62 protein-coding genes (1 of these 62 running past the window's edge) are annotated in these 54878 nt (G+C 66.6%); 32 read left to right on the top strand and 30 right to left on the bottom strand.

The genetic code is table 11. The annotated features are described in order from the left end of the window. Window positions 1-1851, top strand: the 3' portion of a protein-coding gene (locus OSH10_RS16230; protein WP_396307401.1) for an EAL domain-containing protein. It extends 1038 nt beyond the left edge of the window; only the last 1851 of its 2889 coding nucleotides appear in the window; its start codon lies beyond the left edge, outside the window; the stop codon is at window positions 1849-1851. 31 nt (window positions 1852-1882) lie between these two features. Here OSH10_RS16230 and OSH10_RS16225 read toward each other — a convergent pair whose 3' ends face one another. Then, window positions 1883-2791, bottom strand: coding sequence for a hypothetical protein (locus OSH10_RS16225; protein WP_266332940.1), 909 nt, complete (start codon window positions 2789-2791; stop codon window positions 1883-1885). Window positions 2792-2854: 63 nt separating this feature from the next. Between OSH10_RS16225 and ispH the strand changes: the two genes are divergently transcribed. The 3 genes from ispH to rnhA are packed head-to-tail and all read left to right on the top strand — an operon-like array spanning window position 2855 to window position 5266. Further along, window positions 2855-3823 carry a 4-hydroxy-3-methylbut-2-enyl diphosphate reductase gene (gene ispH / locus OSH10_RS16220; RefSeq protein WP_266332939.1) on the top strand — a complete coding sequence of 323 codons (969 nt, stop codon included), beginning with the start codon at window positions 2855-2857 and terminating at the stop codon, window positions 3821-3823. A 10-nt stretch (window positions 3824-3833) separates the two neighbouring features. Continuing rightward, entirely contained in the window at window positions 3834-4799 is a 966-nt protein-coding gene (locus tag OSH10_RS16215; RefSeq protein WP_266332938.1) for a homoserine kinase, read from the top strand. Continuing rightward, on the top strand, window positions 4796-5266 hold the full coding sequence (rnhA, locus tag OSH10_RS16210; protein WP_266332937.1) for a ribonuclease HI: 471 nt from the start codon (window positions 4796-4798) through the stop codon (window positions 5264-5266). Before OSH10_RS16215 ends, rnhA begins: the two co-directional genes overlap by 4 nt. Here rnhA and OSH10_RS16205 read toward each other — a convergent pair. The 4 genes from OSH10_RS16205 to OSH10_RS16190 form a co-directional block, all read right to left on the bottom strand. After that, window positions 5253-5660, bottom strand: a complete 408-nt coding sequence (locus OSH10_RS16205; protein ID WP_266332936.1) for a type II toxin-antitoxin system VapC family toxin — start codon at window positions 5658-5660, stop codon at window positions 5253-5255. The genes rnhA and OSH10_RS16205 overlap by 14 nt on opposite strands. Then, the gene (locus OSH10_RS16200) at window positions 5657-5929 is read right to left on the bottom strand and encodes a type II toxin-antitoxin system Phd/YefM family antitoxin (RefSeq protein ID WP_266332935.1); all 273 of its coding nucleotides are present in this window, start codon (window positions 5927-5929) and stop codon (window positions 5657-5659) included. Before OSH10_RS16200 ends, OSH10_RS16205 begins: the two co-directional genes overlap by 4 nt. A gap of 43 nt (window positions 5930-5972) precedes the next feature. After that, window positions 5973-6455 carry a peroxiredoxin gene (locus OSH10_RS16195; protein WP_266332934.1) on the bottom strand — a complete coding sequence of 161 codons (483 nt, stop codon included), beginning with the start codon at window positions 6453-6455 and terminating at the stop codon, window positions 5973-5975. 90 nt (window positions 6456-6545) lie between these two features. Continuing rightward, on the bottom strand, window positions 6546-7382 hold the full coding sequence (locus OSH10_RS16190; RefSeq protein WP_266332933.1) for a protein-disulfide reductase DsbD domain-containing protein: 837 nt from the start codon (window positions 7380-7382) through the stop codon (window positions 6546-6548). Window positions 7383-7513: 131 nt separating this feature from the next. On the opposite strand from OSH10_RS16190, the gene OSH10_RS16185 reads away from it, so the two are divergent. Continuing rightward, window positions 7514-8125, top strand: coding sequence for a YqgE/AlgH family protein (locus tag OSH10_RS16185; RefSeq protein ID WP_266332932.1), 612 nt, complete (start codon window positions 7514-7516; stop codon window positions 8123-8125). A 5-nt stretch (window positions 8126-8130) separates the two neighbouring features. Here the strand turns inward: OSH10_RS16185 and OSH10_RS16180 are convergent, their stop codons facing one another. The 8 genes from OSH10_RS16180 to coxB form a co-directional block, all read right to left on the bottom strand. After that, entirely contained in the window at window positions 8131-8892 is a 762-nt protein-coding gene (locus tag OSH10_RS16180) for an SURF1 family protein (RefSeq protein WP_266332931.1), read from the bottom strand. Window positions 8893-8923: 31 nt separating this feature from the next. Then, window positions 8924-9325 carry a DUF983 domain-containing protein gene (locus tag OSH10_RS16175; RefSeq protein ID WP_266332930.1) on the bottom strand — a complete coding sequence of 134 codons (402 nt, stop codon included), beginning with the start codon at window positions 9323-9325 and terminating at the stop codon, window positions 8924-8926. Between the two features lie 89 nt (window positions 9326-9414). Further along, complete coding sequence (locus OSH10_RS16170; RefSeq protein ID WP_266332929.1) at window positions 9415-10254, bottom strand: cytochrome c oxidase subunit 3; 840 nt, start codon at window positions 10252-10254, stop codon at window positions 9415-9417. Window positions 10255-10275: 21 nt separating this feature from the next. Then, window positions 10276-10869 carry a cytochrome c oxidase assembly protein gene (locus OSH10_RS16165; protein WP_266332928.1) on the bottom strand — a complete coding sequence of 198 codons (594 nt, stop codon included), beginning with the start codon at window positions 10867-10869 and terminating at the stop codon, window positions 10276-10278. 9 nt (window positions 10870-10878) lie between these two features. Continuing rightward, a complete protein-coding gene (locus OSH10_RS16160) occupies window positions 10879-11040 on the bottom strand; it encodes a hypothetical protein (protein WP_266332927.1) in 162 nt (53 codons plus the stop codon). 11 nt (window positions 11041-11051) lie between these two features. Further along, window positions 11052-11984 carry a heme o synthase gene (locus OSH10_RS16155; RefSeq protein ID WP_266332926.1) on the bottom strand — a complete coding sequence of 311 codons (933 nt, stop codon included), beginning with the start codon at window positions 11982-11984 and terminating at the stop codon, window positions 11052-11054. Between the two features lie 61 nt (window positions 11985-12045). Then, window positions 12046-13668, bottom strand: coding sequence for a cytochrome c oxidase subunit I (gene ctaD, locus OSH10_RS16150; protein WP_266332925.1), 1623 nt, complete (start codon window positions 13666-13668; stop codon window positions 12046-12048). An 87-nt stretch (window positions 13669-13755) separates the two neighbouring features. Next, window positions 13756-14691 carry a cytochrome c oxidase subunit II gene (gene coxB, locus OSH10_RS16145; protein ID WP_407660723.1) on the bottom strand — a complete coding sequence of 312 codons (936 nt, stop codon included), beginning with the start codon at window positions 14689-14691 and terminating at the stop codon, window positions 13756-13758. Between the two features lie 347 nt (window positions 14692-15038). Here coxB and OSH10_RS16140 point away from each other — a divergent pair, with 347 nt between their 5' ends. Continuing rightward, window positions 15039-15536, top strand: a complete 498-nt coding sequence (locus OSH10_RS16140; protein WP_266332924.1) for an invasion associated locus B family protein — start codon at window positions 15039-15041, stop codon at window positions 15534-15536. A 17-nt stretch (window positions 15537-15553) separates the two neighbouring features. Continuing rightward, window positions 15554-16165, top strand: a complete 612-nt coding sequence (locus OSH10_RS16135; RefSeq protein WP_266332923.1) for a pyridoxamine 5'-phosphate oxidase family protein — start codon at window positions 15554-15556, stop codon at window positions 16163-16165. 437 nt (window positions 16166-16602) lie between these two features. Here the strand turns inward: OSH10_RS16135 and aroA are convergent, their stop codons facing one another. Further along, window positions 16603-17874, bottom strand: a complete 1272-nt coding sequence (aroA, locus tag OSH10_RS16130) for a 3-phosphoshikimate 1-carboxyvinyltransferase (RefSeq protein ID WP_266332922.1) — start codon at window positions 17872-17874, stop codon at window positions 16603-16605. Window positions 17875-18078: 204 nt separating this feature from the next. On the opposite strand from aroA, the gene OSH10_RS16125 reads away from it, so the two are divergent. Together OSH10_RS16125 and tldD are read left to right on the top strand one after the other, a co-directional pair. Next, window positions 18079-18435, top strand: coding sequence for a lysozyme inhibitor LprI family protein (locus tag OSH10_RS16125; RefSeq protein ID WP_266332921.1), 357 nt, complete (start codon window positions 18079-18081; stop codon window positions 18433-18435). Between the two features lie 81 nt (window positions 18436-18516). After that, the gene (gene tldD, locus OSH10_RS16120) at window positions 18517-19941 is read left to right on the top strand and encodes a metalloprotease TldD (protein ID WP_266332920.1); all 1425 of its coding nucleotides are present in this window, start codon (window positions 18517-18519) and stop codon (window positions 19939-19941) included. Window positions 19942-20032: 91 nt separating this feature from the next. Here tldD and pdxH read toward each other — a convergent pair whose 3' ends face one another. Further along, entirely contained in the window at window positions 20033-20635 is a 603-nt protein-coding gene (gene pdxH / locus OSH10_RS16115; protein ID WP_266332919.1) for a pyridoxamine 5'-phosphate oxidase, read from the bottom strand. Between the two features lie 129 nt (window positions 20636-20764). On the opposite strand from pdxH, the gene OSH10_RS16110 reads away from it, so the two are divergent. After that, complete coding sequence (locus tag OSH10_RS16110; RefSeq protein ID WP_266332918.1) at window positions 20765-21202, top strand: RT0821/Lpp0805 family surface protein; 438 nt, start codon at window positions 20765-20767, stop codon at window positions 21200-21202. A gap of 115 nt (window positions 21203-21317) precedes the next feature. Further along, a complete protein-coding gene (locus tag OSH10_RS16105) occupies window positions 21318-22307 on the top strand; it encodes a DnaJ C-terminal domain-containing protein (protein WP_266332917.1) in 990 nt (329 codons plus the stop codon). A gap of 5 nt (window positions 22308-22312) precedes the next feature. Here OSH10_RS16105 and OSH10_RS16100 read toward each other — a convergent pair whose 3' ends face one another. Beyond that, window positions 22313-23299: an L-threonylcarbamoyladenylate synthase gene (locus OSH10_RS16100; protein ID WP_266332916.1), complete on the bottom strand. Its 987-nt coding sequence runs from the start codon at window positions 23297-23299 to the stop codon at window positions 22313-22315. 222 nt (window positions 23300-23521) lie between these two features. On the opposite strand from OSH10_RS16100, the gene OSH10_RS16095 reads away from it, so the two are divergent. From OSH10_RS16095 to OSH10_RS16080, 4 genes are all read left to right on the top strand, one after another. Then, window positions 23522-24271 (top strand): enoyl-CoA hydratase-related protein, encoded by a 750-nt coding sequence (locus tag OSH10_RS16095; RefSeq protein WP_266332915.1) that lies wholly within the window; start codon window positions 23522-23524, stop codon window positions 24269-24271. A 48-nt stretch (window positions 24272-24319) separates the two neighbouring features. Beyond that, a complete protein-coding gene (locus tag OSH10_RS16090; protein WP_266332914.1) occupies window positions 24320-25249 on the top strand; it encodes a histone deacetylase family protein in 930 nt (309 codons plus the stop codon). Window positions 25250-25328: 79 nt separating this feature from the next. Then, window positions 25329-25577, top strand: coding sequence for an exodeoxyribonuclease VII small subunit (locus OSH10_RS16085; protein WP_266332913.1), 249 nt, complete (start codon window positions 25329-25331; stop codon window positions 25575-25577). Window positions 25578-25681: 104 nt separating this feature from the next. Beyond that, the gene (locus OSH10_RS16080) at window positions 25682-26611 is read left to right on the top strand and encodes a pirin family protein (protein ID WP_266332912.1); all 930 of its coding nucleotides are present in this window, start codon (window positions 25682-25684) and stop codon (window positions 26609-26611) included. A gap of 289 nt (window positions 26612-26900) precedes the next feature. Here the strand turns inward: OSH10_RS16080 and murB are convergent, their stop codons facing one another. The 3 genes from murB to OSH10_RS16065 all read right to left on the bottom strand — a co-directional run bounded on the left by murB (window position 26901) and on the right by OSH10_RS16065 (window position 29698). After that, window positions 26901-27911: a UDP-N-acetylmuramate dehydrogenase gene (gene murB / locus OSH10_RS16075; RefSeq protein WP_266332911.1), complete on the bottom strand. Its 1011-nt coding sequence runs from the start codon at window positions 27909-27911 to the stop codon at window positions 26901-26903. Between the two features lie 87 nt (window positions 27912-27998). Beyond that, entirely contained in the window at window positions 27999-29273 is a 1275-nt protein-coding gene (locus tag OSH10_RS16070) for a chloride channel protein (RefSeq protein ID WP_266332910.1), read from the bottom strand. A 125-nt stretch (window positions 29274-29398) separates the two neighbouring features. Continuing rightward, window positions 29399-29698, bottom strand: a complete 300-nt coding sequence (locus OSH10_RS16065; RefSeq protein WP_266332909.1) for a Dabb family protein — start codon at window positions 29696-29698, stop codon at window positions 29399-29401. Between the two features lie 156 nt (window positions 29699-29854). Between OSH10_RS16065 and dxs the strand changes: the two genes are divergently transcribed. The 9 genes from dxs to OSH10_RS16020 all read left to right on the top strand — a co-directional run bounded on the left by dxs (window position 29855) and on the right by OSH10_RS16020 (window position 38120). Then, complete coding sequence (dxs, locus tag OSH10_RS16060) at window positions 29855-31777, top strand: 1-deoxy-D-xylulose-5-phosphate synthase (RefSeq protein ID WP_266332908.1); 1923 nt, start codon at window positions 29855-29857, stop codon at window positions 31775-31777. A 114-nt stretch (window positions 31778-31891) separates the two neighbouring features. Beyond that, entirely contained in the window at window positions 31892-32380 is a 489-nt protein-coding gene (locus OSH10_RS16055) for a DUF6790 family protein (protein WP_266332907.1), read from the top strand. 58 nt (window positions 32381-32438) lie between these two features. Continuing rightward, window positions 32439-32960 (top strand): copper chaperone PCu(A)C, encoded by a 522-nt coding sequence (locus OSH10_RS16050; protein WP_323181613.1) that lies wholly within the window; start codon window positions 32439-32441, stop codon window positions 32958-32960. Next, window positions 32957-33577, top strand: coding sequence for an SCO family protein (locus OSH10_RS16045; RefSeq protein WP_266332906.1), 621 nt, complete (start codon window positions 32957-32959; stop codon window positions 33575-33577). Before OSH10_RS16050 ends, OSH10_RS16045 begins: the two co-directional genes overlap by 4 nt. A gap of 327 nt (window positions 33578-33904) precedes the next feature. Continuing rightward, window positions 33905-34174 (top strand): metal-sensing transcriptional repressor, encoded by a 270-nt coding sequence (locus OSH10_RS16040; RefSeq protein WP_266332905.1) that lies wholly within the window; start codon window positions 33905-33907, stop codon window positions 34172-34174. 31 nt (window positions 34175-34205) lie between these two features. Beyond that, entirely contained in the window at window positions 34206-35174 is a 969-nt protein-coding gene (dmeF, locus tag OSH10_RS16035) for a CDF family Co(II)/Ni(II) efflux transporter DmeF (RefSeq protein ID WP_266332904.1), read from the top strand. 85 nt (window positions 35175-35259) lie between these two features. Next, entirely contained in the window at window positions 35260-35988 is a 729-nt protein-coding gene (locus tag OSH10_RS16030; RefSeq protein ID WP_266332903.1) for a class I SAM-dependent methyltransferase, read from the top strand. Window positions 35989-36097: 109 nt separating this feature from the next. Beyond that, window positions 36098-36853: a TlyA family RNA methyltransferase gene (locus OSH10_RS16025; RefSeq protein ID WP_266332902.1), complete on the top strand. Its 756-nt coding sequence runs from the start codon at window positions 36098-36100 to the stop codon at window positions 36851-36853. Continuing rightward, window positions 36846-38120, top strand: coding sequence for a class I SAM-dependent RNA methyltransferase (locus OSH10_RS16020; protein WP_266332901.1), 1275 nt, complete (start codon window positions 36846-36848; stop codon window positions 38118-38120). The genes OSH10_RS16025 and OSH10_RS16020 overlap by 8 nt, the downstream gene beginning before the upstream one ends. A gap of 80 nt (window positions 38121-38200) precedes the next feature. On the opposite strand, the gene OSH10_RS16015 is transcribed toward OSH10_RS16020, so the two are convergent. From OSH10_RS16015 to aroC, 3 genes are all read right to left on the bottom strand, one after another. Then, window positions 38201-38773 carry an NADPH-dependent FMN reductase gene (locus OSH10_RS16015; RefSeq protein ID WP_266332900.1) on the bottom strand — a complete coding sequence of 191 codons (573 nt, stop codon included), beginning with the start codon at window positions 38771-38773 and terminating at the stop codon, window positions 38201-38203. A gap of 109 nt (window positions 38774-38882) precedes the next feature. Beyond that, window positions 38883-39062, bottom strand: a complete 180-nt coding sequence (locus OSH10_RS16010) for a putative quinol monooxygenase (RefSeq protein WP_266333140.1) — start codon at window positions 39060-39062, stop codon at window positions 38883-38885. A gap of 136 nt (window positions 39063-39198) precedes the next feature. Next, window positions 39199-40284, bottom strand: coding sequence for a chorismate synthase (aroC, locus tag OSH10_RS16005; protein ID WP_266332899.1), 1086 nt, complete (start codon window positions 40282-40284; stop codon window positions 39199-39201). Window positions 40285-40719: 435 nt separating this feature from the next. On the opposite strand from aroC, the gene OSH10_RS16000 reads away from it, so the two are divergent. The 6 genes from OSH10_RS16000 (at window position 40720) to OSH10_RS15975 (ending at window position 43743) form a co-directional block, all read left to right on the top strand. Beyond that, a complete protein-coding gene (locus OSH10_RS16000) occupies window positions 40720-40998 on the top strand; it encodes a DUF1344 domain-containing protein (RefSeq protein WP_266332898.1) in 279 nt (92 codons plus the stop codon). A gap of 767 nt (window positions 40999-41765) precedes the next feature. Then, entirely contained in the window at window positions 41766-42023 is a 258-nt protein-coding gene (locus tag OSH10_RS15995; protein WP_266332897.1) for a DUF1344 domain-containing protein, read from the top strand. Window positions 42024-42187: 164 nt separating this feature from the next. After that, a complete protein-coding gene (locus OSH10_RS15990) occupies window positions 42188-42445 on the top strand; it encodes a DUF1344 domain-containing protein (RefSeq protein ID WP_266332895.1) in 258 nt (85 codons plus the stop codon). Between the two features lie 185 nt (window positions 42446-42630). Next, complete coding sequence (locus OSH10_RS15985; RefSeq protein ID WP_266332896.1) at window positions 42631-42888, top strand: DUF1344 domain-containing protein; 258 nt, start codon at window positions 42631-42633, stop codon at window positions 42886-42888. 166 nt (window positions 42889-43054) lie between these two features. Next, complete coding sequence (locus tag OSH10_RS15980) at window positions 43055-43312, top strand: DUF1344 domain-containing protein (RefSeq protein WP_266332895.1); 258 nt, start codon at window positions 43055-43057, stop codon at window positions 43310-43312. A gap of 158 nt (window positions 43313-43470) precedes the next feature. Then, entirely contained in the window at window positions 43471-43743 is a 273-nt protein-coding gene (locus OSH10_RS15975) for a hypothetical protein (protein ID WP_266332894.1), read from the top strand. Window positions 43744-43992: 249 nt separating this feature from the next. Here the strand turns inward: OSH10_RS15975 and OSH10_RS15970 are convergent, their stop codons facing one another. Next, complete coding sequence (locus OSH10_RS15970; protein ID WP_266332893.1) at window positions 43993-44571, bottom strand: histidine phosphatase family protein; 579 nt, start codon at window positions 44569-44571, stop codon at window positions 43993-43995. Between the two features lie 116 nt (window positions 44572-44687). After that, a complete protein-coding gene (fabI, locus tag OSH10_RS15965; protein WP_266332892.1) occupies window positions 44688-45506 on the bottom strand; it encodes an enoyl-ACP reductase FabI in 819 nt (272 codons plus the stop codon). A 305-nt stretch (window positions 45507-45811) separates the two neighbouring features. On the opposite strand from fabI, the gene OSH10_RS15960 reads away from it, so the two are divergent. Both OSH10_RS15960 and OSH10_RS15955 read left to right on the top strand, forming a co-directional pair. Then, entirely contained in the window at window positions 45812-47506 is a 1695-nt protein-coding gene (locus OSH10_RS15960; RefSeq protein ID WP_266332891.1) for a DUF3300 domain-containing protein, read from the top strand. 171 nt (window positions 47507-47677) lie between these two features. Beyond that, the gene (locus OSH10_RS15955; protein WP_266332890.1) at window positions 47678-49105 is read left to right on the top strand and encodes an FAD-binding oxidoreductase; all 1428 of its coding nucleotides are present in this window, start codon (window positions 47678-47680) and stop codon (window positions 49103-49105) included. Between the two features lie 80 nt (window positions 49106-49185). On the opposite strand, the gene lpxK is transcribed toward OSH10_RS15955, so the two are convergent. The 6 genes from lpxK to OSH10_RS15925 form a co-directional block, all read right to left on the bottom strand. Next, the gene (gene lpxK, locus OSH10_RS15950; RefSeq protein ID WP_266332889.1) at window positions 49186-50202 is read right to left on the bottom strand and encodes a tetraacyldisaccharide 4'-kinase; all 1017 of its coding nucleotides are present in this window, start codon (window positions 50200-50202) and stop codon (window positions 49186-49188) included. Continuing rightward, on the bottom strand, window positions 50199-51518 hold the full coding sequence (locus OSH10_RS15945) for a 3-deoxy-D-manno-octulosonic acid transferase (protein WP_266332888.1): 1320 nt from the start codon (window positions 51516-51518) through the stop codon (window positions 50199-50201). The genes lpxK and OSH10_RS15945 overlap by 4 nt, the downstream gene beginning before the upstream one ends. After that, complete coding sequence (locus OSH10_RS15940) at window positions 51511-52251, bottom strand: lysophospholipid acyltransferase family protein (RefSeq protein WP_266332887.1); 741 nt, start codon at window positions 52249-52251, stop codon at window positions 51511-51513. The genes OSH10_RS15945 and OSH10_RS15940 overlap by 8 nt, the downstream gene beginning before the upstream one ends. Before the next feature lie 83 nt (window positions 52252-52334). Further along, complete coding sequence (locus OSH10_RS15935; protein WP_266332886.1) at window positions 52335-52571, bottom strand: DUF4170 domain-containing protein; 237 nt, start codon at window positions 52569-52571, stop codon at window positions 52335-52337. 38 nt (window positions 52572-52609) lie between these two features. Next, on the bottom strand, window positions 52610-53425 hold the full coding sequence (locus tag OSH10_RS15930; RefSeq protein WP_266332885.1) for a 3'(2'),5'-bisphosphate nucleotidase CysQ: 816 nt from the start codon (window positions 53423-53425) through the stop codon (window positions 52610-52612). A 4-nt stretch (window positions 53426-53429) separates the two neighbouring features. Then, window positions 53430-54773, bottom strand: coding sequence for a TldD/PmbA family protein (locus tag OSH10_RS15925; RefSeq protein ID WP_266332884.1), 1344 nt, complete (start codon window positions 54771-54773; stop codon window positions 53430-53432). Window positions 54774-54878 lie beyond the last annotated feature (105 nt).

The raw sequence follows: 54878 nt of genomic DNA, 5'->3' as shown, positions 1-54878 counted from the left end.
ATCCTCGGCGCTTATCTCACGGTGAACGGCAATCTCACCAATGACGTGATCCAGCCGGCGCTGAATGGCGGCCTCGTGCTGATCGTGCTGCTGATCGGCTTCACGGTGATGCAGCATGCCTTTGCCGGCGGCTCGATCGCGCAGGGCGCCATCGGCGAGACGGAGCGCCGGGCGCTGGCGCTCACCGGCGCCGGCGACATCGTCTGGGACTGGGACGTCGCGCGCGACCGCATCTACACCGGCTCCGACGCCGAGGACCTGCTGGGCCTCAAGCACGGCGCGCTGGAAGGCCCTGCCCGCGACTGGCTCGACGTGCTGCATCCCTCCGACCGCGACCGCTTCAAGGCGACGCTGGACGCCGTCATCGAACAGCGTCGCGGCCGCATCGCCCAGGATTTCCGCCTGCGCGCCGAGGACGGACATTATCGCTGGTTCCACCTGCGCGCCCGGCCGGTTCTGGGCTCGGACGGCGAGGTCACGCGCTGCGTCGGCACGCTGGCCGACGTCACCGAGGAACGCACGGCCGAGGAACGGCTGCTGCATGACGCCGTCCACGACAACCTGACCGGCCTGCCCAATCGCGAGCTGTTCATGGACCGTCTGGCTTCGGCCGTGACGCGCACCCAGGCCGAAGGCGCCGCGCGCCCGTCGGTGTTCGTGCTCGACATCGACCGCTTCAAGCAGGTGAATGACGGCTTCGGCCTCTCGGTCGGCGACTCGATCCTGCTGACGATCGCCCGCCGCCTGACCCGCCTGCTGAAGCCGCAGGATACCCTCGCCCGCATCTCCGGCGACCAGTTCGCCTTCCTGCTGATTTCCGAGAGCGAGCCCGAGCGCATCGCCGGCTTCGCCGATTCGGTTCGCCGCACGCTGCGCGCGCCGATCTCCTTCGGCGACAAGGAAATCTTCCTGACCGCCTCGATCGGCATCGCCATGCATGACAGCAAGCAGAGCGAGGCGGCCGAGATCGTCAAGGATGCCGAGATCGGCATGTACTATGCCAAGCGCCTCGGTGGCGATCGCATCGAGGCGTTCCGCCCGGCCCTGCGCCAGCACGGCGCCGACACGTTGACGCTGGAGGCGGATCTCCGCCGCGCCATCGGCCGCGAGGAGATCAAGGTTCTCTACCAGCCGATCGTTCGGCTGGAGGATCGGACCATCGCCGGCTTCGAGGCGCTGGTGCGCTGGGACCATCCCCAGCACGGCCGCATCCCGCCGGCCGAGTTCATCCCTCTCGCCGAGCGCAACGGGCTGATCATCCCGCTCGGCCTGTTCGTTCTCGAACGCGCCGCCAAGCAGCTTTCCGACTGGCAGGAACAGCTCGGCCGCGACGTGCCGCTCTTCGTCTCGGTCAACATTTCCAGCCGCCAGCTGCTGCGCCACGACCTGATCAACGACGTGAAGTCGGTGCTGTCGCGCTCGGCCGTCACGCGCGGTTCGCTCAAGCTTGAGCTGACCGAGAGCCTGGTGATGGAGAACCCGGAATATGCGGCGCAGGTGCTGACCCGCATCCGCGAACTCGGCGCCGGCCTGTCGCTGGACGATTTCGGCACCGGCTATTCGTCGCTGTCCTATCTGCAGCGCTTCCCCTTCGAGACGCTGAAGATCGACCAGAGCTTCGTCCGCGGCCCCTCCGCCAAGCAGAAGCGCGTGATTCTGCGCGCCATCATCGGCCTGGCGCATGAGCTGGAGATGGACGTGGTGGCCGAAGGCGCGGAGACGGAGGACGACGCGCTCGACCTCTACGATCTCGGCTGCGAATTCGCCCAGGGCTTCCTGTTCGGCCAGCCGATGACCGCGCCGGAAGCGGGCAAGCTGATCTTCCGCGAGGAAGAGGCGATGATCGCCTGAGGCCGGCGTTCCCGCCGGCCCCGGGACTCGATCAGGCCACCTGGCGCTCCGTCCTGCCGGAGACATGCTCCAGAACCCGCTCGCGCAACTGCATCAGTTCGTCGTCGCCCGTGACGCGGGCCAGGAGCTTCTGCTCGCCGGCGTCGAGCTGGCTGTGCCGCGACAGGCGCCGGGCAATGGCATCCTCGCCGAGCGGCGACAGGCCCTCGAACGAGCTGCCGCCGCCTTCGACGGCCACGCGGTTCAAGGCCTGTTCGTCCGGCACCAGCCGAAGCCGCGCGGCAATGGCCGCACGATAGGCGGCATCGACGACCCAGCGGTCGTAATAGACCCCGACATGGCCCGGCAGGCGATGGGTGTGGCCGAGAAATTCCCGTGCGTGCGATTTCCAGAGCTCGATCGAATTGTGGAAATACTCGTCAGACCGTTCCTTGCCATAGACGACATGCATGCCGTTGCTCATGCGGATCCGGCTGGCGAACATGTTGAGCGGGTCGCGGAGAAGAAGGATGTGCTGGCAGCGGCGCGGCCAGGGTGTGAAAATCGGCCTGTCGATCGGCCAGTCTTCCAGACTCACGCAAAGGCCGCGGGTCAGAAGCTTCCAGCCGGTTTTGCGCAGCATGCGGCGGACATAGCGACGGGCGCAAACCCGCAGAAACCAGTGCCTGAAGGCTTTTGTAGGAAACGGATCGCCGAGCAGGGCGGGCACCTGCTCGCGCTGCAGGATATCGTTCATGAAGAAAGCGGACTCGGTCAGACCCGTCCAGTTGAGAACGACGTGGTTGCCGCTCCGTCTCATGCCGTGAAAAGCCCATATCTGCATGGAAGCTGCCCCATCGTGCGGCCCCCACCCAGAACCAAAATGGGCAAGAATGATCGATAAGGCTACCAACCCATACACGTTTCCGTGAAGCGCTACACGCTGGCGGTTTGCCGTCACGGCGCTTGACAGCGCACCGCCCCATCCCTCTATTCCCGTCTCATGTCGCGGAACGAAAAACCCATGGCCGTCGCCCCCAAGCCCCCGCTCGAAATCCTGCTTTGCGCGCCGCGCGGCTTCTGCGCCGGCGTCGATCGCGCCATCCAGATCGTCGAGCTGGCGCTGCAGCGTTTCGGTGCGCCGGTCTATGTCCGGCACGAGATCGTGCATAACCGCTATGTCGTGGACAGCCTGCGCGACAAGGGCGCCATCTTCGTCGAGGAACTGGACGAGATCCCCGATGACGGCCAGCCCGTCGTCTTCTCCGCCCATGGCGTGCCGAAATCCGTGCCGGCCGACGCCACGGCGCGACAGATGTTCTTCCTCGACGCCACCTGCCCCCTGGTTTCCAAGGTGCACAAGGAAGCGCAGATCCATTTCAAGCGCGACCGCGAGATCGTCCTGATCGGGCACGCCGGTCATCCGGAGGTGATCGGCACGATGGGCCAGTTGCCGGAAGGCACCGTGACGCTGATCGAGACGGTCGCCGACGCCGAGGCCTTCCAGCCGAAGAACCCGGAATCGCTCGCCTTCATCACCCAGACGACGCTGTCGGTCGATGATACCTCGGCGATCGTGCGGGTGCTGACCGAGCGCTTTCCGTCGATCACCGCGCCGCACAAGGAAGACATCTGCTACGCCACGACCAACCGCCAGGAAGCGGTCAAGCGGATCGCCGGCGATGTCGACGCGATGATCGTTGTCGGCGCACCCAATTCGTCAAACTCGCAGCGTCTGCGCGAGGTTGCCGAGCGCGAAGGCTGCGCCGTCTCCGTGCTGATCCAGCGCGCCGCCGACATCGACTGGTCGCAGCTCGACGGCATCCGCCGCGTCGGCGTCACCGCCGGCGCCTCGGCACCGGAAATCCTGGTCGAGGAAGTGATCGACGCCTTTGCCGCGCGCTACAGCGTCAAGGTCGAACTCGTCCAGAACGCGATCGAGACGATCGCCTTCAACCTGCCCCGCGAACTTCGCCTTCCAGCCGCAGAATGAGCTTTGCCTGATGGCCGTCTATACCGAGATCGCTGACGATGAGCTCGCCTGCTTCATCGCGAGTTACGACATTGGCGCCGTGCTCTCCCTGAAGGGCATTGCCGAGGGCGTCGAGAATTCCAACTATCTTCTGGTCACGGAAACGGGCCCCCATATCCTGACCCTCTATGAGAAGCGGGTCGATCCGAACGACCTCCCCTTCTTCATCGGGCTGATGGAGCATCTTGCGAAGCGCGGCATCATCTGCCCGCAGCCGGTGCGCAATCGCGAAGGTCACGCGCTCGGTATGCTCGCCGGCCGACCGGCGGCGATCGTCACCTTCCTGCCCGGCATGTGGGTGCGCCGGCCGCGCGCCGACCATTGCCTGGCCATCGGGGGTGCGCTGGCGAACCTGCACCTCGCTGGCGAAGGTTTCGAGCTCACCCGCCATAACGCGCTCACGGTCGATGGCTGGCGACCGCTGTTCGACCGCGCCGCGGCGCGGGCCGACGAAGTGATGCCCGGCCTTCGCGACGACATCGCCGGCGAACTCGACCTGCTGGAAAAGACCTGGCCCACGGACCTGCCACGCGGCGTCATCCACGCCGATCTCTTCCCCGACAACGTCTTCTTCCTGCATGAGGAACTTTCCGGGCTGATCGACTTCTATTTCGCCTGCAACGACTTTCTTGCCTATGACGTCGCCGTCTGCCTGAACGCCTGGTGCTTCGAGGCCGACGGTTCGCTCAATGTCACCAAGGCGCGCGCGCTGCTCGCGGGCTACCAGAAGGTCCGCCCCTTCACACCCGAGGAACTGCAGGCGCTGCCGCTGCTGGCGCGCGGCTCGGCGCTGCGCTTCCTGCTGACCCGTCTCTATGACTGGCTCAATGTCCCGCCCGGCGCGCTGGTCGCGCCGAAAGATCCGCTTGAATACCTGCGAAAGCTGCGTTTCCACCGCACGGTGCAAAATGCCAGCGCATATGGATTGATCCTTTGACTGACGAAAACAAGATCTCGATCTGGACCGACGGCGCCTGCTCTGGCAATCCCGGCCCCGGCGGCTGGGGCGCCGTGCTGATTTCCGGCGAGCACGAGAAGGATCTGAAGGGCGGCGAGGCCGATACGACCAACAACCGCATGGAGCTGACGGCGGCGATCGAGGCCCTCGACGCGCTGAAGCGCCCTTCCGTCGTCGATATCCATACGGACTCGCAATATGTGAAGGGCGGCATCACCGGCTGGATCCATGGCTGGAAGCGCAATGGCTGGAAGACCGCCGACAAGAAGCCGGTGAAGAACATCGACCTCTGGCAACGCCTGGATGCCGCCCTGCAGCGTCACTCCGTGACCTGGCACTGGGTCAAGGGCCACGCCGGCAACGAAGCCAACGAGCGCGCCGACCAGCTCGCCCGCGACGGCATGGCGCCCTACAAGGTAAAGAAGAAGAGCTTCAGTCCGGGCTGATCGCCACGTCCCAGAGACGGCGGACGCCGAAGCGATCATAAAACGCCTCGTTCGATACCAGCACGATGTCCTCGATCAGCGCCTGGGCGATGAGGATCCGGTCGAACGGGTCGGCATGCGCTCCAGCGAAGGTCTCGGCGCGCGCCGCGTGCTGGGTGGTGATGGGCAGGCGTCCGAACCCCGCCGCGTCGATCTCGTCCTCGACATGCTCCGCCAGCCGCTGCATGGCCGGCAGAATACCGATCCGGCGCTTGCCCAGCAGTTCCAGGACCGAGGCTGCGCTGACTAACGGGTCATTGCCCGCCTCGGCTATGGCCGCGCGCGCCGGCAGGGTCAGGCGTGGGCTGCCCATCAGCCACCAGAACCAGGTCTGCGTATCGAGAAGCAGTTTCATCGCTCGTGATCCCGCTGCACCGATCCTGTCGGCGGATAGGGATCGAAGAAGCGGTCGTCGAAATCGATGAGGCCGCGAAGCCGGCCGGGAACGCGTGGCGGGCGAAGCGAAGCGCCATCCGCGGGAGGCGCCAGCGGAGCAATCCGGGCGACCTCGGTATTGCCGCGCATCAGGACGACATCCTCTCCCGCCAGCGCCTGGGCGACAAGCCTGGAGAGGTTGGTCTTCGCTGCGTGCATCTTGACCCGTAGCATGGCGCGGAAACCCATCAGCTAAGCCTAGCTAAAGGGTTTCCGCCACGGAAATCAAGCCTTAGAGCAGTTCGAGGATCGCCGCGGCGCCCGAGCCGGTGACGCCGCCGGCTTCCTCGACGTTCAGCGTCTTGACCACGCCGTCCTCGACGATCATGGCATATCGCTTGGAGCGCAGGCCAAGTCCGTTTGCCGAGAGGTCGAATTCCAGGCCGATCGCCTTGGTGAAATCACCGGAACCGTCGGCAAGGAACACGATCTTGTCGTCGGCGCCGGTCGCCTTGGCCCAGGCGCCCATGACGAAGTGGTCGTTGACGGCGACGACGGCGATGGTGTCGACGCCCTTGGCCTTGATGGCGGCCGCCTGGTCGATATAGCCCGGCAGGTGGTTCTTGTGGCAGGTCGGCGTGAAGGCGCCGGGAACGGCGAACAGCACGACCTTCTGGCCGGCGAAGATGTCCGCGTCCGTCTTTTCGACGGCGCCGTCCGCCGTCATGACCCGGAATTTCGCTGCCGGAATGCGATCGCCAACCGAGATTGTCATCTCGTGCTCCATGAATTGCTGTGTGGGTGGGTGATTGTCAGGAGGGAACACCGCGCGAAGCAGGGTTCCCGGAAAGCTAGCGCGGCGACGTTACGGCTTGGCGTCGCCCCCGTCGAGCGTGAAAGTCCGGCTCGTCGCGCCGCCCTCGCCCTTCAGCGTCAAGCGGATCTGCGAGCCGTCGATCTTGCCGGCGGCGGAGCGCCGGTCGACGACGAAACGGAAGGCAGGCTTACCAGCCTCGGCGGCGGCCGGCCTGGGCTGTCCTGCGAACCAGTCGCCAGGCGTCTCGACGAAGAGGACGGACTTGTCGGGCCGGCTTCCGGCATAGGTCGCCTCGAACTCCGGCTTCTGGTCCGGACCGCCGACGCGCTTCAGCGCGAGTATCTCGAATTCGCCAGGCTTGCCGGGTCCCGGCACCGCCGCACGCGCCGTGGCGACGAGCGTGCTGGCGACGGGATCACCGTCCTTCGGCGCGACATCGAGCGAGGTGCGGAGATTGACGGGAATGCAGATCTCTTCGCAGATCCCGATATCCATCTTCACGTCCAGCGTCACCGGCTTGGCGGCGTCGGCCACGTCGAAACGGACCGGCAGCACGACCCGGTCGTGATAGACATTCGAGGCGGCATAGCCGTCATCATAGCGCTCGGGCGCCGGGAAATCGACCGCAGCCGCCTTGGCGTTGCTGGAACCGGAGAAATCGAACTGCGGCGGCACCCCGGCGTCGCCGGGGGAACGCCAATAGGTCTTCCAACCCGGCGCGAGCTCAATCTCGATCGCGCCATCCAGAATTCCGCCGGCCGAAGGGGTGGCGGCGACCAGGCGCGCGCGCACCTTGTCGGTGGAAACCCACGGCCCCACGGCTGCCCAGACAGGCTGGGAAATGACGGCGAACAGGCCAAGGAGAATGAGTCGTCGGATGCACATTGTGACAGGCTAGCGGTGCTTTTGGGCAATCTCCAGACCGGCGCGAGGCGGCCCGATCATTTGTTCGTGTGCCTTCGGAGCGATCGCGGCGCAGTCTTTTCTTTTGGTCCGCCCGTGCTAGGCTTGTTCCCATGATCGAGAAACCGCACCGCGCGCCGGTCGAGCCCAGCTATCTCGACGGGCAGTTCCTGATCGCCATGCCGAGCATGGAAGATGGCCGCTTCGCCCGTTCCGTCGTCTATATCTGCGCCCATTCCGCCGATGGCGCGATGGGAATCGTGATCAACCAGGTCGCGCCGCAGATCGATTTCGTCGACTTGCTCATCCAGCTCGACATCATCCCCGACGGCCCTGAAATCCGCCTACCCGCCAAGGCGAACCGCATGATCGTGCAGCGCGGCGGTCCGGTCGAGACAGGGCGCGGCTTCGTGCTGCACAGCGCCGATTATTTCATCGAGAACTCGACGCTGCCGATCGCCGAGAATGTCTGCCTCACCGCGACGCTGGATATCCTGAAGGCAATCGTGGCCGGCTCGGGCCCGCGCAACGCCATGCTCGCGCTTGGCTATGCCGGCTGGGCTCGGGGCCAGTTGGAAGCAGAGATCCAGCAAAACGGCTGGCTGCACTGTGCGGCCCCCGCCGACCTGATCTTCGATCCGGAACTCTCGACCAAGTATGATCGCGCCATGGCGCTGCTGGGCGTCGATATCGCCATGCTGTCGGACGAGGCCGGACACGGCTGAGGCATTCAGTCCCGGCGTTTCAGGACGCCGCGCGCATAGGCGATGAAGACGCCGACAAGCGCCAGCGCCAGGCCGAACCACGTCACGACATACTGCAGATGGTTGTTGCTGAACGTGACCGTCGTCTCGCCACCCTGCGGGAGGCCGCCGGGATTGGGCGTCGCGTCGGCGTCGATCGTGTAGGGCGCGACCTTGTCCGCGGGGAGACCGGCGCGCGCCGCGAACTTGTCGGGCTGTCGGGCGAACCATTGCTGGCTCGTCTCCTTGGCGGAAGCCTGGAAGCGGCCCGGCGTCTCGGGCCGGCGCATCAGGCCGGTAACGGTGACGCGGCCGGGAAGCTGGCCCGCCGGACGCGTCGACGCCTGCTCCCTGTCGACGGGGACGAAGCCACGGTTCACGTAGACGATCCAGCCATCATCGGTCCGGAGCGGCGTGAAGACGAACCAACCGACGCCGCCGATCGGCCCGCGCGGCTCCATCAGCGAATTATAGAGATGCGCCTCGGCATCGTGCAGGAACTCGCCCGATACGGTGACCGGCGTATAGTCGGCCTCCGTGAGGTCGAGCGATTTCCAGCGGTCCGGGCCGGGCGCCGGCACCGGCGTCTCCTTCAACCGGCTGTCGACCTGCGCGATCAGCGCTTCCTTCCAGTGCAGGCGACGCACCTGCCACATGCCGAGCGAACACAGGAGGGCAAAGACCACGGCGGTGGCGATCGCGGGCACGATCAGCTTGCGCAGGGGGGAGCGGCGGGACGTTTCAGGCATCGGATCTGTCGGACATGGAAGGCGCGCCGGGTCAGCCCTGCTCGAGCCGCCCCTCCTCCGCCTTGTGGCGATACTGGATCGCGATCATCAGTCCCTTCAGCGGCCGCAGCAGCCCGAGCGCCAGGACGACAACCAGCGGGATCCAGAGCAGGGCATGGACCCAGAAAGGCGGCTGGAAGGTGAATTCGACATAGAGCGCCAGGAAGGCCACGATGAAGCCGACGATCAGCATGATGAAGACGGCGGGACCGTCGCCGGCATCGCTGAAGGAATAGTCGAGGCCGCAATTACTGCAGCGCGGCGCCACTTCGAGATAGCCGCTGAACAGGCGCCCTTCGCCACAGCGCGGGCAGCGGCCGCGCAGGCCGGTGCTGGAAGGGGTGAGAGGCGGATACAGCGCCTTGTCGCGGTGGGGAAGGCCGGGATCGGACAAGAGCGACTCCTGGATTGACGGGCGGCGCGATCGGGGTCGACGCGCCGCAAAGGAAACGGGCGGCCCGAGGCCGCCCGTCATGTCTGTTATCAGGCGCCGTGCATCGGCGCGCCCCAGCCGCCCCACACATAGATCGTGAAGAACAGGAACAGCCAGACGACGTCGACGAAGTGCCAGTACCAGGCAGCCGCCTCCATGCCGAAATGCTCCTTCGGCGTGAACTGGCCGGCGAGCGCACGCAGCAGGCAGACGATCAGGAAGATCGTACCGATGATGACGTGGAAGCCGTGGAAGCCCGTCGCCATGAAGAAGGTGGCGCCATAGATGTTGCCGCCGAACGAGAATGCCGCATGGCTATACTCGTAGGCCTGGACGCAGGAGAAGATAAGGCCGAGCACGACGGTGCAGATCAGGCCCCACTTCAGGCCTTCGCGGTCATTGTGCAGCAGGGCGTGATGCGCCCAGGTCAGCGTCGTGCCGGAGGTCAGCAGGATCAGCGTGTTCAGCAGCGGCAGGTGCCAGGGATCGAACACCTCGATGCCCTTCGGCGGCCAATGGCCACCGGTGAAGGCATAGCGGCCAACATTCTGCGCTTCGCTGGCGAACAGGCTGGCGTCGAAGAAGGCCCAGAACCAGGCGACGAAGAACATCACTTCCGAGGCGATGAACAGGATCATGCCATAGCGCAGGTGCAGCTGCACGACGCGCGTGTGATGGCCTTCCTGGCCCTCATGGATGACGTCGGCCCACCAGGCGTACATCGTGTAGAGGACCATCAGCGTGCCGGGGATCAGCCAAAGCATGGACCCGCCATGCATGTAGGTGATGCCGCCGAGCGCCAGCGCAAACGCGCCTGCCGAGGCCACAAATGGCCAGGGGCTCGGATTGACGAGGTGATAGTCGTGGTGCTTGGCGTGGGCCTCAGCCATGGAGATGCTCCCCGGTCTTTCTCAAAGCGACTTTCCCGCTTCCTTCGCAGGGATCGCGGCGACGGGCGCCGGGGTCTGCTCGGAACTCGGGAAGAAGGTGTAGGACAACGTGATCGTGTCGATGTTGCGCGTCTGGTAGTTGTCGACGATCGCAGGATCGATGAAGAAGGTGACCGGCATCTCAACCTTCTCGCCCGGCTTCAGCGTCTGCGACGTGAAGCAGAAACAGGCGATCTTGTTGAAATACTGCCCGGTGATATCCGGCGTGACGTTGAACGCGGCCGTGCCTGTCGACGTCCGGTCGGTTCGGTTCTCGGCGAAGAACTTCACCTCGCTGATCTCACCGACCTTGACCTTGACCTGGCGCTGCTCCGGCCGGAACGCCCAGCCGATGCCGTTCGCCACATTGCCGTCGAAGCGCACCGTGACGGTACGGTCGAGCGCCTTCTTCGGGGCGGAATCGGCGCGCACGGGCGTGCCGCCATATCCGGTCAGTTGGCAGAACATGCTGTAGAGCGGCACGGCCGCGAAGGCGGCGCCAAGCATGGCCAGGCCGAACACGCCACAGGCGGCCGCCGTCAAACCGTAGGACCGCCCCCGCGGCTTGGTGCTCATGTCAGACCCTCACAATGGCCGGTTGAGAACAGCGCCGGGTCCCATCTTGACGATGGTGACGAAGTAGAACAGCGCGACCAGGCCGAACAGAACCGCGGCAATGGCGATCGAGCGGGCGCGCTGACGACGCTTCTGCTCATCGGTGAGACGGATGCCGTCTTCTTCGTTCATGGCGATATCCTTCATGCGACGAACCCCAGCAGGCCAAGGCAGCGTTCGATGAGCAGCATGGCGAAGAGCAGGAACAGGTAGAGGATCGAGAAACCGAACAGGCGCTTGGCCGGCAGCATCGCCTTGTCGTCGTCGGTCATGCGGTAGACCCGCACGGCCAGGATGACGAAACCGAGGCCGAGGGCCGTGGCGGCTACGCCATAGGCGAAGGAGGCAAAGCCCAATATGGCCGGCAGCACGCCGATCGGCGCCAGCAGGATCGAATAGATCAGGATCTGCTTGCGGGTCTCGGCCATGCCGGAGACGACCGGCATCATCGGGATGCCGGCGCGCTTGTAATCATCCGACTTGAACAGCGCCAGCGCCCAGAAATGGGGCGGCGTCCACATGAAGATGATCAGGAAGAGGATGATGCTCTCATAGCTGACGCTGCCGGTGACGGCAGCCCAGCCGACGATCGGCGGGAAGGCGCCGGCGGCGCCGCCGATGACGATGTTCTGCTGCGTCGAGCGCTTCAGCCACATCGAGTAGACGACGACATAGAAGAAGATGGTGAAGGCGAGCAGCGCGCCGGCGACCACGTTGACGAAGAGCGCCAGCAGCGCGACCGAAAAGCCGGAAAGCGTCAGGCCGAACGCCAGCGCCTCGCCCTCGGTGATCGTGCCCTTCGGGATCGGGCGCGACTGCGTGCGCTTCATCACGCGGTCGATGTCGGCGTCGTACCACATGTTCAGCGCGCCGGAAGCGCCGGCGCCGATGGCGATGCAGAGCAGCGCCGTGAAGCCCAGCACCGGGTGGATGCCGCCCGGCGCCATCACCATGCCGACCAGCGCCGTGAAGACGACCAGCGACATAACACGCGGCTTCAGCAGCGCGAGGTAGTCGGATGGGCTAGCGAGATTGCCGGCCACGGTGTCGATCCGGTTCAAGGGCACGTCAGACATGGTGGTTCTAACTACTCAAAAAAGGAGGGCCGGGACGCATCCCGGCCCCTGATCGTTGCGCTTAGTGCTTGGTGTCACCAATGCGCGGCAAGACTTCCCACTGGTGGAAGGGCGGCGGCGACGACAACTGCCATTCCAGCGTCGTGGCACCCGAACCCCACGGATTGTTCGGAGCCGGGACCTTCTTCAGGAAGGCGTCGATGACGCCGTAGAGGAAGATCGCCACGCCGAACATCGAGATGTACGAGCCGATCGACGAGACGAAGTTCCAGCCCCAGAAGGCGTCCGGATAGTCTGCGTAGCGGCGCGGCATGCCATCGAGACCGAGGAAATGCTGCGGGAAGAACACCAGGTTCACGCCGATGAACATCACCCAGAAATGCACCTTGGCGATGGTGTCATTGTACATGTAGCCGAACATCTTCGGGAACCAGTAGTACCAGCCCGCGAAGATCGCGAACACGGCGCCCAGCGACAGCACGTAGTGGAAGTGGGCCACCACGAAATAGGTGTCGTGGAACGAGCGGTCGAGACCGGCATTCGCCAGCATGACGCCCGTCACGCCGCCGACGGTAAACAGGAAGATGAAGCCGATCGCCCAGAGCATCGGCGCCTTGAAGTCGATCGAACCGCCCCACATCGTCGCGATCCAGGAGAAGATCTTGATGCCGGTTGGCACCGCGATCACCATCGTGGCGGCGACGAAATAGGCCTGCGTCTCGAAGGAGAGGCCGGTCGTGTACATGTGGTGCGCCCACACGATGAAGCCGACGACGCCGATCGCGACCATGGCGTAGGCCATGCCGATATAGCCGAAGATCGGCTTCTTCGAGAAGGTCGAGATGATGTGGCTGATCATGCCGAAGCCGGGCAGGATCAGGATGTACACTTCCGGGTGACCGAAGAACCAGAACAGGTGCTGGAACAGGATCGGGTCGCCGCCGCCTTCAGGCTTGAAGAAGGTGGTGCCGAAATTGCGGTCGGTCAGCAGCATGGTGATCGCGCCGGCGAGAACCGGGAGCGACAGCAGCAGCAGGAAGGCGGTGACGAGCACGGACCAGGCGAACAGCGGCATCTTGTGCAGCGTCATGCCCGGAGCGCGCATGTTGAAGATCGTCGTGATGAAGTTGATCGCACCGAGGATCGACGAGGCGCCCGAGATGTGCAGGGCGAGGATCGCGAAGTCGACGGCAGGCCCCGACGCGCCTTCCGGACCCGAGCCCGACAGCGGCGGGTACATCGTCCAGCCACCACCGACGCCATGCTGGCCAGCCGCGCTCGGCATGAACAGCGAGATGATCAGCAGCAGCAGCGAGGGCGGCAGCAGCCAGAACGAGATGTTGTTCATGCGCGGGAACGCCATGTCCGGCGCGCCGATCATGATCGGCACCATCCAGTTGCCGAAGCCGCCGATCATCGCGGGCATGACCATGAAGAAGATCATGACCAGGCCGTGCGCGGTGACGAAGGTGTTGAAGACGTAGGGGTTGCCGAAGATCTGCAGACCAGGCTGCTGAAGCTCCAGACGAATGCCGACCGACAACGCACCGCCGATGATGCCCGCGACGATCGCGAAGATCAGGTACATCGTGCCGATGTCTTTATGGTTGGTCGAATAGACCCAACGACGCCAACCCGTCGGGTGGTCGTGGTGTTCAGCAGCGTGTGCAGCACCCGTGGCCATGGCCTGCTCCCTTTTCGTGTCCTGCGGCATCACGGCGCTGACGCGCCGGAGCCGATCAATTGCAATCCTGCGTCCCGGCGGCTGCCTTTAGCGGGCAGCCACCTCGACGGCGGTTTCCGAGGCCTTGGCACCATCGGCCTTGGCAACCTTGTCCGAAGCGAGCGCCTCCGCCAGCGTCTTGTAGGCGCCGGGCAGGTCGTCCTTGGCCTGGGCGACCCAGGCGTTGAACTGTTCCGGCTTCACGACGCGGATGGCAATCGGCATGAAGGCGTGGTTGGTGCCGCAAAGCTCGGAGCACTGGCCGTAATACACGCCCTCGCGCTCGGCGAGGAACCAGGTCTCGTTGAGACGGCCGGGCACGGCGTCGAGCTTCAGGCCGAAGGCCGGCAGCGCGAATGAATGGATCACGTCGGCGCCGATCACCTGGAGGCGGACGACGGTGCCGACCGGCACGACCATGTCGTTGTCGACGGCGAGCAGGCGCGGCTGGTTGACCGGATCGGTACGATCCTTGTCCTCGAGCATGGTGGAATCGAAGGCGACGCCTTCATTGTCCGGATACTCGTAGTTCCAGTACCACTGCAGGCCGGTCGCCTTGATGGTCAACGTCTTGGCGGGATCATAGTCCCGCACGACACGGGCCGGATCTTCCTGCGCGAACAGCAGCGAGAAGGACGGGACCGAGATGCCGATCAGGATCAGGATCGGGGCAAGCGTCCAGACCACCTCGATCATCGTGTTGTGCGAGGTGCGCGACGGCACCGGGTTCGCCTTCGCGTTGAAGCGGACGACCACATAGACAAGCAGCGCCAGAACGACGAGCACGACAACCGCCATGGCGATCGTGATGCCAAGATTAAACCGCTCGATCATATCCATGATCGGCGAGGCCGGCGTCTGCATCCACATTGCCCAAGGGGTCGGCTGGGCGGCCTGCGCCACACCCGTCAGCCCACTCAGTACCGCCGCAGACGCTCCGCCGAGCGCCAAAAATGATCCGAGACGCGTGATCGCCTTCGTCACGTGTACACTCCCTGTCCATGCCTTAACGGCATCGAAGCCGATCAGCGCAACGAAGCTCGAAAAACGGCCTCCGTTGCGCCATTTTCCACAACACTATAGGCCGAAGGCGTTTTCTGCCATGCGGAGAGTTCGGATTCGGCCGAATATCGACCGAGACAAACCACATGCCCCTTTGCCTAGCAACGGGGGATCGTGAGATGAGATGCGGCAAATCGCGCTCGCCGAAGCGCCCCGCGAGGGTTACTGCGGCGAGCATCGTCGTGCATGGATGTACGACAATTGTGAGAATCGAGGAGATCGCTCAGGTGAAGGTATTTCCGACTGTGCGTCTTGGCGCAATTCGGCCGATGCGAATCGTTCTAAACGCGCTGGCGGTCGCCGCTCTGGCCGCTGCCATGCCCGTTTCGGCGTCCGCGCAGGGCGTCTCCAAGGGCATGCATGGCGATTGGGAGACGCGTTGCGACAAGCCCCCGGGCGCGCAGGGCGAAGTCTGCTCGATGATGCAGTTCGTGACGGCGGAGGACCGCGACAATGTCGGCCTCTCCGTCATCGTCCTGAAGACGGCGGACAAGAAGTCGAAGGTCATGCGGGTGTTGGCGCCGCTGGGCGTGCTGCTCCCCTCGGGCCTCGGCCTCAAGATCGATCAGAACGAGATGGGACGCGCCGGCTTCGTGCGCTGCCTGCCGGATGGCTGCCTCGCCGAGGTGATCCTCGACGACGACCTGATCGGCAAGCTGCGCAATGGCAAGACGGCGACCTTCGTCATCTTCCAGACACCGGAAGAAGGTATCGGCATCCCGATCTCGCTGACCGGCTTCGGTCCGGGGTTCGACGCCCTGCCCTAGGACGCTGAGAGTGCGACATGGCCCGGATTGAATCGCTCGAATCGCTGCGCGCCATCTATGGCGCGCCGAAGGGGCGATCCGTCGCCAAGCAACTCGACGGGCTCGACCGGCATTGCCGGTCGTTCATCGCGCTGTCGCCCTTCCTTGTTCTCGCCACCCAGGGCGCGGACGGCTTTGGCGACGCGACGCCGCGCGGTGATCACCCCGGCTTCGTGAGCGTGCTGGACGACAACACGCTCGTCATCCCCGACCGCCCCGGCAACAACCGCATCGACTCGCTCGCCAATCTGGTCGAGCGGCCCGGCATCGGCCTGCTGTTCCTGATCCCCGGCGTCGACGAGACGCTGCGCGTCAACGGCACGGCGGTGATCGACGACGACGAGGCGCTGCGGGCCGCGCACATGGCGGACGGCAAGCTGCCGGCCACCGTCATGGTCGTCACCGTGCGCGAAGCCTATCTGCAATGCGGCAAGGCGCTGATGCGCTCGAACCTCTGGGCCGACGAAAGCAGGATCGACCGCAGCCTCCTGCCCACGATGGGCGAGATGCTTCGGGATCACACCCGCTCTAGCGAGCCGCCCGAGACCCAGGCCGACATGCTCGCCCGCTACGCCAAGGCGCTTTATTGAGGCGAGATTCGGCCAAGGCGAATGCCGGAGCGGATCTATCCGGGCAAACCCGGCCCCTCACCTCTGCCTGAGGAAGCCTTTGCATAACATCGCCCGCGAACCTCCAATCCACCGTTCGCCGCTCCCCATCATCCTCAGGTGCTTCGCGTGAGCGAAGCCTCGAAGGAGGGTCCAGCGAAATTCCGGAACCTCCCCCGCGAGCGCCGGATCATACGGCTTGCTGCCCGGGCCAGACGGATGCACGCAAGGAGCCATCTGGACCCTCCTTCGAGGCCCGGCTGCGCCGGACACCTCAGGATGATGGTCGTGCGGTTTGCAGCAAGTGGTGGTCAGGCTTGCGCAGAGGCTGCCCGCAGGATGCAGAACTGCCTTTCGACGTTGCGCAAAGGTCTCATCAGGGTGAGGTGAAGTAGGCCCCCCCGGGCGTTACGACGATCTCAGTCGGCGATCTTCACGCCAAGGCCGGTCAGCGCTTCCCAGTAGGTCGGGTAGGTCTTCGCCACGCAGCCGGGGTCGAGGATGGTGATGCCGCCGATCTTGAGGCCGGCCAGCGCCAGGCTCATGGCGATGCGGTGGTCCGAATAGGTTTCTATGCGCGTGGGAAGCGTCTGCCCGGCAAGCGAGGGATCGGAGGCGACGATCAGGTCGTCGCCCTCCTCCGTGCCGAGGCCGGGCCGGATGCGCGAGAGCTCGGTCGCAACCGCCGCGACGCGGTCGCATTCCTTGACGCGCAGATTGGCGATTCCGACGAAGCGCACGGGCGTGTTGTTGAAGGCTGCGAGCACGGCGATGGTCGGGATCGCGTCCTGCATCTGCGAGCCGTCGATGACGGCCGGCAGGTTGGGGAACTGGGCGATCACCTCGCGCGCCTTGGCGTCGGGCTGCGTGAAGGCATCGGACGGGACGCCGAGATCGATATGGCCGCCCGTCAGGACTTCCGCCGCCCAGAGATAGGTGGCAGCCGAGGCGTCCGGCTCGATGACGAAATCGGTTGCCTGGTAGCCGGTCGGCTGGACGCGCCAACTCGATGCGTCGATCTGCTCGACCTCTCCGCCGAACGCGCGCATCGCGGCGATCGTCAGATCGACATAGCCGCGCGCGCCGATCTCGCTGCCGGTCAGCGCCACCTCGATCGGACCGTTGCCGAAGGCGGCCGCCATCAGCAGCGCCGAGACATACTGGCTCGACAGGCCGCCATCGATCTCGACCCGGCCGGAGCCGAAGGTGCCGTTGCCCTGCACCGTGACCGGCGGATAGCCGCCGGCGTCCGAGGCATCGATGCCGAGCGAGCGCAGCGCTTCGACCAGCGGGCCGATGGGGCGCTTGCGCATATGCGCGTCGCCATCGACGACGACGGTGCCATCGACCAGGGTCACCGCGGCCGAAAGGAAGCGCATCGCCGTGCCGGCATTGCCGAGGAACAGCGGCTCGGCCGGCGGAGCGAGCCGGCCGGAGCTGGTGACGATGAAGGTGGTGTCGTCCGGCTCCTCGACCGTGACACCCATGGCGCGCAGGGCGCCGGCCATCAGCTTGGTGTCGAGGCTCTTGAGCGCACCGGTCAGGCGGCTGGTGCCCTTGGCGAGCGCGGCCAGAAGCAGGGCCCGGTTGGTGATCGACTTGGAGCCCGGCGGCGTGACGCGGCCCTCGAGCGGCCCCGACACCGGGATAATCGTCAAAGCCTGCTTGTCGAGACCGAATGCCGTCGCCATGATTCGTCCTGTCCTTCTCGCCTGGAGATCGCGGCGCGGCGCGTTTCCGTGCGTCGCGCGGCCAGCGGTCCCCCGTCCTGTTCCGTGCCGCAGCGTATGGGCCATTCGGGGGGCGAAACGCAATGGGGGACGGCATGCGGTTGGTTCTCGACAGATGCCGGGCATGCCATAAGGCTGCCCCCGCTCAAGCAAAGGTCCATCGTCATGAAGCTTTCCTCTCTGATCGTGCTGGCGATTTTCGGGCTCGCGGCAGCCGCTCCGGCGGAGGCCGCCAGCTTCAACTGCGCCAAGGCCGTCGCCCCCGACGAGCTGGCGATCTGCAGCAATCCGGAACTCTCCGAGCGCGACACCGAAATGGCGGCGCTCTGGTTCGCCTACAACAAGGTGCCGATGATGATGGGCGCCAATGCCGCGCGGCGCGACGGCGCAACGGACTTCCTCAAGCTGCGAGCCGCCTGCGGCAGCGACACCGCCTGCCTGGGAAGAGTCTACGAGGCGCGGATCACGGCGCTGCGGGCCGAGATCTCGCTGGCGATGGATGCGCTCGCCGGACAGCAATGAACAGGCGGAGGTCGGCAAGGGGGTGCGAAAGCGCGTGCGATCCCCTATTTCTGCTGCTCAGACAAGAGCCCGGAGTTCCCCATGGCCGATGAACAGCTTTCCATTCTCGCGCGCGCCGGCCTCGACCGTGACGAAACCCGCAGCGTCGTCGCCGAAGCGCTCTCCGGCGCGGATGATGGCGAGCTCTATCTCGAATACGCCCAGTCCGAGGGGCTCGTCTTCGACAATGGCCGCCTTTCGGGCGCGAGCTTCGACACCCGCCAGGGCTTCGGCCTGCGCGCCGTGGCCGGCGAGGCGGTAGGCTATGCGCATGCCGGCGAAGTCTCGCTCGACGCGATCCGCCGCGCCGGCGACGCCGTCGCTTCGGTGAAGCGCGGCCATTCCGGCACGCTGGCCGAACCGCCCAAGGGCACCAACCGCGTGCTCTATACCGACGAGAACCCGCTCGGCAGCCCGAGCTTCGCCGAGAAGGTGAAGCTGCTGGAAGCGATCGACGCCTATGCCCGCGCGAAGGATCCGCGCGTCCGTCAGGTGAGCGCTTCGCTGGCCGGCTCGTGGCAGATCGTCGAGATTTTGCGTCCCGATGGCGTCTATCGCCGCGACATCCGCCCGATGGTGCGGGTCAGCGTCTCGATCATCGCCGGCGAAGGCGACCGGCAGGAGCAAGGCTCCTATGGCATGGGCGGGCGCGAGGGCTTCGGCCAGTTCGTGACGAGCGACCGCTGGCACCATGCCGTGGACGAGGCGCTGCGCCAGGCGCTGGTCAATCTCGAAGCCGTCCCCGCCCCCGCCGGCACCTTCGACGTCGTGCTCGGCCCCGGCTGGCCAGGCGTCATGCTGCATGAAGCGGTCGGCCACGGCCTCGAGGGCGATTTCAACCGTCGCGGCGAAAGCGCCTTCTCCGGCCTGATGGGCCAGCAGGTGGCCGCCAAGGGCGTCACCGTCATCGATGACGGCTCGATCATGGACCGGCGCGGCTCGCTTTCCTTCGACGATGAAGGCACGCCGACCCAGGCCACCACACTGATCGAGGATGGCATCCTGGTCGGCTACATGCAGGACCGCCAGAACGCCCGCCTGATGGGCATGCAGCCGACCGGCAATGGCCGCCGGCAGTCCTATGCCCATGTGCCGATGCCGCGCATGACCAACACGATCATGAAGAGCGGCCGGGACGATCCGGCCGAGATCCTCGGTTCGGTCCAGAACGGCCTCTACATGGTGTCGTTCGGCGGCGGACAGGTCGATATCACGAGCGGCAAGTTCGTCTTCGCCTGCACCGAGGGCTACCGGATCGAGAATGGCAAGATCGGCGCGCCGGTGAAGGGTGCGATGCTGATCGGCAACGGGCCGGATGCGATGAAGCGCGTCTCGATGGTCGGCAACGACATGGCGCTCGATCTCGGCATCGGCACCTGCGGCAAGAGCGGCCAGGGCGTGCCGGTCGGCGTCGGCCAGCCGACCATCCGCATCGACCAGATCACGGTGGGCGGCACGGCGACGTAACGGCGCGGCTCACAAAGATGGTGCCTTCTTGCTTCACCTCTCCCCCAGGGAGAGGTGAAGATTTGCGCCGATCTCAAAGACGGCCCCTCGCCTACGGATAGAGCCTCTCGCTCTGCCATTCGCCCTCGCCCGGCACCTCGCGCCGGAAGACGACGCGGTCGTGCAGGCGGAAGGCGCCATCCTTCCAGAATTCGATCTGGATCGGCTTGATGCGGAAACCGGACCAATGCGGCGGGCGCGGGATTTCGCCGATCGCATATTTGGCGGCCAGCGCCGCCACCGACTTTTCCAACGCAAAACGCGATTCGAGCGGCTGCGACTGTTTCGATGCCCAGGCGCCGAGACGGCTGTGGCGGGCGCGCGTCGCGAAATAAGCGTCGGCCTCCGCATCGGTCACCGTCTCGACCAGGCCGCGAACCCGCACCTGCCGGCGCAGGCTCTTCCAATGGAAAAGCACGGCGGCCTTGGGGGTTGCCAGCAGTTCGCGCCCCTTGGCGCTGCCATAGTTGGTGTAGAAGACGATCCCGTTCTCGTCGAAATCCTTCATCAGCACCATGCGCACATCCGGCAGCCCGTCCGGGTCGACGGTGGCCAGCGCCATGCCGTTCGGATCGTTGATTTCCGAGGCCTCCGCTTCCTTCAGCCAGGTGGCGAAAAGGGCAAACGGGTCCGTCGCGGCGGTGAAGTCACTCATCCTTAATCATCTTTTCCGATGCTGCGATCCGCAGAGCGTCCGCTGAGGATCATTCGTGCTGCTACGGGACAGACATATATCGACCGGACGGCATATGGCCAGACAAGACGGGGTCCACCGGGAATGCGAATGATTGGCCGCATAGGACCGATCATGCTGTGCGCGGGTCTGGCCGGCTGCGGTCTGACGCCGGGCGGCCCGGAAGCCGACATCGACATGACCACCACGGGCTCGATCGCCCCGGCCGTCCCGACGGCCAAGCGCACGGTCGTCGAAGCCGTGGACCCGTCCGATTGGGAGCATATCCGCCTGACGGCCTCCACCTTCATTTCCGGCTCCGCCAATGGCGACGTCATCGACTGGACCAATCCCGACACCGGCTCGAACGGCACGCTGTCGCCCGTCCGCGCCGCCCATGTCGAGCCGGATGGCCGCAATTGCCGCGCCTTCGCACTCACCGTCAGCGATGTCCGCGGCATACGCCGCTACAGGGGCGATGCCTGCCGGGCCACGGACGGCATGTGGCAGCTCTTCGAAGTCGTTCCCGAAGACAGCACGCTCCTTTAAAGTCCAATCCGAGTCGAGGCGATTGGAATCAATTCCTAGCCTCCCTATGTTAGGGGACGGTTCCGGTGCCGCCGTTTTGGGCCGGGACGAATCCTGCCCTTAGAGGGGGTTTCCCATGCGTGATCCATACCAGGTGCTCGGCGTCGAGAAGAAGGCGACCGCGGCCGAGGTGAAGAAGGCGTTTCGCCGTCTCGCCAAAAAACACCATCCCGACCAGAATCCGGACGACTCCAAGGCGCAGGAGAAGTTTTCGGAGATCAATTCTGCCTATGAAATCCTCGGCGACGAGGAAAAGCGCGCCCAGTTCGACCGTGGCGAAATCGATGCCGAGGGCAAGCCGAAGTTCCAGGGCTTCGAAGGGTTCGATCCGCGCGGCGGCGCGGGCGCCGGCGCCGGAGCGCATAGCTTCCGCTGGTCCTCGGCCGGCGGCGCCGACGACATCCTGAACGATATTTTCGGCGGCTTTGCCGGCCAGGGCGGCGGCGGCGGGGGCTTCAGCAATTTTGGCGGCGGCCGGGCCGGCGGCTTCAGTGGCGGCGGCGCGCGCGCCTCGTCGCAGGCCCGCTCGCGCGGCGAGGACGTCACCGCCACCGTGGGCGTGACGCTGGAGCAGATCGCGCGCGACGAGAAGGTGCGCGTCGAACTGCCGACCGGCCGGACGCTCGAGATCGCCATTCCCGCTGGGACGCGTCCCGGCCGGGTCATCCGGCTGCGCGGCCAGGGCTGGGCGAGCCCGACCGGTGGCCAACCCGGCGACGCGCTCGTCACCGTCGAGTTCGTGCCGCACCCGCTGTTCAAGGTGGAGGGCGACGCGCTGCGCCTGGAACTGCCGGTGACGCTGGATGAAGCGGTGCTCGGCGCCAAGGTACGGGTCCCGACGCTGACCGGCTCGGGCACCATGACCATTCCGGCCCATTCGGATGGCGGACGCGTGATGCGCCTGAAGGGCAAGGGTCTGCCGACCGCCGTGGGTGGCAATGGCGACCTGCTCGTCGCGCTCAAGATCGTGCTGCCGCCGGAAATCGATCCGGAATTCGAGGCGATGATGCGGCACTGGCGCGAGACCAAGGCCTATTCCGCACGCGGCCCCGAATTCGAGCGGTAGCCGCCTCAGGGGCGCGGCGCGGCGGCGCGGCGAAGGCGGTCGACGATCGCCTCGCCGAGGCCCGTCGTCGGGATCGGCGCGACCGCGATGGTCGCGGCCTTGCCGTCCAGCTCACGTAGCGCCGAAAACAGGCGCGCGGCCGCCTCGATCAGGTCACCGCGCTCGCTCAGATTGATCGTCACGGCCGCATTGCCGGCATGGCGCGGCAGCTCGGCCCCGAAGGCGAGCAGCGCCTCCCCCGGCAACACTTCCTTCACATTGAGCCGGACCATCGCGCCCGGCGCGTAGTGCGAGGCCAGCTGTCCCGGCGCGGTCGGCGCCTCGGGATCGGTGAGGTCGACGATCGTCAGCGGCATGCCGGCGACCGCCTCGATCGCCTCGCGCGGCAAGCCGCCCGCCCGAAGCAGCGCAAGTCCGGCCGGCGTCGCCGCGACGATGGTCGATTCGACGCCGACATGGCTCGGTCCGGCATCGAGCACGATCGCCACAGTGGATCCGAGATCTTCCGCGACATGGGCGGCGGTGGTCGCGCTGACATGGCCAGAGCGGTTGGCGCTGGGCGCCGCGACCGGCCGGCCGAACGCCTTCAAGAGCGCATGCGCGGCCGGGTGCGAGGGCATGCGCACGGCCAGCGTGTCGAGCCCGGCGGTGGCGAGGTCGGATACGCCGGCATCGGCGCGCTTGGGCAGAACCAGCGTCAGGGGGCCCGGCCAGAACGCCTCGGCCAATCGCCGCGAGATGGGATCGAACAGGACGAGCCGCTCCGCCGCTTCAAGGTCCGCGACGTGAGCGATCAGCGGATTGAAGCTCGGGCGTCCCTTGGCGGCATAGATGCGCGCGACCGCCTCGCCATTGGTGGCGTCGGCCGCCAGGCCATAGACCGTTTCGGTCGGCATTCCGACAAGCTGGCCGGCCGCAAGCGCCGCGACCGCCTCGCGCAGCGCGTCATCGTCATCCGCCGGACGTATGTTGGAGGAATGATGCCTGGCCAATCCGGCCTCCCGAGCCATTTTTTTGCAGCGAAGGGCCAAAAGGCCCGACGCGGCCGGGCAGTCAAGCCCTATCCACCCTTCCTGTCCGAGACAGGAAGATCTCCCGTGTGACCGCGTCAATTGTAGGCAATTTTGAACATATGCTTTACTTCGCGGCAGGACCTGTCCAATTCTCCTCCGCCAACTAGCTAATGGGAAGGTGGAACCCGGATGAGCGAGAGCATGAGTTTGCCGATCGGTATCGAGGCGAAGGGCGGGATCACCGTCATTCGCTTAGACAGACCGGAAACTCAGAATGCCCTGACCGTCGAGATGCTCACAACGATTTCGGACGCGCTTGTGCTGGGAGAACGGGACGGACGCAACAAGGCCTTCGTCATCGTCGGTTCGCCAGGCGTGTTTTCCATCGGCAACGACCTTCGCGAGTTGATCCAGTTCGCCGATGAGGGCCGCATCGACGAGAGCATCGCCCGCTTCCTCAAGACCATCGCCACCATCGAGAAGCCGCTGATCGCCGCCGTCGACGGGCTGGCCATGGGCATGGGCGCCACCATCCTGCTGCATTGCGACTATGTGGTCGCCAGCGAATGGTCGGCGTTCGAATCGAACTGCGTCGAACTCGGCCTGATCCCGAGCGGCGGCTCGACCCTGCTGGCCGCCCGCCTGATGGGGCACCAGCGCGCCTTCGAATATCTCGTGCTCGGCGAGCGCTTCGACGTCGAGCGCGCCTTCCAGGCCGGGTTGGTCAACCGGATCGTTCCCGCGGCCGACGTCGAGAAGGCAGCCCTCGCCATTGCCCGCAAGCTCGCCAGCCGGTCGATGGAATCCGCCGGCATCACCCGTCGCCTGATGCGCGGCGACCGGCGCGAAGTGCTGACCCGGATCGACCAGGAAATCGCCCAGACCCTCAATCGGCTGCGTTCGCCCGTCGCACGCGACACGCTGGTTGCCTATATGCGCAAGAACCAGTGACCGGGGCCGCCATCCGGGGCCCCTTCTGACATCGAATTTGGGACGCCCATGGCAACGCTGCTGATCCATCACCCGGTCTTCGCCGAGCACCTCGTGCCCTTCGGCCACCCGGAACGGCCCGAACGCATCCAGGCCGTCGAGGCGGCGCTTTCCGACGACCGCTTCGCGCCGCTGCTGCGCGAACAGGCCCGGATGGCGGATGTCGAAATGATCCTGCTCTGCCACCCGCTCTCTCATCTCGAGGCGATGCGCCACTACAGCCCCTCGGAGAGCATGATCCGCGTCGATGCCGACACGACGATGTCGCCGATGACGCTGGAAGCGGCGCTGATCGCCGTGGGCGGCGCCTGCCAGGCGGTCGACGCCGTGCTGGATGGCGACGCGAAGAACGCCTTCTGCGCCATGCGCCCGCCCGGCCACCATGCCGAGCCAGATCGCGCCATGGGCTTCTGCTTCTTCAATCAGGCAGCGATCGCCGCCCGCCACGCACAGCGCGGCCATGGCATCGAGCGCGTCGCGATCGTCGACTGGGACGTGCACCACGGCAACGGCACGCAGGCGATCTTCTGGGACGATCCGTCCGTGCTCTATGCCTCGACGCACCAGATGCCGCTCTATCCCGGCACCGGCGCGGCGTCGGAGACAGGCGCCGGCAACATCTTCAACGCGCCGCTCGCGCCCGGTGCCGATGGCGCTGATTTCCGCCGTTCGTTCGAGGCGGTGATCCTGCCGGCCCTTGACGCCTTCCGGCCGGAACTGATCCTCATCTCCGCCGGCTTCGACGCCCATTCGCGCGATCCGCTCGGCGAACTGGAGCTGGAGGAGTCGGACTTCGTCTGGGCGACCGAGCAATTGATGGAGGTCGCGAACCGTCATTCGCATGGCCGGATCGTCAGCATCCTGGAAGGCGGCTACGACCTGAAGGCCCTCGCCGCCTCGACCGCCGCCCATGTCGAGACGCTGATGCGCGCCGGCTGACCCGTCGGGCCGGGCACGACTTGCATCACGCGGCCCGATGGCCGAAAAGGTTCGCCGCACAATTCCGGGAGACCAGTCCATGTCCGACGTTCAGACCGCCCTTGAAAGCCTCTCCTTCGAGAAGGCCCTGGCCGAGCTCGAGACCATCGTCGGCCATCTCGAGCGCGGCGACGTCCCGCTCGAAGAGTCGATCACGATCTATGCGCGCGGCGAAGCCCTGAAGAAGCACTGCGATGCGCTGCTGAAGCAGGCCGAGGCGAAGGTTGAGAAGATCCGCACCGGCGCCAACGGCCAGGCTACCGCCACCGAACCGCTCGACGTGGAATAGGCCGGCCGGCCCTTTCGCTGAACAATCCGTCGCCAGAACGGCGCCTTTCGGCTCATACTCCGCCTCTCCATTATCGGGTCACCACCGAAGCCAAGGAGATTGCCATGAGCCGCTTGCCCGATATCGATCCGGTCTTTGGCGACGCCGCGTCGAGCGACGCCATCGAGCTCGTCGTCGTGCCGCGCACCGTCGATATCGGCGGCTTCGCGGTGAAGCGCGCCTTGCCGACGGCGAAGCGCCGCATGGTCGGGCCGTTCATCTTCCTCGACCAGATGGGGCCCGGCGAATTCCCGGCCGGCGAAGGCCTCGACGTGCGGCCGCATCCCCATATCGGGCTGGCGACCGTCACCTATCTGTTCGATGGCGAGATCGTGCACCGCGACTCCACCGGCGTCGAAATGGCGATCCAGCCGGGCGACGTGAACTGGATGACGGCCGGACGCGGCATCGCGCATTCCGAGCGCTCCAGTCCGGAATTCCGCCACCGCGCCAATGACCGCAAGGTCGGCGGCCTGCAGACCTGGGTGGCACTGCCCAGGGAGCATGAAGAACACGCGCCAGAATTCCACCATCACGGCAAGGCCGATCTGCCCGTCGTCAGCGGCGAAGGCGTCGACCTGCGTCTGATCCTCGGCTCCGCCTATGGCGAAACCTCGCCGGTGCAGACCTTTTCCGACACGATCTATGCCGATGTGGCGCTGCAGCCGGGCGGCCGCCTGCCGATCGATGCCGAGCACGAGGAACGCGCGCTCTACATCTTCGAGGGTGAGATCGAGATCGCCGGCGACGTGTTCGAGGCCGGCCGCCTGCTCGTGCTGCGCCCCGGCGACCGGATCAGCCTGACGGCGCGCAAGCCGACGCGGCTTATGCTGGTCGGCGGCGCGCCGATGGACGGTCCGCGCCACATCTGGTGGAACTTCGTCTCCTCGTCGAAGGACCGCATCGAGCAGGCCAAGAACGACTGGAAGCTCGGCCGCTTCGACAAGGTCTTTGGCGACGAGAGCGAGTTCATACCGCTGCCTGAAGGGCCGTAGGTTTCCCGCTCTAGTCGGCAAAAAGGGCTGCTCATCCCCTTCCGGAGAGAACGAGAGGTGATGGAAAGCGGCGTGTCAGGTTTCGGCGAATCGCCCCCCACCCTCGGCGTCATCCCGGGCGGAGACCCGGGATCCATTCATCCGGGATCGAGGGACTTTCACTCTCGTCAGGCCTCGGCTGCATGGGTCCTCGCTTTCGCGAGGATGACGGCGAACGCGTGCGGATGTCGCCGCAAGCCCCCCGAAGAGGCGGCAGCGCTGCTGCAGACACCAGCCGAGCGTCGAAGTCTCAGAGAAACACCGGTTCCTCGACCAGTTCGACGCCGAACTTGGCGCGCACGCCGGCCTTGATCTCCCCGGCCAGCACGGTGATCTCGGCCGCCGAGCCGCCGCCATGGTTGACCAGGATCAGGGCATGGCGGTCATAGACGCCGACATGGCCGAGCCGGATGCCCTTGAAGCCGCTCTGCTCGACCAGCCAGGCGGCCGAGAGCTTGATCTGTCCATCCGGCTGCGGGTAGCCGCCGAGCTTCGGATAGTGCGCCTTGAGCGCCTTGTGCCTGGCCGCCGGGACGATCGGGTTCTGGAAGAAGCTGCCGGCATTGCCGATCACCGCCGGATCGGGAAGCTTTCGCCCGCGCACGGCCACGACCTCGTTGAACACCGCTTCGGGCTCGACCGCCTCACCATGCTGGAAGATCGCGGCGATGTCGGGATAGCTCAGTACCGGCTGCCACGGGCGCGGCAGGCGGAAGCGCACGCTCGTCACGATGTAGCGGCCAGGATGGTGCTTGAAGATGCTGTCGCGATAGGCGAAGGCGCACGCGTCCTTGTCGAAGGTGACGAAGCGCTTCGACTCGACGTCATAGGCGCGCAGGCTGTCGAACCGGTCCGCCAGCTCGATGCCGTAGGCGCCGATGTTCTGCACGGGCGAGGCGCCGACCGTGCCGGGAATCAGCGCGAGGTTTTCCAGCCCCGGATGACCCCCGGCCAGAGTCGAACGGACGAAGCCGTGCCAGTTCTCGCCCGCGGCCGCCTCGACGATCCACGCGTCTTCGCGCGCCTCGACCAGCCGACTGCCCTGACTGCGCATCAGCAGCGTCACGCCCTCGAAATCCGCGCTCAGCACGACATTGCTGCCGCCGCCCAGAAGCCGGCGCGGCAGCCCCTTCAGTCGCGGATCGGCCAGCGCCGCGACGAGATCGTCCTCGGAGCGGATCTCGACCGCATAGCGGCTCAGGGCGCGGAAGCCGAAACTGTTGCTGTTGTCGAGCGGGTAGTCGGTCAGTATCTCGTGCATTCTCATCCTGCCGGCAAAAGGCCGCCGAAACATGCCCCTCCTATGACGGATTACGGCGGCGGCGTCGACCGCTGCCGCCTGGCGGCATCAGCGGCGCAATTCGCGCAACATGCCCTTGGCAAGCCCGTGATAGAGCGATTCCGGCGCGAGGATCCGCGAGACGCCGTAGCCCACCACGGAAGCGCACATCACCGGGATGACGTTCGAGGTATCGCCGGTCATTTCCAGGATGATGACGAAGGCCGTGATCGGGGCCTGAACGACGCCGGCGAAATATCCCGCCATGCCCAGCAGCGCGGCGATGCCGGCGCTTCCGCCGAAGGCGGCTCCGATCAGGCTGCCAATGCCGGTTCCAACCGCCAGCGACGGCGCGAAAATGCCCCCCGGAATGCCCGACAGCGAGGATAGCAGCGTCGAGGCCAGCTTGGCCGGCGCAAAGTACCATGGCAGCACGCCGCCCTCGACGGCGATCTTCGCCTGCTCGTAGCCGGTGCCGAAGCTGATGCCCCCCGTGGCGATGCCGATGAGCGCGACACCGAGCCCGCAAAGCACGGCGACCAGCAGCGTCCGCCAGACGGGCATGGCCGAGGTCCATCGCCGCAGGGCCAGCGTGCCCTGAAGCATGAGACCGGAGAACAGCGCGCCGGCCGTGCCGCCGATGACGCCGCAGGCGACGACGAGAAACCAGCCCTGCGCGCCAACGACGACTTCCGAGGTCGAGCCGAAATAGCTGTAGTTGCCGACAAGGCCGAGCGAAACGAGACCGCCGATGATGACGGCGGAAATGACGAGGCCGCTGGTTCGCAGTTCGAAGGAGCGGCTCATCTCCTCGATCGCGAAGACGATGCCGGCAAGCGGCGTATTGAACGCCGCCGAGATACCGGCCGCCGAGCCGGCGAGGATCAGGCCGCTCTCACGCCCCATCCGGCCGATCTCGCCCGCCTTCAGCATGATCGAGGCGCCGATCTGCACCGTCGGCCCCTCGCGGCCGATCGAGCCACCCGAAGCGATGCCGACCAGCGTCAGCATGATCTTGCCGAGGGCGACACGCGGCGACAGCAGCTTGTCCCGCGCGGCGGGATCGGTCAGTTGCCGGGCGGCAATCGCCTGCGGAATGCCGCTGCCCTGCGACCCCGGGAAGACGGTGCGGGCCAGATGCGCGCAGACCAGAAACCCCAGTGGCGTCAGGACCAGCGGCACCCACCAGCCCAATCCGGCCAGTCGATGAAACAGCGACTGGCTCCAGTCGGCGCTGTAGGCGAAGGCGACGCTGACCAGGCCCGTCGCCAACGCGCCCAGCCAGAACACGAGGCGGCGCCGCCAGATCGTGGTCGAGAGCCAAAGCCGGCGGGGTCGGCGCATAAATCGTCTTTGTCGGAGCACGCTGGATTCCGTCTGTCGTTTGGCGCGCGGGCAACCGGGGCGCCCGGCGCGGAAGATGGCTGGCGGAGACGGCTCGTATGCCTCGCCGCCGCGATGGACACCCGTCAGGCTCCGTTCAGCAGCACGTAGTCGATCTCGAGAAACGACTCAACCTCGGGGATCCAGCGATCCCTGACGAAGGCGACGTGGTCGGGATGGTCGTTATACAGGGAATAAGCGGCCTGGTCCGCGAACTCCATCGAGAAGCCGAAATCATGATCGTTCTTGGGGCTGACCTGGCGCAGCTGCTCGAACCTTCCCACGCCGGGGATCGCGGCGAGGATGCGGGCATCGGCGAGAAACTGCCTCTCCGCCTCGGAACCCTTGGAATGCTTGAGACGGAAGACAACGGTATGGCGGATCATGCGGGGGCCTCTTCGCTACCAGAAGAATGCACAGTAGAGAACGAGGAAGCGCGCGCAACCGCGCGGATATGGCCCGCCCCCTCGCCCTTGACCGCGTTGCCACCCGCCGCCACGTCGTGTAACCGTGCCCCTTCACATAACAGTCTTGTTTCATAGATGACCGGCAAGCCCGAAACGCTCCTTCTCGACACCGTCACCACGCCCGAGGATCTCCGCCGCCTGCCGGAGAGCGCGCTCGTGCAACTGGCGGCCGAACTCCGCGCCGAAACCATCGATGCGGTTTCGATCACCGGCGGCCATCTCGGCGCCGGTCTCGGCGTCGTCGAGCTGACGGTGGCGCTGCACTACGTGTTCAACACGCCGGCCGACCGGATCATCTGGGATGTCGGCCATCAGGCCTACCCGCACAAGATCCTGACGGGCCGCCGCGACCGCATCCGCACGCTGCGCCAGCCCCACGGGCTGTCCGGCTTCACCAAGCGGGCCGAGAGCGAATACGACCCGTTCGGCGCGGCCCATTCATCGACCTCGATCTCGGCCGGCCTCGGCATGGCGGTGGCGCGCGACCTGTCCGAAGGCGACAATGCCGTCGTCTGCGTGATCGGCGACGGCGCGATGTCCGCCGGCATGGCTTACGAGGCGATGAACAATGCCGGCGCGCTGCGCTCGCGGCTGATCGTCATCCTGAACGACAACGACATGTCGATCGCGCCGCCGGTCGGCGCCATGTCGGCCTATCTGGCGCGCCTCGTGTCGGGCCGCGCCTATCGCTCGTTCCGCGAAGTGGCGAAGCAGCTCACCAAGAAGCTGCCGCGCATCTTCCACGACAAGGCAAAGCAGACCGAGGAATATGCGCGCGGTTTCTTCACCGGCGGCACGCTGTTCGAAGAGCTCGGCTTCTATTATGTCGGGCCGATCGACGGCCACAATCTCGACCACCTGCTGCCGATCCTGCGCAATCTGCGCGACGCGCCGGAAGGCCCGATCCTGCTGCATGTCGTGACGCAGAAGGGCAAGGGCTACGCCCCGGCCGAGGCCGCCGCCGACAAGTACCACGGCGTCAATCGCTTCGACGTCATCACTGGCAAGCAGGCCAAGGCGACGCCAAACGCGCCGAGCTACACGCGTGTTTTCGCGGAGACGCTGATCCGGGAAGCGGAGGCCGACGACAAGATCGTCGCCGTCACCGCGGCCATGCCGACCGGCACCGGCCTCGACCTGTTCGGCCAGGCCTTTCCGAGCCGCACCTTCGATGTCGGCATCGCCGAGCAGCACGCCGTCACCTTCGCTGCGGGCCTTGCCTCGGAGGGCTACAAGCCGTTCTGCGCGATCTATTCGACCTTCCTGCAGCGCGGCTATGACCAGATCGTCCATGACGTGGCGATCCAGAAGCTGCCGGTGCGCTTCGCCATCGACCGCGCCGGCTTCGTCGGGGCCGACGGCCCGACCCATGCCGGCTCGTTCGACACCGGCTTCCTGACCGCGCTCCCCGGCATGATCGTCATGGCGCCATCGGACGAGGCCGAACTGGTGCACATGATCGCGACCTCGGTCGCCATCGACGACGCGCCCTCCTCCTTCCGCTATCCGCGCGGCGAAGGCGTCGGCATCGACATGCCGCTTCGCGGAGAAGTCCTGCCGATCGGCAAGGGCCGGATCGTGCGCCAGGGATCGAAGATCGCCATCCTCTCCTTCGGCACGCGCCTCAAGGACGCGATCAAGGCGGCGGAAGAGCTCGACACATACGGCCTGTCGACCACGGTCGCCGATGCGCGCTTCGCCAAGCCGCTCGATACCGATCTGGTGCTCGACCTCGCCCGCAATCACGAAGTCGTGATCACGATCGAGGAAGGTGCGGTCGGCGGCTTCGGCGGCCAGGTCCTGGCCTTCCTCGCCGGCGCCGGCGCCTTCGACCGCGGCCTCAAGATCCGCACGATGGTGATGCCGGACGAGTTCACCGATCACGACAAGCCCGAGGCGATGATCGTTTCCAGCGGGCTCGACGCGCGCGGCATCGTCGCGACGGTGTTCGAGGCGCTCGGCCGCGGCGACGAGGCGGCGAAGATCCGGCTGGCCTGAAATCCAGCCTTCACCATGTAAACTTGGCGACCTTCCGTTGCATCATATCGCGACTCGTTCTACCCGATAGCGGACGGGATCCCCTTGGGAGATCCGGCCGAAGGGGGAACGAGGATGGTATCCGACGCGATCCGGCTGGTGCTGACGAACCTGCCGAGCCTGCTGTTTTTCGCAGCCCTGCTCATCGCCACCCTGCGCGGCGGCTCGGCGCAAGCCTATCTCGACTGGCTGCTGCTGCTTTCCATCGGTGTCACCAGTGTCTGGGCCGGCCTCTACCACGTCTTCGCGCCGGAAACGGCCGCGGCGTTCATCGGCTGGCAGGTCAGCCCGTTCCAGTTCGAGGTCGGCATCGCCGATATCGCGCTCGGCGTCATCGGCATCGTCGCGTTCTGGCAAACGCTGGCGTTCAAAGCCGCCGTGATCCTCTTCACCACGGTCTATTACGTCGGGCTTGTGATCGGCCACATCCACCAGATCGTCAGCGCCGGCAACTGGACGGCCGGCAATGCGGGGGCGCTCCTGCTCCTGACGGTGCTCCAACCGATCCTGCTCATCGCCTGCTACTGGATCCTCGCACGACGCCAGGCCGCCAAGCCGCTCTGAGGTCCGCCACATCGTCGCATGGCTCGCGCGGCAGTCCGCCGCGCTTTGCAAGCGCGGCGTGCGGGGCTATCTCTGCGACATGATCAAGCATATCGCCCTTTCGCTCCTTCTCGCCGCGTCGCTGGCAACGCCCGCGCTCGCCGATGTCACCGCCGGCCCGCTCGTCATCCGCGAGCCCTGGTCGCGCGCGACGCCGCCCGGCGCCAAGGTCGGCGGCGGCTACCTGACCATCCAGAACACCGGCACCGAGCCGGATACGCTGGTCTCTGTCGCCTCGCCCGTCTCCGAAAAGACCGAGCTTCACCTGATGAAGACCGAGGACGGCGTGATGACGATGCGTCCCGCGACCGACGGCGTCGAGATCCCGGCCGGCCAGACGCTGACGCTGGAGCCCGGCGGCTACCACATCATGTTCATCCGCCCCAAGGCGCCCTTCGTGCAGGGCGAGACCGTGCCGCTGACCCTGAATTTCGCCAAGGCCGGCCCGGTCGAGATCGAGCTGACCATCTCGCCGATCGGCGCACCCGGACCGAAAGCGGATCATTCCATGCCCATGAACCATGAGGGCGCCGCGAAATGACCGCCAGCAAACCCGACGCCAGCCGCAAGACGTTGCGTACCATCCGCTACATCCTCTGGGGCCTGGTCGCCGTCGCGGTCATCGCCGTCGCCGGCTTCGCGGTGACGCAGAAGAGGGGCGGAGCCAGCCTGACCACCAGCGCGATCGGCGGGCCGTTCTCGGTCGTCGACCAGAAGGGCCAGCCCGTCACCGAGGCGGCGCTGAAGGGACATCCCTCGGCGATGTTCTTCGGCTTCACCTTCTGCCCCGACGTCTGCCCGACCACGCTGTTCCAGGCGACGCAGTGGCTGAAGCAGCTCGGCCCCGATGGCGACAAGCTCAAGGTCTATTTCGTCACCGTCGATCCCGAGCGCGACACGCCCGAGCAGATGGACAACTATCTGCACGCCTTTGATCCGCGCATCATCGGCCTGACCGGCAGCCGCCCGCAGATCGACGCGATGCTGAAGGCCTACCGGGTCTATTCGAAGAAGGTCGGCGAGGGCGAGGACTACACGATGGACCACGCCGCCGCCGTGTACCTGCTCGATTCCGACGCCAATTTCGTCGGCACGGTCGACTATCACGAGAAGGACGAGACAATCATGGCCAAGCTGAAGCGCCTCGTCGCCGGCTAGGCAGGGTCACCGGACGCCGATTGCGGCAAGATTCTCGGGAGGGGCGCGACGGGCATCGTCGCGCCCCTTTTCGTTTGAGGTCGGCTCGGCGTCCGATTGCCCACTGGAGCGCCTCCTTCGAGGCTTCGCGGAAGCGAAGCGCCTCGGGATGAGGGCGGAGCCGATTGATCTGCCTGACGAGTCAAAGCTCGCCAGCCGGCCGTATCGGCCGGATTCAGCGGCCCGATCCGGGGGCCGCCCACCTTCCCTCGCATGGCCCCTCCGCAACCCGCCGCTCGATGGGATACTCCCGCTTGCTGTGTCCCCTCCCCCAGGATAGGATCCATCATGAGCCACGCCCAGAACCCCGATATCCTGCTCCGCCTGCGCCGCGCCTCCGGCCACCTGACCAGCGTCATCGCCATGGTCGAGGACGGCCGCGACTGCCTGGCCATCGCCCAGCAGATGCAGGCCGTGATCAAGGCGATCGAAAGCACCAAGCGCATCCTGATCCACCACCATATCGACGAGCATCTGGGGGCGGCCGCCAGCGCGCTGCCCGCCGTCGAGGCCCGCGCCCTGGTCGAGGAAATCAAGGAAGTCAGCAAGTATCTCTGAGGAGCGGGTGGGCCATGGCAGGAGTATCGCAATGAACGCCTCGCAAGCTCTCAGGGGCCACGACCACGTCTTTCTCGGCGCCTCGCACGACCGCAACCAGCGCCGGACGATGATCGTCGTCGGCATCACGACGCTGACCATGCTGGCCGAAATCGTCGGCGGCTATGCCTATGGCTCGATGGCGCTGCTGGCGGACGGCTTCCACATGTCGACGCATGCCGGCGCCCTGCTGGTGGCAGCGCTCGCCTATCGCTATGCCCGCCGCCACGCGCACGACCCGGCCTTCACCTTCGGCACCGGCAAGATCGGCGACCTCGCGGCCTTCGCCAGCGCCGTCATCCTTGGGGTCATCGCCGTGCTGATCGCGGTCGATGCTGCCTGGCGCCTGGCGCATCCCATCGACATCAGCTTCAACCCGGCGATCGCCGTCGCCGTCATCGGCCTCGCCGTCAATCTCGTCAGCGCCGCGCTGCTGCACGAGAGCATGCCCGGACACAGCCACGGCCATGACGACCACCACGGGCATGATCATGGCCACCACCACGACCATGCGCGCCACGATCACGGCGGCGCCCGGGATCACAATCTGCGCGCCGCCTATGTCCATGTGCTCGCGGATGCGGCCACCTCCGTGCTCGCCATCGCGGCGCTGCTCGCGGGGCGCTTCCTGAACTGGGTCTGGCTGGATCCGGCCGTCGGCATTCTCGGCGCGGCGGTGATCGCGAGCTGGTCGCTGCAGCTGATGCGAGACAGCGGCCGCGTCCTGGTCGACACCGTGCCCGATCCGGATCTCGCCACCGCCATGCGCGCCCGGATCGAGCAGAATGGGGACCGGGTCACCGACCTGCATCTCTGGCGCGTCGGCCCCGGCCACAACGCGGCAGTGATCAGCCTCGTCTCGGCCCATCCGCAATCGCCCGACGTCTACCGCAAGAAGCTCGCGGCCTTGCACGCGCTGTCGCATGTCACGCTCGAGGTGCAGGCCGCGCCGGCCGTTTAGTCAGGCTGGTGCGCGAAGCGAGCGCAGCGCGATTGTGGTAGGAGACGCACCCCGGCCGGCGAAAACCGATGGAGGTGCGAGCGCCATGACCCAGAACATCTACGACAATCCCGCCTTCTTCGAGGGCTACAGCCAGCTCGGTCGATCCGTCCATGGACTGGCGGGGGCTGCCGAATGGCCGGCGCTGCGCGCAATGCTGCCGGATCTGCGCGGGCTTCGCGTCGTCGATCTGGGCTGCGGCTATGGCTGGTTCTGCCGCCATGCGAGCGAACAGGGCGCGGCCTCCGTGCTGGGACTCGACGTGTCGGAGGCGATGCTGGCGCGCGCCACTTCCATGACCAAGGATCCCCTTATCCGCTACGAGCGTGCCGATCTCGAGACGCTGGAACTGCCCGAGGCCGCGTTCGATTTCGTCTATAGCTCGCTGACGCTGCACTATATCGAGGACCTGCCGCGCCTTCTGGCAACCGTGCATCGCGCGCTGGTACCGGGCGGCAGGCTCGTCTTCTCGATCGAACATCCGATCTATATGGCGCCGACCAACCCCAGCTGGGTGATCGATGCCGAAGGCCGCCGCACCTGGCCGCTCGACCGCTACAGCGCCGAAGGGCCGCGCTCGACCGACTGGCTCGCCAAGGGCGTCATCAAGCACCATCGCACCATCGGCACCCAGCTCAACATGATGATCCGGCAGGGTTTCACCATCAACCATTTCGAGGAATGGGGGCCGACCGACGCCGAGATCGCCGCGCAGCCGGCGCTGGCCGAGGAGCGAGACCGGCCGATGATGATGCTGATCGCGGCACATCGATAGGCGCCCCTCTCGCCCCGGCCGCCCCTTTCGCGGTCTGCGAGGCCTGCGACGCGTGCCTGCGGCCCGATAGCGCTTGCGCTTGACCGCCGAGCACGCCATCACTCGCGCCATGAACGACACCACACATCGCCTGGACATGGTCCTGCTGGCGCGCGGGCTGGTCGCCTCGCGGGCCAAGGCGCGCGACGCCGTCCTGCGCGGCCATGTCCGCGTCGACGGGGTCCTGATCACCAAGCCCGCCGCGACCATCCGGCAGAACGCCACGCTCGAGATCGACGATCCCGCGCAGCGCTACGTCTCGCGCGCCGCGCTGAAGCTCGTCGCCGGGCTGGATCATTTCGGCTATGACCCGACCGGCCGCACCGCGCTGGATCTCGGCGCCTCGACCGGCGGCTTCACCGAAGTTCTGCTCGAACGCGGCGCGCGCCATGTCCATGCGCTCGATGTCGGGCATGGCCAGCTGCATCCGCGCGTGGCCGGCCGGTCGCGCGTCACCATGCGCGAAGGCCTGAATGTCCGCGACCTGACCGCCGAGGACATTGGCGAACCGTTCGATGCCATCGTCTGCGATGTCTCGTTCATCTCGCTCCGCCTGGCGCTGCCGCCGGCGCTCGAGCTGGCCGAGCCGGGCAGTTGGGGCGTCCTGCTGGTCAAGCCGCAGTTCGAGGTCGGCAAAGACGGCATCAACAAGAGCGGCCTGGTTCGCGATCCCCTGGAAGGCGAGGCCGCTGTCGAGCGCATCGTTGACTGGATTGCCGCGGAGCCGGGATGGGTCGTCGACGGCCTCGTCCCCTCCCCGATCGCCGGTGGCGACGGCAATCATGAATTCCTGCTCGGCGTTAGGAAAGAAACAGCCCATGGCTGAAACCCTCACCATCACTGCTCTCGGCCATGAGGGCGACGGCATCGCCGAGACCGCATCGGGCCAGAAGGTGTTCGTGCCCTTCACCCTGCCGGGCGAAGTCGTGACGGCCGATATCGACGGCGAGCGCGGCCACCTGGTTTCGATCATCACGCCGAGCCCGGACCGCATCGCGCCCGCCTGCCGGCATTTCACCGTCTGCGGCGGCTGCTCACTGCAGCATTGGGCGCCGGAGAAATACCAGGCCTGGAAGCGCGAGCTGGTCGTGCACGCCTTCGCCCAGCGCGGCATCGAAACGGAGGTCAATCCGGTGATCCCGGTTGCGCCCCATTCGCGCCGCCGCGCCGTCTTCACCCTGTCGCGCACCGAACAGGGCGTCGTGCTCGGCTTCAACAAGCGCGAGAGCCACGACATCCTGGCGATCGAGGAATGCCCGCTGCTGGTGCCCGAGATCGAGACGCGGCGCGACAAGCTCGCCGCCCTGGCCGACCGGCTGATGGATCGCGGCAAGCGCGCCCGCATGACCGTGGTCTCGACCGATACCGGCCTCGACGTGTCGCTGGAAGGCGCGCGCAAGCCCGGCCGAGCCGACTATGAGGCGCTCGGTCGCGCCGCGGTCGACGGCTCGATCTCGCGCCTGACGGTCGATGGCGCGGAGATCTTCATGAGCCGCGTGCCGGAAATCCGCAACGATCCGATCGTGCTCTATCCGAGCGCCGGCGGCTTCCTGCAGGCGACGGCCAGTTCCGAACTCGCGATGGCCGACCTCGTCGACGCCGCGATCGGCAAGTCGGGCGGCCCGGTGCTCGATCTCTTCGCCGGCATCGGCACCTTCACGCTGAAGCTGGCGCGGCGCTTCCCCGTTCTCGCCGTCGAGGGCGAGACCAAGCTGCTGCAGGCGCTCGACCGCTCGATGCGCTTTTCCACCGGCATCCGGGCGGTGACCACGCGCCGGCGCGACCTGTTCCTCAATCCCATGGCCCCGGTCGAGCTGAAGGAATTCAAGGCCGTGGTGTTCGATCCGCCGCGCGCCGGCGCCAAGGCGCAGGCCGAGACACTGGCAAAGTCGATCGTGCCCAAGATCGTCGGCGTCTCCTGCAATCCCGCGACGCTCGCCCGCGACGCGCGCATCCTGATCGATGGCGGCTACAAGCTCACCAGCGTGACGCCCGTCGACCAGTTCCTGTGGTCGGGCCATGTCGAGGTGGTGGCGACCTTCGAGCTCGCCCGCAAGAGCGCCAGCAAGGGCCGCCCGGTGCGGTTGAGCTGACGGCAGGCACGGCGCAAACTCCCAAAACAAAAAAATGGCGGCCCGGAGCCGCCATTTTCGTTCGTGCCAGAGACCAGCGATCAGGCCGCCGCCAGTTCCTTGCGGCCGGCCTTCAGCGTCGCGCCGACCTTGGCGATGCGGTTCAGCATGAGGTTGGCGGAATCGATGAAGCTCGCCGGCGGCACGAACAGATCGTCCTGGCGGTATTGCGAGAAGAACGGGATGTTGACCTCGCCCGCCACGGCCAGACCGACCGCGCCGGCGACCGGCTTCAGCAGTTGCACCGCGCGGGTGCCGCCAGATACGCCGCCGTAGCTGACGAAGCCGAGCGGCTTGTCGGCCCATTCATGCGACAGGTAGTCGATCGCGTTCTTGATCGAGGCCGGGAAGCCGTGATTGTACTCGGGCAGCACGAAAACGAAGGCATCAGCCGCGTCGATCGTCGCGCTCCAGTCCTTGGTGTGCTGATGCACATACTGGCGCATGCGCGGGTGGTTGGGCTCGTCGAACATCGGCAGGTTGACGGCCTTCAGGTCGACGAGTTCGGCCTGGAAATCCTTGTGCGCGGCGGCGACGCCGTTGAACCAGGTGCCGATGGAAAGGCCGGCGCGGCCCGGACGGGTCGAGGCGACGATGGTTTGAAGCGTGAGCAAGGGGAAGCGTCCTGTGCAGATCCGATAAGCCTGTGAGACCATATATAGGGCTTATCAGCTCGGCGGGAGGTGAACGGTGCGTCAACCGTTCCCGACCCGATGCGGCCGCTCAGTCGACCGGATCGAAATAGGAGCCGACGGGCGCGGTCGCGAAAAGGCCCCGCGCCTGCTGCAACAGGTCCGGCGGGATGTTCCTGACCGAGGCCTGGTGCGCCTCGGGCGTTTCCCAATGCTCGATCATGAGAAAGCGCGCGGCGTCGTCCCGGTCGCGGAACAGCTGGCAGGACAGCGCGCCCTCCGGCCCAGGATCAGGGGCGTGATCGAGGCAAGGAAATGGGCCAGAGCGTCCTCCTGGCCCGCGAGGGCCCGAAACTCGCCAATCCGTGCGATCGCCATGACGTCCTCCCCAAGCTGCGTGGTGGAGCCTACCCGTTCTGGCCCCGATGACGAAGATAATGGTCCGCGATGGCGCAGGCGACCATAGCCTCGCCGATCGGCACGGCGCGGATGCCGACGCAGGGGTCGTGCCGGCCCTTGGTCATGACGTCGACCTCTTCGCCCTGCGCGGTGATCGAGCGGCGCGTGGTCAGGATCGACGAAGTCGGCTTGACGGCGAAGCGGGCGACGATCGGCTGGCCGGTCGAGATGCCGCCCAGGATGCCGCCGGCATGGTTGGAGAGGAACAGCGGCTTGCCGTCATTGCCCATGCGCATCTCGTCGGCATTCTCCTCGCCGGTGAGCGCCGCGGCATCAAAACCCTCGCCGATCTCGACACCCTTCACGGCGTTGATCGACATCAGCAGGCTGGCGATATCCTGGTCGAGCTTGGCATAGACCGGCGCACCAAGGCCGGCCGGCACGCCCTCGGCGATGACCTCGATCACCGCGCCGGCGGAAGAACCCGCCTTGCGGATGCCGTCCAGATATTCCTCCCACACCGTCGCCGTCTCGGCGTCCGGGCAGAAGAAGGGGTTCTGGTCGACCTCGTTCCAGTTCCAGCGCGCGCGGTCGATCTTGTGCGGACCGATCTGCACCAGCGCGCCGCGCACGCTCATGCCCGGCACGACCTTGCGGGCGATGGCGCCGGCGGCGACGCGGGCCGCCGTCTCGCGGGCCGAGGAACGGCCGCCGCCGCGATAATCGCGGATGCCGTATTTCAGGTCATAGGTGAAGTCGGCATGGCCGGGCCGGTAACGATCCCTGATGTCGCCATAGTCCTTGGAGCGCTGGTCCACATTCTGGATCTCGAGCGCGATCGGCGTGCCGGTGGTGAGAAGCGTGCCGTCTTCCTGCGGCAGGACGCCGGAAAGGATGCGCACCTCGTCGGGCTCGCGGCGCTGGGTGGTGAAGCGCGAGGTACCGGGCTTGCGCTTGTCCATCCAGGCCTGGATCTCGGCCTCGGAAATGGCGATGCGCGGCGGACAGCCGTCGACGACCGCGCCAAGTGCGGGTCCGTGGCTCTCGCCCCAAGTCGTGACGCGAAACAGATGGCCGAAGGTATTGTGCGACATGGGCGAAGGCGCTCCCGGTGATTGGCCCCGGTTCTAGAAAGCCAGCGGCCTTCCGTCAAACGCCAGCTTCGCGCGGGCACGGATAAGCGCGAGCGGTGCATAGAGAGTGAGCAGAGGACACCATCACTTGCACTGATGGTAAGCTTTGCTATTATCAGCCATGAGGACTTCCACGAAACCGTGATTACCCAGGGCCGGACGGTGCGACATGTCACATCACCCCGACGATTGCAGCGAAACGGCCAGGCTTCGCTCCCGCGCTGGCCTGCGGCGGCGAAAGCGGCTCTGGAATCGCTAAGCCGATGAATTCCTTGTGAATTGCCTTCGAACGAGAGGACTCCATTTTCCGACGTAGCCAGGAACGGGCACCGCTTCCCCCGCGCGGATCGCTTCATCGGCCCCTGGCTTGACCCTGCAGGAACTGGAAACCACACCATGCGCCATCTCGTTCTCGCCGCCGCGTCTGTCGCCCTCCTCTCTTCGGGCGTCGCCGCCTACGCCGCCGAAGAGGTCGAAGGTTCGGTCGGAAGCGTCAATGTCGGACACGGCACATTGACGCTGCAATCCGGACGGACATTCACCTTTGCCAACCCGGCGGTGCTCTATGGAATCGTGCCCGGCCAGTCGGTCGGTGTGTCCTACACCGGCCGGAACCAGGGCATCACGGCTTTCGACCCCCACCCGGAGAGTGACGGCGACCACGGAAATTACTGACCTCCCCGTTGACGCTACTCTCTGAAAGCGGCGCCCGGCACCCCTCCGGGCGCCGCTATCTTTTCTGGCCTTCCTGGATCGTTTTCACCCGCGAGCGCCCGCCGTGCACGTCGAGTTCGCGCCCCACGGGGTCGGCCGGCCAAGCGGGGAAGGCCGTTCACCAGACGCCGCCAGGCTGCCCATGCCGCCCCCGGCAAGCGGGCCGGCCCGCCATCGACGCCTGGCGCGGACACGACCGCCGGATGCGGCATCTGCAAGGCTCCCGGTTGGACATCCACCCGACTCCGCCTCTCTCGCCTCCGCCGCCCGAAGGCCGGCAGACCAGGCGGCATGACCAGTTAAGAAGCTCGGGCAATGATAAGTGGTCGTACTTTTTATCGGCCGATGAGGTGGCGGAGAGCCCGATTCGACCGGCCTGAAGCCCGCAATCGGCCCCACCAGATCCATTTGATGAGCTTTTACTACAATAAGCAGCGATACATATTGAACAGTGCCGCCGGGTTCGGTGAACAATCCAGTGGCAAGCCGCATATTTTATTCTACGATTAAGCCGTTATGTAGAATTTTCACCCTATAATGGCCCATTATGTATTCAAAAAGAGAATTGCTAGGGCCCCAAAGGTCCATTTTGAAAAATATCGCGCGCTTGCAAACGGCAATGGACAGGACCAAATTCAGCTCACCGGCGACGGACTGAACGATACCGCCCCACAGGAATAGGGGTCGTCGCTGCAAGCGGTCGAATGAATCGACCAGGAGAAAAAAAGATGCATAACCTTATCATTGCTGCCGCCTCCGTTGCCTTCCTCGCCTCCGGCGCAGCCGCCATGGCCGCCGAGCAGACAGAAGGCACCGTCACCAGCGTCAACGCTTCGGCCGGAACGCTCACCCTGCAGGACGGCCAGACGTTCAATTTCGCCAATGGCACCCAGCTCTACGGCATCCTGCCGGGCCAGACGGTCGGCGTCAGCCACGATGGCAGCCAGGGCCTCGGCGCCTTCAACCCGAAGCCGGCCAACGACTGATCGCCCCTCGCGATCTCGAGCTGAGCTTCCAGGCCGGCGTCCGGCTTCCTCCCCCTTCCGGACACCGGCTTGATCTACCGCCTGCCCCCCGACAGGCGGACGGGAATGGCCCCTCCCCCGACCGGGCCACATCACGTCGAACGCGGTTCGACAAGGAGACTCCAATGCGTAATCTGATCCTCGCCGCTGCTTCCGTCGCCTTCCTCGCCTCGGGCGCAGCCGCCATCGCCGCCGAGCAGACCGAAGGCACCGTCACCAGCGTCAACGCTGCGGCCGGCACGCTCACCCTGCAGGACGGCCAGACGTTCAATTTCGCCAACGGCACCCAGCTTTACGGCATCCTGCCGGGCCAGAGCGTCGGCGTCAGCCACAATGGCAGCCAGGGCCTCGGCGCGTTCAACCCGGCCCCCGCCAACGACTGATCCAAGCCTGAACGGATCCAAGCCTGATCTGATCTCATCTCTCCCTGACCCCCACGGCCGCGGTCCGGCTCCCCTCCGGACCCAGCGCACCTCCCGCCTGTCGTCCCCGCGACAGGCGGCCGGGAATTGCCCTCCCCCGAACGGGCACAATCACGTCGAACACGGTTCGACAAGGAGACTCTAAAATGCGCAATCTCATCCTCGCTGCCGCCTCCGTTGCCTTCCTCGCCTCCGGCGCCGCCGCCATGGCCGCCGAGCAGACCGAAGGCACCGTCACCAGCGTCAACGCTTCGGCCGGCACGCTCACCCTGCAGGACGGCCAGACGTTCAATTTCGCCAACGGCACCCAGCTCTACGGCATCCTGCCGGGCCAGACGGTCGGCGTCAGCCACGATGGCAGCCAGGGCCTCGGCGCCTTCAACCCGAAGCCGGCCAACGACTGATCGCCCTCGCGATCTCGAGCTGAGCTTCCAGGCCGGCGTCCGGCTTCCTCCCCCTTCCGGACACCGACTTGATCTACCGCCTGCCCCCCCCCGACAGGCGGACGGGAATGGCCCCTCCCCCGACCGGGCCACATCACGTCGAACGCGGTTCGACAAGGAGACTCCAATGCGTAATCTGATCCTCGCCGCTGCTTCCGTCGCCTTCCTCGCCTCGGGCGCTGCCGCCATCGCCGCCGAGCAGACCGAAGGCACCGTCACCAGCGTCAACGCTGCGGCCGGCACGCTCACCCTGCAGGACGGCCAGACGTTCAATTTCGCCAACGGCACCCAGCTCTACGGTATCCTGCCGGGCCAGAGCGTCGGCGTCAGCCACAATGGCAGCCAGGGCCTCGGCGCGTTCAACCCGGCCCCCGCCAACGACTGATCCTCAAGTTCCCCAGACCTGACGATCTCAAGACCAAACCGGAGTCCGGCGCCCCCGGACACCGGTTTCTACGTTCCGCCTGGCCCCACAGGCGGTCGGGAATAGCCCTCCCCGAATGGGCTCGCTTCCGTCGAACACGGTTCGACCAGGATAACATCATGCGCAATTTCATCATCGTCGCTGCCTCCGTCGCGTTCCTCGCCTCGGGTGCAGCCGCAATCGCTGCCGAGCAGGCCGACGGCACCGTTTCCAGCGTCAATGCGTCCACAAGCACCCTGTCGTTGAGGACCGGCCAGACTTTCCTGTCTCAGGACGGCCGCCAGTTGCTTCGCATTCTTCCCGTCCAGCGACTTGGCATCATGACCAACGAAACCGATGGCGTCGGCACGTACAACCCGACCCCCGTGCGCGATGAAAACGGCAATGTCTGAGCATCCCTGACCTTCATCGACCTGACTGACCTCCCAAAGACGACGTTCGGCACCCCTCCGGACGTCGTTTTCTTTTGTCGGAGGATCGCTTGCCCATCGGTGGCACTCGCCGGATACGGGAAATCGCCGGCAGGCCAAATCACCTCGGGCCCGGGTAACCAGGACCGCAGGAAAATCGCCCGATGGTCAAGCGTTCTGATCCATGGGTATCGAGGCGGGATGGCCAGGCAGGCGTAACGGCTGAGGGGATCAGATCCAGTGGGTTCCACGGCCGTCCCAAACCAGGATCCGATCCTGGGGAACGTCGAGATTGGGCGTCTGCTCGGTATCGAGGCCGAGCAGAAGGCCACGCAGCACCCGGCAGACGCCGCCATGCGAGACGACGACCGTATCCTGGGTGACGCTGGCAAGCCAGGTGCCGATCCGCACCGAGAGCATGGCATAGCTCTCGCCCTGCGGCGGCTGGAAGCCCCATTTGTCGACGTCGCGCTCGGCCACCAGATCGGGCCAGCGCTGCATCAGTTCGGGCGCGGTATAGCCTTCCCAGCGGCCGAAGGTGATTTCCTTGAGGATGGGGTCGAGGCGGTAGCCGGACGGATCCAGCCCCATGGCGCCGCGGGCGATTTCCATGGTCTGGCGCGTGCGCTCCAGCGGGCTGGCGACAAAGTCGAAACGCGCCGTCTCCGGCATCTGCTCGGCCAGCACACGACCGTTGCGCTGGGCCTGCCCGCGTCCGCGCGCATTCAGCGGAATGTCGCGCTGGCCCTGGAAGCGCCCTTCGGCGTTCCAGTCGGTCTCGCCGTGCCGGATGAAGACAAGGGTCGGCACGGCTTGCTCCGAAATGCTCAGAGTATTCTACCGTTTCAGCGAAGTGGTAGAATACTTGACTCCTTGTTTGGCCGCGTTTTCTCACGCGCACCGCGCACACGTCGCTCGAAGACGCTTTAGTCCTTGATGACGGAGATATCGGGCGCGTCGACGGCCTTCATGCCGACAACGTGATAGCCCGAATCGACGTGGTGGACTTCGCCCGTGACGGCGCGCGACAGATCCGACAGGAAGTAGACGCCGGAGTCGCCGACCTCTTCGGTCGTCACCGTGCGACGCAGCGGCGCGTTATACTCGTTCCACTTCAGGATATAGCGGAAATCGCCAATGCCGGAGGCGGCCAGCGTCTTGATCGGACCGGCGGAAATCGCGTTGACGCGGATATTCTTCGGTCCGAGGTCGACGGCCAGATACTGCACGCTCGCCTCGAGCGCGGCCTTGGCGACGCCCATGACGTTGTAGTTCGGCATGACCTTTTCGGCGCCGTAATAGGTCAGCGTCAGGATCGAGCCGCCATCCGTCATCAGCTTCTCGGCGCGCTGGGTCACGGCGGTCAGCGAGTAGACCGAGATCAGCATGGTCTTGTTGAAATTGCCTTCGGTCGTGTCGACGTAGCGGCCGGTCAGCTCGTCCTTGTCGGAGAAGCCGATGGCGTGCACGAGGAAGTCGAGCTTGCCCCACTGCTTTTCGACTTCCGCGAAGACTGCGTCGATCGAGGCGCTGTCGGTGACGTCGCAATGCCCGACGACAATCGCGCCGAGCTCAGCCGCAAGCGGCTCCACGCGCTTCTTCAGCGCATCGCCCTGGTAGGTAAAAGCCAGTTCGGCGCCGTGGTCATGGGCGGCCTTGGCGATTCCCCAGGCGATCGACCGGTTGTTCGCGACGCCCAGCACGAGGCCGCGCTTACCCTTCATCAAACCGCCTGCTTCGATCATGCCTATTTTTCCCTCTTCGTGCGACTGGAGGCGTGCCTCCTATCGCACAGGGTCCCCTGCGCTTCAAGGCGAAGCAAGCAGTCGTCCATCACAGTCGATGTACACTTGTCGTGGAACGCGGGCCGCCGGCGGATCGGTCCCGCTCGAAGCGGCGGATGCGCCCCGTTTCCTAGGCTGCCGGTCCCGCGATCCGGCTCTCCATCCCAAACTTAACCATCCCGCCGGCTCACCAAGCGTAAAGCTTCCGAAGGCTTCGCTTCTGTGCGAGTTATTACGAGCATCCGACCGATAGGAGGGCCCCAGCAGTGGCGCCACGCTTGAAAGACAAGGTCTGGTTTGGAACGGGCAACTATTCCCGACTGGCAGTCGCCGCCATATTCGGCTGGTCGACGACAATCTATCCGGTTCTCGCCGAGACGTTGACGCCCCCCGTCAAGCTGGCGCAGAGCGACGCGACGACGGCGCCGGCGGCTGAAACGCCGGCAGCTCCCGAAGCGCCGCGATCTGCCCCCGCCCTCCCCGACCAGGTGCCGGGCGCGGCGGAGGCCGCGGCGGCATCGACCGCCGACCAGGACGCCGATCTCTACACGGTCTCGGATCTGGAATTCCTGCTCGGCCCGATCGCGCTCTATCCCGATCCGCTGCTCGCGCTGGTGCTTTCGGCCAGCACGCTGCCGGACCAGCTTCTCAAGGCCGATGACTGGCTCGCCGCCAATCCCAAGGCCGTCGCCGACGAGAACTATACCGAAGCCGAGAAGCTCGGCCTCGACGCGCCGGTCGTCGCGCTGATGCGCTTCCCGTCGGTTATCGAGATGCTGGTCGAGCATGAAGACTGGACCGAGTCGCTCGGTTTCGCCTTCGACCGCCAGCCTGAGGACGTCGCCACCGTCATCCAGCTCCTGCGCGCGCAGGCGGAGAAGGTCGGCAATCTGAAGACGACGCCGCAGCAGGTCGTCACCGTCGAGCCGGCGACTTCGAGCGCGCCGCGCGTGATCTCGATCGCCCCGGCCCAGCCGGAGCGCATCTACGTCCCCGTCTACAATTCGGCCGATGTGTTCACCACCGCCGCCACGGGCGCGCTGGTCTTCGGCACGGCGATCCTGGTCGGCTCGGCCTGGAACAACCGCTGGGGCTGGAACAATCGCGGCTGGAACAATGTCTGGGTCACGCATCACTGGCATGGCACCCCCGGCTGGCGTCCCGGTCCGCCGCACCGGCCGCGCCCGCCCGGCGCCTGGCAGCCGGACCGGCCGAATCGCCCCGATCGGCCCAACCGTCCCGGTCGCCCCGACAATGGCCGCCCCGGTGATAACAACCGCCCCGGTCGTCCTGGCGACAACAATCGCCCCGGCCGTCCCGGAGACAACAACCGCCCGAACCGGCCCGGCGACAACAACCGGCCGAACCGGCCCGGCGACAACAACCGTCCGAACCGTCCCGGCACCGAGACGGGACGCCCAAATCGGCCTGGCGCCGAGACCGGTCGCCCGAACCGGCCCGAGCGGCCCGGCACGGAATCGGGTCGTCCGAACCGGCCGAACGTTCGCCCGGAACGTCCCGGCGCCGAGACCGGACGGCCGAATCGGCCCGAGCGGCCCGCGAACTCGCGTCCGAACCGTCCCGAGACGGGACGCCCGGGTGCCGAGAACCGGCCCAACCGCCCGAACCGGCCCGAGGCGAACCGTCCGTCGCGTCCGGACAATGCCCGGCCGCAGCAGCGGCCGTCGCAGAATGCCCGTCCGCAGCAGCGGCCATCGCAGAATGCCCGTCCGCAACAGCGGCCGAACCAGAACGCTCGTCCGCAGCAGCGGCCGAACCAGAATGCCCGGCCGCAACAGCGGCCCAACCAGAATGCCCGGCCGCAGCAGCGGCCCAATCAGAACGCCCGGCCGCAGCAGCGACCGAACCAGAATGCCCGGCCGAACAACCAGAACCGAAATCGGCAGCCGCAGAACCGAAACCGCAATTGCCGGCCCGGTCAGGACAACTGCCGCCGGTAGCCGCGCAGGAAGCCGGTGGCGCGAGCAATCGCGCCACCCCATAAAGAACCAAGCCCGTCCTCGCCGGCCTGCTCCTGCAGGCCGGCTTTTTTTGACCGCGCATGCCGCTTCCAACCGGAGCCGCGAGCCGGGTATCCTGCTTGTCGCCAAGCAAGGATCGAACCTGCCATCATGCTGAACCATCCGACGCCAGACCTTCTCGCCCGCTTCGCCGCCCTGGTCGGCCCGGGCGGCGCCCTCACCGACCCCGAAGCGACCCATCCCTACCGGATGGAATGGCGCGACAAATATCTGGGCGAGACGCCGCTGGTGCTTCGTCCGCAGACGGTTGGCCAAGTCTCCGCCATACTCGCGCTCGCCAACGAGACGCGCACCGCGATCGTGCCGCAGAGCGGCAATACCGGGCTGGTCGGCGGCCAGGTTCCCGATTCGAGCGGCACCGAGATCGTCCTCTCGCTCGACCGCATGACGCGGATCCGCGCCGTGGATGCCGAGGGCTATTCGCTGACGGCGGAAGCCGGCGCGATCCTCGCCGACGTGCAGAGCGCCGCCGAGGCAGCCGGGCGGCTGTTTCCGCTCTCGCTCGGCTCGGAAGGCTCATGCCGGATTGGCGGCAACATCTCGACCAATGCCGGCGGTACCGCCGTGCTCGCCTATGGCAACATGCGCGACCTGGTGCTCGGCCTCGAAGTGGTGCTGGCGGATGGCCGGATCTGGGAAGGGCTCGGCGCGCTGCGCAAGGACAATACCGGCTATGACCTGAAGCAGCTGTTCATCGGCGGCGAAGGCACACTCGGCATCGTCACCGCCGCCGTCCTCAAGCTCTATCCGCGCCCCAAGGGCCAGGCCGTCGCCTTCGCGGCGCTCGCCGACCCCGCCGCGGCGCTCGCCCTGTTCAATCTGGCGCGCGACCGCGCCGGCCATGACCTCACCGGCTTCGAACTGATGCCGCGCATCGGCGTCGATTTCGTGCTGCGCCATATCCCCGGCTCCCGCGACCCGGTCGGCACGGTGGCGCCCTGGTATGCGCTGCTCGAAATCTCCTCCGGCCATTCGGACGAGGCGGCGCGCGCGGCGATCGAGGATATTCTCGGCACCGCCTTCGAGCAGGGCGTCGTCGCCGACGCGGCGATCGCCCAGTCGCTCGCCGACCGCGCCATGTTCTGGCGGATGCGGCATGGCATGTCGGAGGCGCAAAAGCCGGAGGGCGGCTCGATCAAGCACGACGTCTCGGTGCCGGTCGCCAGCGTCCCGGCCTTCCTGAACGAGGCGATCGCGGCGATCGAGGCGTTCATTCCCGGCTGCCGGCCCGTGCCCTTCGGCCATCTCGGCGACGGCAACATCCACTTCAACATTTCCCAGCCGGTCGGCGCCGACAAGCAGGCGTTCCTCGATCGCTGGGACGAGGTCAACGCGCTGATCCACGGCATCGTCGCGCGCTACAATGGCTCGATCTCGGCCGAACACGGCATCGGCCGCCTGAAGCGCGACCTTTTGCCTGCGGCCAAGGGCCCGGTGGCGATGGCGATGATGCACTCGATCAAGCAGGCGCTGGATCCCAACGGCATCCTCAACCCGGGCAAAATGCTGCGAAGCTAGCCGCTTCCAGCCTTCGCGTATTTCTCGGGCCGGGCCGAGCTGACCTCTCCCTGAGGGAGAGGCGACGAAATGCGAGGGCTCTACCGAGTCGCGACCCGGCGCACCGTCTCCGCGATCAGGGCGGCGATGCGGGCTTCGTTGTCGAAATGCATCCGCACCTGGAACACCCGCGTCCGTTCGCGCAGCCGGGCGAGGTCGCCTTCCTGGCGCGCGAGGCGGGCGTGATCCTTGCTCGTGGTGATCAGGTCGAGCGTCTCGGCATCGGCCCGGGCCAGCAGCTTGCGGGCGTCCTCGGCGGTATAGGCATGATGATCGGGGAACGCCTTGACGTCGGCCAGCGGCACGCCGGCGCGGTCCAGCGTGTTGAAGAATTTTTCCGGCCTGCCGATGCCGGCGAAGGCGAGGAAAGAGCGCGGTCCCCAGACCTGCATCGCGGCCGGCTCGAGCTTCGCCTTCAGGATGATCTTGCCGGCCCGCGCGGCGCGACGGACGATGCGATCGCCGGGCTTGCCGTCACCGACGATCAGCACCGCGTCGGTGCGGATCATCTGGGTGCGCAGCGGCGCCCGCAACGGCCCGGCCGGAAACACGCGGCCATTGCCGATTCCCGTCGCACCATCGACGACGATCAACGACAGGTCCTTGTGCAGCGACGGGTTCTGGAAACCGTCATCCATGATGATCAGGTCGACGCCGGCCCGCTCCAGCAGCGGCAGCCCCGCCGGACGGTCCGGCGAGACGACGACAGGCCCAGCCTCGGCAAGCAGCAGCGCCTCGTCGCCGACGCGGGCCGCATCATGCAGGTTGGGATCGACCAGAAGCGGCTCGCGCGCCGAACCGCCATAGCCGCGCGTCAGGAAGCCGGGATTGAGACCCTGGGCGCGGGCAATGCGGGCGAGCGCCAGTGCCGTCGGCGTCTTGCCGGCACCGCCGACGACGTAGTTTCCGACGCAGATGACGGGAACGGCGGCGGTCGCTTTCGGCTTGCGGCGCATCCGCCGGCCCGCCACCCAGCCATAGAGGCCGGACACGGGAGCCAGAAGCAGGGATGGCACCGAAAGCCGCTGCAACGACCAGAAGCGCGGCGGGCGGATCATCGCGGCGATCCCTCGCGTTCCCGCAGCCGCGCGGTGATCGCCAGCGGCTCCAGATAAGGCACGAGCGCCCGCATCGTCGCGTCGAGCGCGCCGGTGAAGGGCGCCAGGGCCTCGGCCGCCTTGGTGGCGCGCCGCCGCATCGCGTTCGGGTCGGCGAAGAGGTCGCCGAGCACCTTGGCGAGTTGCTCGGAACTGCGGATCACCTCGGCCCGGCCGGTGCGGTCGAGGGCGGAATAGATCTCGGCGGCATTGTGGACATGCGGCCCGTGCAGGATCGCGACGTTGAGCTGCGCCGCCTCGATCGGGTTATGGCCGCCGACGGGCACAAGCGTGCCGCCGACAAAGGCGATCGGCGCCACGCGGTAGAAGATGCCGAGTTCGCCCAGCGTGTCGGCCAGGTAGATGTCGGTCTTCGGCGTGATCGGCTCGCCGGCGCTGCGCATCGCCACGTCCAGCCCCTTGGCGGCCAGCATGTCGCGGATCGCCGGACCCCGCACAGGGTGGCGCGGCACGATGATGGTGAGGAGTTCCGCGCGGCGGTGGCGGAGCACGCGGTGCGCCGCGGCGATCCCCTCCTCCTCGCCCTCATGCGTGGAGGCGGCGACGAAGACCGAGCGCCCTTCGACGGCGCGACGGACTTCCTCGACCAATTCCGGAGCGGCATGCGGCGGCGGAACGTCGAACTTCAGATTGCCGGTGACGCGCACGTCCCGGACGCCGAGCGCTGCGAGCCGTTCGCCATCGCCCTCGCTCTGGGCGAGCGCCATCGTCACCTTGCCGAACAGCCCGCCCTTGCCGGCCTCGACCTTGTTCCAGCGCTTGAAGGAGCGCTCCGACATGCGGGCGTTGACGAAGATCTGCGGCACATTGCGGGCGACAAGCCGGCTCATCTTGGTCGGCCAGATCTCGGACTCGACCGATATGGCGAGATCCGGCTTCCAGTGGTCGAGAAAGCGATTGACGATGGGCGTGATGTCGAGCGGCGAATATTGATGAAACGCGCCGCGCGGCAGGCGCTGCTCGGCCACCGCAGCGCTCGTCACCGTCACCGTGGTGAAGAGCACGTTCATTCCTTCCTCGACGATACGGCGGACGAGCGGCAGCACGGCATTGGTCTCGCCGACGCTGGCGGCGTGAACCCAGACCAGGGCGCCGGTCGGCCGTTTCAGCGTCGCGCGGCCATAGCGCTCCTGGCGGCGGGAGCGATCTTCCTTGCCCTTCGCCGTGCGATAGGCGAGCAGCAGCGGCACCAGCGGCAAAGCGACGTAACCAGCCAGTCGATAGGCGGTTAGGGCCGCTCCGCCGCGCTCAGACATTCGGCCTGCCGACGCGTTGGTAAGCCCGCTCCGTCACGCGGTTGAGTTCGTCCTCGAGCTCGACCCGCTTCTGCTCGACCAGCGCATCGTCGGCATCCGCCGGCACGTAGATCGGCACGCCGAAGACGCAGATGCCCTTGCTGAAAGGCAGGTTGACCGTCGTGCGGTCCCAGTTCTTGATGACGAAATGCCGGCTGGTCGCCACCGCGACGGGCACGATGGGCCGTCCGGAGGCGCGCGCCAGCTTGATGATGCCGGGGCCGGCGCGGCGCGACCGCTGGTTGGACAGATCGGCGGTCATCGCGACCGTCGCGCCCTGCGCCAGAGCGGCCTTCATTTCCAGGAAGCCGCGCAGGCCTCCCTTCTCGATGACGCGCGACGAGGAGCGGGCAGCCGAGGCGCGGACCGTGCCGAGGCCAAGGCTCTCGGCCGCGATCGCGTTGATCTCGCCGTCGCGGTGCTTCGAGATCATGACGCGGACGTCATGGCCCTCGCGGCGGATGAACGGCACCATCAGGTGCTGGCCGTGCCACATGGCGACGATGCCCGGCAGCAGGTGGCCGAAGAATTCGTAGGGTTCGCTCGGCTCGAACTCCAGCGTGCTGGTGCGGCGGACAAAGCGCAGATAGGCCGCCGCGCTCCGGCCGGCCAGCCGCGTGACCTGGTCCGACGTTCCAATCCTCTTGAGGAGGCTGGGGCGCTTGGCGCGCCTCTTGGCCTGAGAATCCGCCAAAATACGATCTGTCCCTTCCAGCCGCCGCAATCGCGGCGGTTTTCATTTCCCGCCAGCAGCGCCGTGGGCGCGGAGGCGTCGGCTCAGCCCGCCGTTGCGTCGGGGTCGAGCAGCCTGTGCAGGTGCACGATGAAATAGCGCGTCTGGGCGCTGTCGACCGAACCCTGCGCCGCCTTCTTCCAGGCATCATAGGCGGTCTTGTAGTTGGGGTAGATGCCGACGATGTCGAGCTTCGACAGGTCGGAGAACTCCATCGTTCCGACCGAGCTCAACTCGCCGCCGAACACCAGATGCAGGAGTTGCTTGTCCGTTCCAGGCATGATGCCGCCGTCTCCTAGTCCTAACCGATAAGGCACGCTCAAGGCGCGCCGGGGCCCGAAGCCTCATGCGCGGCCTCGGCTTCAGCGATGATGGCCATGGCCGCCGAAGCGAGCCCGGGCGTCGAGGCGATCAGGGCCGGATGACGCGGTATCGCGTCATTGAAACGAAGCGGCGCGCCCTCGAGATCGCGCAGCGTTCCGCCTGCTTCCTGCACCAAAAGGTCCACTGCCGCAAGATCCCAATCATAGGCGCCGGGACGCGCCGTGGCGACGTCCACACGACCGCAGGCCACCAGCGCGAAGCGATAGGCGAGCGAGGGCGTGAAACGCCGCTCGCGCGGGTCCATGCCGTGCCCGGCCATGGCGCGCAAATGACGCGCCGGGCCGGCGATCCGCGCGCCTTCCAGCGCCTGGCGGTCGCTGACGCGGATGGCGTCGCCATTGAGGCGGGCGCCGCCGCCGGCGGTCGCCTCGAACAGCTCCTCGCGCGCCGGCACGAACAGCGCCGCCGCCACCGCCGCGCCATCCTCGACCAGCGCGACCGAGACGCACCAGTCGGGGTTGCCGTCGATGAAGCCGCGCGTGCCGTCGATCGGGTCGACGACGAACAGGCGGCGACGGTCCAGGCGATCCGGCGTGTCGGCGCTCTCCTCCGACAGCCAGCCATAATCCGGCCGCGCCGCGGTCAGCGTCGCATGCAGGGCATGGTTGGCGGCGAGATCGGCCTCGGTGACGGGCGAATTGGCGCCCTTGGTCCAGACCTTCGGGTCGCGCTTGAAATAGCCGAGCGCAATCTGCCCGGCCTCGCGCGCCGCCGCGACCAGCAGCGCCAGATCGGCGGCGCGGTCCGGCATGATGTCAGCGCCCGGCAATCATCATGCCCTCGATGGCGACGGTCGGCGAATTGAAGGCGTAGCGGTATTCGAGATCGTTGGCGACGAGCAGGCGGCGGAACATGTCGCGCATGTTGCCGGCGATGGTGATCTCGCTGACCGCCTCGGCAAGCTGGCCGTTGCGGATGCGATAGCCGCCGGCGCCGCGGCTGTAGTCGCCGGTCACGCCATTGGCGCCATGGCCGATCAGTTCGGTGACATAGAGCCCGTCGCCGATGTCGGCGATCAGTTCGGCCGGCGTCTTGTCGCCGGGCAGCAGCGTCAGGTTGGTGGCGCTCGGATGCGGGTTGCTGCCGCCGCCGACCGCGCGGCCATTGGTTTCGAGGCCGAGCTCGCGCGCCGTGCCGCTGTCGAGGAACCAGCGCTGAAGCACCCCGTCCGCGATCAGGTCGAACGCTTCGACCGCCACGCCCTCGCCGTCGAACGGCCGCGAGGCGAGGCCGCGCACGCGCAGCGGGTCGTCGGTGATGCGGATGCCCGGCGCGAAGATCGCCTCGCCCAGCGCCTTCTGCAGGAAGCTGGTCTTGCGGGCGATGGCGCTGCCATTGACGGCGCCGGCGAGATGGCCGAGCAGGCTGACCGCGACGCGCGGATCGTAGACGACCGTGGCGCTGCCGGTCGGCATCTGGGTCGGGTTCAGCCGGCGAACGGCCCGCTCGGCCGCGCGGCGACCGATCTCGGCCGCGTCCGGCAGATCGGAGGCGTGGATCTTCGAAGCGCTGTCATAGTCGCGCTCCATGCCGGTGCCCTCGCCGGCGATGGCAGTGGCGGAGACGCTGTGGCGCGAACCCATATAGGCGCCGGTGAAGCCATGCGACGTCACCAGCACGGCGCCGGACAGCGACCAGCCGGCCGAGGTGCCGCCCGACTTGGCGATCCCGGGCACGGCGAGCGCGGCCTGCTCGGCCCGCGTCGCGCGATCGATCAGGTCCTCGACCGAGGGCGCGGCGGGATCGAGCAGGTCGAGATCGGGGAACGACTTCGCCAGGCGATCGGCCGGCGCGAGGCCGGCGAAGCGATCTTCCGGCGCCACCCTCGCCATCGCGACCGCGCGAATCGCCAGCTCGTCGGCGGGCGAAAGGCCATTGGTCGAGACGCTGGCATGGCGGTTGCCGACAAAGACGCGCAACGCCAGTTCGTCGCCCTCGGAACGCCCCGTCTCCTCGACGGCGCCATTGCGGATATCGACCGAAAGGCCGATGCGCCGGAACGCGACGGCGTCGGCGGCATCCGCGCCGGCCCGCTTCGCGGCCTCGACGAGCTTGGCGGCGGTTTCAACAAGGCGGGACTGGTCAGGCAGCGCGGTCATGGCTCTTCTCCGTTGCCCCTTTAGTAGGGATCGAAGGCGGTACCGACAACCCCGCCAGGATCGTGGCATCCATGCGGCGGATGGGCTCGCTTTTCGCAGGAAATT

Source organism: Kaistia defluvii, assembly GCF_026343955.1.
GTDB classification, from domain to species: domain Bacteria; phylum Pseudomonadota; class Alphaproteobacteria; order Rhizobiales; family Kaistiaceae; genus Kaistia; species Kaistia defluvii.
This window is presented reverse-complemented; position numbering and strand designations above follow the sequence as displayed.

Excerpts from the sequence above, each read along its gene's own strand:
- OSH10_RS16135 (WP_266332923.1), top strand. The coding sequence starts at position 15,554 with ATGGCCCGGATTGAATCGCTCGAATCGCTGCGCGCCATCTATGGCGCG.
- dxs (WP_266332908.1), top strand. The coding sequence starts at position 29,855 with ATGACCGGCAAGCCCGAAACGCTCCTTCTCGACACCGTCACCACGCCC.
- OSH10_RS16140 (WP_266332924.1), top strand. The coding sequence starts at position 15,039 with ATGCGAATCGTTCTAAACGCGCTGGCGGTCGCCGCTCTGGCCGCTGCC.
- pdxH (WP_266332919.1), bottom strand. The coding sequence starts at position 20,635 with ATGAGTGACTTCACCGCCGCGACGGACCCGTTTGCCCTTTTCGCCACC.
- OSH10_RS16070 (WP_266332910.1), bottom strand. The coding sequence starts at position 29,273 with ATGCGCCGACCCCGCCGGCTTTGGCTCTCGACCACGATCTGGCGGCGC.
- OSH10_RS16190 (WP_266332933.1), bottom strand. The coding sequence starts at position 7,382 with ATGTGCATCCGACGACTCATTCTCCTTGGCCTGTTCGCCGTCATTTCC.
- tldD (WP_266332920.1), top strand. The coding sequence starts at position 18,517 with ATGGCCGATGAACAGCTTTCCATTCTCGCGCGCGCCGGCCTCGACCGT.
- OSH10_RS16200 (WP_266332935.1), bottom strand. The coding sequence starts at position 5,929 with ATGGGTTTCCGCGCCATGCTACGGGTCAAGATGCACGCAGCGAAGACC.
- OSH10_RS15935 (WP_266332886.1), bottom strand. The coding sequence starts at position 52,571 with ATGCCTGGAACGGACAAGCAACTCCTGCATCTGGTGTTCGGCGGCGAG.
- OSH10_RS16165 (WP_266332928.1), bottom strand. The coding sequence starts at position 10,869 with ATGAGCACCAAGCCGCGGGGGCGGTCCTACGGTTTGACGGCGGCCGCC.
- OSH10_RS15995 (WP_266332897.1), top strand. The coding sequence starts at position 41,766 with ATGCATAACCTTATCATTGCTGCCGCCTCCGTTGCCTTCCTCGCCTCC.
- OSH10_RS16180 (WP_266332931.1), bottom strand. The coding sequence starts at position 8,892 with ATGCCTGAAACGTCCCGCCGCTCCCCCCTGCGCAAGCTGATCGTGCCC.
- ispH (WP_266332939.1), top strand. The coding sequence starts at position 2,855 with ATGGCCGTCGCCCCCAAGCCCCCGCTCGAAATCCTGCTTTGCGCGCCG.
- OSH10_RS16195 (WP_266332934.1), bottom strand. The coding sequence starts at position 6,455 with ATGACAATCTCGGTTGGCGATCGCATTCCGGCAGCGAAATTCCGGGTC.
- OSH10_RS15990 (WP_266332895.1), top strand. The coding sequence starts at position 42,188 with ATGCGTAATCTGATCCTCGCCGCTGCTTCCGTCGCCTTCCTCGCCTCG.
- OSH10_RS16170 (WP_266332929.1), bottom strand. The coding sequence starts at position 10,254 with ATGGCTGAGGCCCACGCCAAGCACCACGACTATCACCTCGTCAATCCG.
- OSH10_RS16020 (WP_266332901.1), top strand. The coding sequence starts at position 36,846 with ATGGCTGAAACCCTCACCATCACTGCTCTCGGCCATGAGGGCGACGGC.
- fabI (WP_266332892.1), bottom strand. The coding sequence starts at position 45,506 with ATGATCGAAGCAGGCGGTTTGATGAAGGGTAAGCGCGGCCTCGTGCTG.
- OSH10_RS16025 (WP_266332902.1), top strand. The coding sequence starts at position 36,098 with ATGAACGACACCACACATCGCCTGGACATGGTCCTGCTGGCGCGCGGG.
- OSH10_RS16085 (WP_266332913.1), top strand. The coding sequence starts at position 25,329 with ATGTCCGACGTTCAGACCGCCCTTGAAAGCCTCTCCTTCGAGAAGGCC.
- OSH10_RS15975 (WP_266332894.1), top strand. The coding sequence starts at position 43,471 with ATGCGCAATTTCATCATCGTCGCTGCCTCCGTCGCGTTCCTCGCCTCG.
- lpxK (WP_266332889.1), bottom strand. The coding sequence starts at position 50,202 with ATGATCCGCCCGCCGCGCTTCTGGTCGTTGCAGCGGCTTTCGGTGCCA.
- OSH10_RS16030 (WP_266332903.1), top strand. The coding sequence starts at position 35,260 with ATGACCCAGAACATCTACGACAATCCCGCCTTCTTCGAGGGCTACAGC.
- OSH10_RS15955 (WP_266332890.1), top strand. The coding sequence starts at position 47,678 with ATGCTGAACCATCCGACGCCAGACCTTCTCGCCCGCTTCGCCGCCCTG.
- OSH10_RS15985 (WP_266332896.1), top strand. The coding sequence starts at position 42,631 with ATGCGCAATCTCATCCTCGCTGCCGCCTCCGTTGCCTTCCTCGCCTCC.
- ctaD (WP_266332925.1), bottom strand. The coding sequence starts at position 13,668 with ATGGCCACGGGTGCTGCACACGCTGCTGAACACCACGACCACCCGACG.
- OSH10_RS15930 (WP_266332885.1), bottom strand. The coding sequence starts at position 53,425 with ATGCCGGACCGCGCCGCCGATCTGGCGCTGCTGGTCGCGGCGGCGCGC.
- OSH10_RS16160 (WP_266332927.1), bottom strand. The coding sequence starts at position 11,040 with ATGAACGAAGAAGACGGCATCCGTCTCACCGATGAGCAGAAGCGTCGT.
- OSH10_RS16000 (WP_266332898.1), top strand. The coding sequence starts at position 40,720 with ATGCGCCATCTCGTTCTCGCCGCCGCGTCTGTCGCCCTCCTCTCTTCG.
- OSH10_RS16215 (WP_266332938.1), top strand. The coding sequence starts at position 3,834 with ATGGCCGTCTATACCGAGATCGCTGACGATGAGCTCGCCTGCTTCATC.
- murB (WP_266332911.1), bottom strand. The coding sequence starts at position 27,911 with ATGCACGAGATACTGACCGACTACCCGCTCGACAACAGCAACAGTTTC.
- OSH10_RS16065 (WP_266332909.1), bottom strand. The coding sequence starts at position 29,698 with ATGATCCGCCATACCGTTGTCTTCCGTCTCAAGCATTCCAAGGGTTCC.
- aroC (WP_266332899.1), bottom strand. The coding sequence starts at position 40,284 with ATGTCGCACAATACCTTCGGCCATCTGTTTCGCGTCACGACTTGGGGC.
- dmeF (WP_266332904.1), top strand. The coding sequence starts at position 34,206 with ATGAACGCCTCGCAAGCTCTCAGGGGCCACGACCACGTCTTTCTCGGC.
- OSH10_RS16080 (WP_266332912.1), top strand. The coding sequence starts at position 25,682 with ATGAGCCGCTTGCCCGATATCGATCCGGTCTTTGGCGACGCCGCGTCG.
- OSH10_RS16185 (WP_266332932.1), top strand. The coding sequence starts at position 7,514 with ATGATCGAGAAACCGCACCGCGCGCCGGTCGAGCCCAGCTATCTCGAC.
- OSH10_RS16055 (WP_266332907.1), top strand. The coding sequence starts at position 31,892 with ATGGTATCCGACGCGATCCGGCTGGTGCTGACGAACCTGCCGAGCCTG.
- OSH10_RS16125 (WP_266332921.1), top strand. The coding sequence starts at position 18,079 with ATGAAGCTTTCCTCTCTGATCGTGCTGGCGATTTTCGGGCTCGCGGCA.
- OSH10_RS15980 (WP_266332895.1), top strand. The coding sequence starts at position 43,055 with ATGCGTAATCTGATCCTCGCCGCTGCTTCCGTCGCCTTCCTCGCCTCG.
- OSH10_RS16105 (WP_266332917.1), top strand. The coding sequence starts at position 21,318 with ATGCGTGATCCATACCAGGTGCTCGGCGTCGAGAAGAAGGCGACCGCG.
- aroA (WP_266332922.1), bottom strand. The coding sequence starts at position 17,874 with ATGGCGACGGCATTCGGTCTCGACAAGCAGGCTTTGACGATTATCCCG.
- OSH10_RS15945 (WP_266332888.1), bottom strand. The coding sequence starts at position 51,518 with ATGTCTGAGCGCGGCGGAGCGGCCCTAACCGCCTATCGACTGGCTGGT.
- OSH10_RS16155 (WP_266332926.1), bottom strand. The coding sequence starts at position 11,984 with ATGTCTGACGTGCCCTTGAACCGGATCGACACCGTGGCCGGCAATCTC.
- OSH10_RS16045 (WP_266332906.1), top strand. The coding sequence starts at position 32,957 with ATGACCGCCAGCAAACCCGACGCCAGCCGCAAGACGTTGCGTACCATC.
- OSH10_RS16090 (WP_266332914.1), top strand. The coding sequence starts at position 24,320 with ATGGCAACGCTGCTGATCCATCACCCGGTCTTCGCCGAGCACCTCGTG.
- OSH10_RS16110 (WP_266332918.1), top strand. The coding sequence starts at position 20,765 with ATGATTGGCCGCATAGGACCGATCATGCTGTGCGCGGGTCTGGCCGGC.
- OSH10_RS16040 (WP_266332905.1), top strand. The coding sequence starts at position 33,905 with ATGAGCCACGCCCAGAACCCCGATATCCTGCTCCGCCTGCGCCGCGCC.
- OSH10_RS16205 (WP_266332936.1), bottom strand. The coding sequence starts at position 5,660 with ATGAAACTGCTTCTCGATACGCAGACCTGGTTCTGGTGGCTGATGGGC.
- OSH10_RS16095 (WP_266332915.1), top strand. The coding sequence starts at position 23,522 with ATGAGTTTGCCGATCGGTATCGAGGCGAAGGGCGGGATCACCGTCATT.
- OSH10_RS15925 (WP_266332884.1), bottom strand. The coding sequence starts at position 54,773 with ATGACCGCGCTGCCTGACCAGTCCCGCCTTGTTGAAACCGCCGCCAAG.